General features: G+C 53.9%; 50 protein-coding genes and 3 pseudogenes. 24 read left to right on the top strand and 29 right to left on the bottom strand.

Translation table 11 applies throughout. From position 1 onward, the window contains the following. The first annotated feature begins 91 nt into the window (after positions 1–91). Both A0129_RS08260 and A0129_RS08255 read left to right on the top strand, forming a co-directional pair. The gene (locus tag A0129_RS08260) at positions 92–496 is read left to right on the top strand and encodes a thioesterase family protein (protein WP_291714095.1); all 405 of its coding nucleotides are present in this window, start codon (positions 92–94) and stop codon (positions 494–496) included. 145 nt (positions 497–641) lie between these two features. Further along, entirely contained in the window at positions 642–1,562 is a 921-nt protein-coding gene (locus A0129_RS08255) for a metal-dependent hydrolase (protein WP_291714093.1), read from the top strand. Positions 1,563–1,632: 70 nt separating this feature from the next. Here A0129_RS08255 and A0129_RS08250 read toward each other — a convergent pair whose 3' ends face one another. Together A0129_RS08250 and A0129_RS08245 are read right to left on the bottom strand one after the other, a co-directional pair. Then, complete coding sequence (locus tag A0129_RS08250; RefSeq protein ID WP_291714091.1) at positions 1,633–2,790, bottom strand: AI-2E family transporter; 1,158 nt, start codon at positions 2,788–2,790, stop codon at positions 1,633–1,635. Positions 2,791–2,826: 36 nt separating this feature from the next. Continuing rightward, positions 2,827–3,738, bottom strand: coding sequence for a DMT family transporter (locus A0129_RS08245; RefSeq protein ID WP_168426874.1), 912 nt, complete (start codon positions 3,736–3,738; stop codon positions 2,827–2,829). Positions 3,739–3,799: 61 nt separating this feature from the next. Here A0129_RS08245 and A0129_RS08240 point away from each other — a divergent pair, with 61 nt between their 5' ends. Both A0129_RS08240 and A0129_RS08235 read left to right on the top strand, forming a co-directional pair. Continuing rightward, positions 3,800–5,041, top strand: coding sequence for an NADH:flavin oxidoreductase/NADH oxidase family protein (locus tag A0129_RS08240; RefSeq protein WP_105028006.1), 1,242 nt, complete (start codon positions 3,800–3,802; stop codon positions 5,039–5,041). Between the two features lie 21 nt (positions 5,042–5,062). Further along, positions 5,063–5,392, top strand: coding sequence for a cytochrome c (locus A0129_RS08235; protein WP_291714089.1), 330 nt, complete (start codon positions 5,063–5,065; stop codon positions 5,390–5,392). A gap of 3 nt (positions 5,393–5,395) precedes the next feature. Here the strand turns inward: A0129_RS08235 and A0129_RS08230 are convergent, their stop codons facing one another. Next, a complete protein-coding gene (locus A0129_RS08230; protein WP_291714086.1) occupies positions 5,396–6,163 on the bottom strand; it encodes a class II aldolase/adducin family protein in 768 nt (255 codons plus the stop codon). Positions 6,164–6,313: 150 nt separating this feature from the next. On the opposite strand from A0129_RS08230, the gene A0129_RS08225 reads away from it, so the two are divergent. Further along, the gene (locus A0129_RS08225; RefSeq protein ID WP_291714084.1) at positions 6,314–7,006 is read left to right on the top strand and encodes a sterol desaturase family protein; all 693 of its coding nucleotides are present in this window, start codon (positions 6,314–6,316) and stop codon (positions 7,004–7,006) included. A 21-nt stretch (positions 7,007–7,027) separates the two neighbouring features. On the opposite strand, the gene A0129_RS08220 is transcribed toward A0129_RS08225, so the two are convergent. Beyond that, positions 7,028–7,468 carry an RDD family protein gene (locus A0129_RS08220; RefSeq protein WP_291714082.1) on the bottom strand — a complete coding sequence of 147 codons (441 nt, stop codon included), beginning with the start codon at positions 7,466–7,468 and terminating at the stop codon, positions 7,028–7,030. Positions 7,469–7,672: 204 nt separating this feature from the next. Between A0129_RS08220 and A0129_RS08215 the strand changes: the two genes are divergently transcribed. Beyond that, positions 7,673–7,987 (top strand): hypothetical protein, encoded by a 315-nt coding sequence (locus A0129_RS08215; RefSeq protein WP_291714080.1) that lies wholly within the window; start codon positions 7,673–7,675, stop codon positions 7,985–7,987. Further along, positions 7,929–8,741, top strand: coding sequence for an FkbM family methyltransferase (locus A0129_RS08210; protein WP_291714078.1), 813 nt, complete (start codon positions 7,929–7,931; stop codon positions 8,739–8,741). Before A0129_RS08215 ends, A0129_RS08210 begins: the two co-directional genes overlap by 59 nt. 3 nt (positions 8,742–8,744) lie before the next feature. Here A0129_RS08210 and A0129_RS08205 read toward each other — a convergent pair whose 3' ends face one another. Genes A0129_RS08205 through A0129_RS08190 form a run of 4 tightly spaced genes read right to left on the bottom strand, consistent with a single transcriptional unit; the run spans position 8,745 to position 11,428 of the window. Continuing rightward, complete coding sequence (locus A0129_RS08205) at positions 8,745–9,506, bottom strand: glutathione S-transferase N-terminal domain-containing protein (RefSeq protein WP_291714076.1); 762 nt, start codon at positions 9,504–9,506, stop codon at positions 8,745–8,747. A 14-nt stretch (positions 9,507–9,520) separates the two neighbouring features. Beyond that, on the bottom strand, positions 9,521–10,048 hold the full coding sequence (locus A0129_RS08200; protein ID WP_291714074.1) for a hypothetical protein: 528 nt from the start codon (positions 10,046–10,048) through the stop codon (positions 9,521–9,523). Beyond that, on the bottom strand, positions 10,012–10,425 hold the full coding sequence (locus A0129_RS08195) for a DMT family transporter (RefSeq protein ID WP_291714073.1): 414 nt from the start codon (positions 10,423–10,425) through the stop codon (positions 10,012–10,014). Before A0129_RS08195 ends, A0129_RS08200 begins: the two co-directional genes overlap by 37 nt. Then, positions 10,418–11,428, bottom strand: coding sequence for an MDR family oxidoreductase (locus A0129_RS08190; protein ID WP_291714071.1), 1,011 nt, complete (start codon positions 11,426–11,428; stop codon positions 10,418–10,420). Before A0129_RS08190 ends, A0129_RS08195 begins: the two co-directional genes overlap by 8 nt. Positions 11,429–11,539: 111 nt before the next feature. Here A0129_RS08190 and A0129_RS08185 point away from each other — a divergent pair, with 111 nt between their 5' ends. From A0129_RS08185 to A0129_RS08160, 6 genes and pseudogenes are all read left to right on the top strand, one after another. Further along, on the top strand, positions 11,540–12,331 hold the full coding sequence (locus tag A0129_RS08185) for a PaaX family transcriptional regulator C-terminal domain-containing protein (RefSeq protein WP_291714069.1): 792 nt from the start codon (positions 11,540–11,542) through the stop codon (positions 12,329–12,331). Between the two features lie 685 nt (positions 12,332–13,016). Next, the gene (locus A0129_RS08180; protein ID WP_291714067.1) at positions 13,017–14,240 is read left to right on the top strand and encodes an alpha/beta fold hydrolase; all 1,224 of its coding nucleotides are present in this window, start codon (positions 13,017–13,019) and stop codon (positions 14,238–14,240) included. A 105-nt stretch (positions 14,241–14,345) separates the two neighbouring features. Then, the gene (locus A0129_RS08175; RefSeq protein WP_291714066.1) at positions 14,346–14,681 is read left to right on the top strand and encodes a helix-turn-helix domain-containing protein; all 336 of its coding nucleotides are present in this window, start codon (positions 14,346–14,348) and stop codon (positions 14,679–14,681) included. Then, a pseudogene (locus A0129_RS08170) lies at positions 14,674–15,011 on the top strand (hypothetical protein). The gene A0129_RS08175 and the pseudogene A0129_RS08170 overlap by 8 nt, the downstream one beginning before the upstream one ends. Next, positions 15,008–15,496 carry an arsenate reductase ArsC gene (locus tag A0129_RS08165; RefSeq protein WP_291714064.1) on the top strand — a complete coding sequence of 163 codons (489 nt, stop codon included), beginning with the start codon at positions 15,008–15,010 and terminating at the stop codon, positions 15,494–15,496. Before A0129_RS08170 ends, A0129_RS08165 begins: the two are co-directional and overlap by 4 nt. 6 nt (positions 15,497–15,502) lie before the next feature. Next, positions 15,503–16,189, top strand: coding sequence for an MIP/aquaporin family protein (locus A0129_RS08160; protein WP_291714062.1), 687 nt, complete (start codon positions 15,503–15,505; stop codon positions 16,187–16,189). Here the strand turns inward: A0129_RS08160 and A0129_RS08155 are convergent. The 6 genes and pseudogenes from A0129_RS08155 to A0129_RS08130 all read right to left on the bottom strand — a co-directional run bounded on the left by A0129_RS08155 (position 16,158) and on the right by A0129_RS08130 (position 23,181). Then, a complete protein-coding gene (locus tag A0129_RS08155) occupies positions 16,158–17,018 on the bottom strand; it encodes a sterol desaturase family protein (protein ID WP_291714060.1) in 861 nt (286 codons plus the stop codon). The two genes, A0129_RS08160 and A0129_RS08155, sit on opposite strands and share 32 nt — an antisense overlap. Positions 17,019–17,171: 153 nt before the next feature. After that, a complete protein-coding gene (gene pstS / locus A0129_RS08150; protein WP_291714097.1) occupies positions 17,172–18,203 on the bottom strand; it encodes a phosphate ABC transporter substrate-binding protein PstS in 1,032 nt (343 codons plus the stop codon). Positions 18,204–18,393: 190 nt separating this feature from the next. Beyond that, positions 18,394–19,170 (bottom strand): phosphate ABC transporter ATP-binding protein PstB, encoded by a 777-nt coding sequence (pstB, locus tag A0129_RS08145; protein ID WP_105027989.1) that lies wholly within the window; start codon positions 19,168–19,170, stop codon positions 18,394–18,396. Positions 19,171–19,192: 22 nt separating this feature from the next. Continuing rightward, a complete protein-coding gene (pstA, locus tag A0129_RS08140; RefSeq protein WP_255411418.1) occupies positions 19,193–20,110 on the bottom strand; it encodes a phosphate ABC transporter permease PstA in 918 nt (305 codons plus the stop codon). A gap of 3 nt (positions 20,111–20,113) precedes the next feature. Next, a complete protein-coding gene (gene pstC / locus A0129_RS08135) occupies positions 20,114–21,064 on the bottom strand; it encodes a phosphate ABC transporter permease PstC (protein ID WP_105027988.1) in 951 nt (316 codons plus the stop codon). A gap of 133 nt (positions 21,065–21,197) precedes the next feature. Further along, a pseudogene (locus A0129_RS08130) lies at positions 21,198–23,181 on the bottom strand (U32 family peptidase). A 116-nt stretch (positions 23,182–23,297) separates the two neighbouring features. On the opposite strand from A0129_RS08130, the gene msrA reads away from it, so the two are divergent. Continuing rightward, on the top strand, positions 23,298–23,906 hold the full coding sequence (gene msrA / locus A0129_RS08125) for a peptide-methionine (S)-S-oxide reductase MsrA (RefSeq protein WP_291714059.1): 609 nt from the start codon (positions 23,298–23,300) through the stop codon (positions 23,904–23,906). Between the two features lie 79 nt (positions 23,907–23,985). Then, the gene (locus A0129_RS08120) at positions 23,986–25,941 is read left to right on the top strand and encodes a hypothetical protein (protein WP_291714057.1); all 1,956 of its coding nucleotides are present in this window, start codon (positions 23,986–23,988) and stop codon (positions 25,939–25,941) included. Here the strand turns inward: A0129_RS08120 and A0129_RS08115 are convergent. Continuing rightward, entirely contained in the window at positions 25,873–26,745 is an 873-nt protein-coding gene (locus tag A0129_RS08115) for an AEC family transporter (RefSeq protein ID WP_291714055.1), read from the bottom strand. The two genes, A0129_RS08120 and A0129_RS08115, sit on opposite strands and share 69 nt — an antisense overlap. 65 nt (positions 26,746–26,810) lie before the next feature. After that, the gene (locus tag A0129_RS08110; protein WP_291714053.1) at positions 26,811–27,722 is read right to left on the bottom strand and encodes a LysR family transcriptional regulator; all 912 of its coding nucleotides are present in this window, start codon (positions 27,720–27,722) and stop codon (positions 26,811–26,813) included. A gap of 107 nt (positions 27,723–27,829) precedes the next feature. Here A0129_RS08110 and A0129_RS08105 point away from each other — a divergent pair, with 107 nt between their 5' ends. Both A0129_RS08105 and htpX read left to right on the top strand, forming a co-directional pair. After that, positions 27,830–28,174 carry an HPF/RaiA family ribosome-associated protein gene (locus A0129_RS08105; protein ID WP_291714051.1) on the top strand — a complete coding sequence of 115 codons (345 nt, stop codon included), beginning with the start codon at positions 27,830–27,832 and terminating at the stop codon, positions 28,172–28,174. Beyond that, a complete protein-coding gene (gene htpX / locus A0129_RS08100) occupies positions 28,171–29,049 on the top strand; it encodes a protease HtpX (protein ID WP_291714049.1) in 879 nt (292 codons plus the stop codon). The genes A0129_RS08105 and htpX overlap by 4 nt, the downstream gene beginning before the upstream one ends. A 64-nt stretch (positions 29,050–29,113) precedes the next feature. Here htpX and A0129_RS08095 read toward each other — a convergent pair whose 3' ends face one another. From A0129_RS08095 to A0129_RS08080, 4 genes are all read right to left on the bottom strand, one after another. Beyond that, on the bottom strand, positions 29,114–29,632 hold the full coding sequence (locus A0129_RS08095; protein WP_291714047.1) for an NlpC/P60 family protein: 519 nt from the start codon (positions 29,630–29,632) through the stop codon (positions 29,114–29,116). Next, positions 29,625–29,972 (bottom strand): hypothetical protein, encoded by a 348-nt coding sequence (locus A0129_RS08090; RefSeq protein ID WP_105027980.1) that lies wholly within the window; start codon positions 29,970–29,972, stop codon positions 29,625–29,627. The genes A0129_RS08095 and A0129_RS08090 overlap by 8 nt, the downstream gene beginning before the upstream one ends. Before the next feature lie 108 nt (positions 29,973–30,080). Next, complete coding sequence (locus tag A0129_RS08085) at positions 30,081–30,488, bottom strand: heme-binding protein (RefSeq protein WP_105027979.1); 408 nt, start codon at positions 30,486–30,488, stop codon at positions 30,081–30,083. A 93-nt stretch (positions 30,489–30,581) separates the two neighbouring features. Next, entirely contained in the window at positions 30,582–31,391 is an 810-nt protein-coding gene (locus A0129_RS08080) for a hypothetical protein (protein ID WP_291714045.1), read from the bottom strand. A 128-nt stretch (positions 31,392–31,519) separates the two neighbouring features. Between A0129_RS08080 and tssK the strand changes: the two are divergent. The 6 genes and pseudogenes from tssK to A0129_RS08055 all read left to right on the top strand — a co-directional run. Then, a pseudogene (gene tssK, locus A0129_RS15810) lies at positions 31,520–31,708 on the top strand (type VI secretion system baseplate subunit TssK); the annotation flags it as partial. Next, the gene (locus A0129_RS08075) at positions 31,635–31,991 is read left to right on the top strand and encodes a type VI secretion IcmF C-terminal domain-containing protein (protein ID WP_367189855.1); all 357 of its coding nucleotides are present in this window, start codon (positions 31,635–31,637) and stop codon (positions 31,989–31,991) included. The pseudogene tssK and the gene A0129_RS08075, both read left to right, overlap by 74 nt. Next, the gene (gene tagF, locus A0129_RS08070) at positions 31,988–32,596 is read left to right on the top strand and encodes a type VI secretion system-associated protein TagF (protein ID WP_291714041.1); all 609 of its coding nucleotides are present in this window, start codon (positions 31,988–31,990) and stop codon (positions 32,594–32,596) included. Before A0129_RS08075 ends, tagF begins: the two co-directional genes overlap by 4 nt. Next, positions 32,593–34,266 carry a serine/threonine-protein kinase gene (locus A0129_RS08065; protein ID WP_291714039.1) on the top strand — a complete coding sequence of 558 codons (1,674 nt, stop codon included), beginning with the start codon at positions 32,593–32,595 and terminating at the stop codon, positions 34,264–34,266. Before tagF ends, A0129_RS08065 begins: the two co-directional genes overlap by 4 nt. Positions 34,267–34,336: 70 nt before the next feature. Beyond that, entirely contained in the window at positions 34,337–35,344 is a 1,008-nt protein-coding gene (locus A0129_RS08060; protein WP_291714037.1) for a putative solute-binding protein, read from the top strand. A 77-nt stretch (positions 35,345–35,421) separates the two neighbouring features. Then, complete coding sequence (locus A0129_RS08055; RefSeq protein WP_291714036.1) at positions 35,422–35,892, top strand: DM13 domain-containing protein; 471 nt, start codon at positions 35,422–35,424, stop codon at positions 35,890–35,892. Here A0129_RS08055 and lipA read toward each other — a convergent pair whose 3' ends face one another. Together lipA and lipB are read right to left on the bottom strand one after the other, a co-directional pair. Further along, on the bottom strand, positions 35,893–36,867 hold the full coding sequence (lipA, locus tag A0129_RS08050) for a lipoyl synthase (protein WP_232222707.1): 975 nt from the start codon (positions 36,865–36,867) through the stop codon (positions 35,893–35,895). A gap of 50 nt (positions 36,868–36,917) precedes the next feature. Further along, entirely contained in the window at positions 36,918–37,625 is a 708-nt protein-coding gene (gene lipB, locus A0129_RS08045) for a lipoyl(octanoyl) transferase LipB (RefSeq protein WP_291714034.1), read from the bottom strand. 47 nt (positions 37,626–37,672) lie between these two features. Between lipB and A0129_RS08040 the strand changes: the two genes are divergently transcribed. Further along, positions 37,673–38,332, top strand: coding sequence for a GNAT family N-acetyltransferase (locus A0129_RS08040; RefSeq protein WP_291714032.1), 660 nt, complete (start codon positions 37,673–37,675; stop codon positions 38,330–38,332). On the opposite strand, the gene A0129_RS08035 is transcribed toward A0129_RS08040, so the two are convergent. The 7 genes from A0129_RS08035 to ptsP form a co-directional block, all read right to left on the bottom strand. Beyond that, entirely contained in the window at positions 38,329–40,764 is a 2,436-nt protein-coding gene (locus A0129_RS08035) for a hypothetical protein (protein WP_291714030.1), read from the bottom strand. The two genes, A0129_RS08040 and A0129_RS08035, sit on opposite strands and share 4 nt — an antisense overlap. A 109-nt stretch (positions 40,765–40,873) precedes the next feature. Further along, entirely contained in the window at positions 40,874–41,533 is a 660-nt protein-coding gene (locus tag A0129_RS08030; RefSeq protein WP_291714028.1) for a cupin domain-containing protein, read from the bottom strand. 655 nt (positions 41,534–42,188) lie between these two features. Beyond that, complete coding sequence (icmF, locus tag A0129_RS08025) at positions 42,189–45,491, bottom strand: fused isobutyryl-CoA mutase/GTPase IcmF (RefSeq protein ID WP_291714026.1); 3,303 nt, start codon at positions 45,489–45,491, stop codon at positions 42,189–42,191. Further along, positions 45,451–45,780: a DUF4212 domain-containing protein gene (locus A0129_RS08020; RefSeq protein WP_291714024.1), complete on the bottom strand. Its 330-nt coding sequence runs from the start codon at positions 45,778–45,780 to the stop codon at positions 45,451–45,453. The genes icmF and A0129_RS08020 overlap by 41 nt, the downstream gene beginning before the upstream one ends. Positions 45,781–45,789: 9 nt before the next feature. Further along, entirely contained in the window at positions 45,790–46,431 is a 642-nt protein-coding gene (gene metW, locus A0129_RS08015) for a methionine biosynthesis protein MetW (RefSeq protein WP_291714022.1), read from the bottom strand. Continuing rightward, positions 46,428–47,564 (bottom strand): homoserine O-acetyltransferase, encoded by a 1,137-nt coding sequence (locus A0129_RS08010; protein WP_291714020.1) that lies wholly within the window; start codon positions 47,562–47,564, stop codon positions 46,428–46,430. The genes metW and A0129_RS08010 overlap by 4 nt, the downstream gene beginning before the upstream one ends. Positions 47,565–47,653: 89 nt before the next feature. Then, positions 47,654–49,405: a phosphoenolpyruvate--protein phosphotransferase gene (gene ptsP / locus A0129_RS08005; RefSeq protein ID WP_291714018.1), complete on the bottom strand. Its 1,752-nt coding sequence runs from the start codon at positions 49,403–49,405 to the stop codon at positions 47,654–47,656. Positions 49,406–49,451 lie beyond the last annotated feature (46 nt).

Genomic DNA, 49,451 nt, shown 5'->3' with positions numbered 1-49,451 from the left:
GGCCCGCAAGGCACGCAGAGGCTTGTGGCAACAAACAGCGCCACAAGCCCCTTGGCAATGGCGCACCGAACAACGCAACCAGCGATAAAACATGAAAGAAATCTACACCACCACTGTGCCATTGCGCTGGGGAGACATGGACCAAATCGGGCATGTCAACAACACCGTGTACTTCCGTTGTTTTGAGCAGGCCCGTGTGGAATGGATAGCGCTGTTTCCGGAAAACATGGACAACAACCCCGCGTACGTGGTGATCGTTCACACCGAATGCAGCTTTCTGAAAGAATTGAAAGCGCCCGGTGTTGTTGAAATCAAGGTGTTTGCAGGTGAAGTGGGCCGCAGCAGCCTGGTGCAAAAATACGAGATGCGCCGCACCGATACTCCCGAAGTTCTGGTGGCAACCGGCAGCGCAAAAATGGTGTGGGTCAGTCCGGAAACGGGTCGCTCTACGCCCATTCCAGACCGCTTCAAAAGCACACTTGGCGTGCAGGAATAGCACAGCAAACTCCGGGTAAACCCGCATTATTTTCTAGAAGGGGTACTCAGGTTTTGCTATTGTGGACATGAAATTTTATTGTTACATTGTGCAATGTCACGGTTAGTTGTGATAACAACAATAAAACAAGTGTAGGAGTCAAACCATGAAAAACATCATGCCTGTACGCCGCGATGTCAAATTGAATTTGCCTGAAGAAAAGGTATCCAATTGGCATGAGCAAGGTCCCCATGTGACCCATTTCATGAACGCCCTGTCGTTGTTCTTTCCGGCTGGCGAGCGCATGTTCATGGACGCCGTGCGCAACTACCGCGACGACATCACCGACCCTGAATTGAAAAAAGCAGCGGTGGCCTTTATCGGTCAGGAAGCCATGCACAGCCGCGAGCACGTTGAATACAACGAGATGCTGGACCGGGCTGGCCTGCCTGCATCCCAGCTGGACAACTTCCTGTGGGGCTTTTTGGCTTTCATCAAAAAGACACTGGGCAAACGCCTCACACTGGCAGGCACCATTGCGCTGGAACACTACACTGCGCTGATGGCTGACCAACTGCTGCGCAACCCAGAAGTGCTTGGCGAGAAATCCGACCCCGCCTACAAGCAGATGTGGACTTGGCACGCCTACGAAGAAACCGAACACAAAGCTGTGGCCTATGACGTGTGGAACCATGTCTTGCCCGACAACATGCACAATCGCTTCACACGGCGCTTGGCCATGGTGCTGGCCACGGCCATTTTCTGGCCACTGGTGGCTTACTTCCACATGCGCCTGGTGTTTGCCGACAAAACCATTCAAGGTGGGCACCTGAAGGGCTTCTGGACCGTGACCAAAATGCTGTGGGGTAAGAAGGTAGGCGTGTTGCGCAACCCGGTTGCCAATGGCGAGTTTTTGGACTATTTCAAAGCCGACTTCCACCCCTGGATGCACGACAACAGCCGCTTCCTGACAGAGATCGACAATTTTGTGGCGTCTGTTGAAGGTTCTGGCCGCAAGCCCAACACTGAGATTGCAAATGCCATCCGCGCACGCATGAACAGCCAGTTGAAAGCAAACGCAGCTTAAAAATTTCGTGACAGAAACTTTGGGCTGATCAGCCGGTGGGAGAAGTGAGCAGCCCACCGGTTTTTTTTATTCAAGTGCCCCGCGTGTAATAGTCGCTTTTCTCGTAGTGAGCAAACGCATGCATGTAGGCCACTTTGAAAATTGCTGCCAGCGGCAACGCAAGGAATACTCCCACCAGGCCAAATATGGCACCGAAAAACGCGAGGGCAAAAATTACCGCGAGTGCCGACAAGCCAATCTTGTCGCCCACCACCAAGGGGGTCAGCACAAAACCTTCCAGAAACTGCCCCACCACAAAAACAAGCAGCACCAGGAAAATCGGCAAGAAACCCTGCAACTCAAGCGCAGCTGTCAACAAGCCCACCAGCAAAGCTACAGCAAAACCAAGGTAAGGCACCACACACAGCACGCCCGCCAACATGCCCAACGCCCAGCCACTTTGAAGCCCCACCACACTCAAGCCGATTGAATAAAAAGTGCTGAGAAACAGCATGACGATCATCATGCCTTTGATGTATTCGGTCATGACGGAGTCGATTTCGCTGAACAAGGGTTGTGCACGCCTCCACAGATGCGGCGGAAAGACCTGCTGAAACTGCTTGGTAATTTGAGTCCAGCCGGGAAGAATGAACAATGTGGCAATGACAGTCAGCGAGACAAAGCCGGTAATGCCCAACACCGACTGCGAACCCGAGCGCAAAATTTTTGTACTGATCTCAGCCAGCGTGCCTCGGTTTTCGCTGATATAGGCCGCGATCCGGTCTCGCATCTCAGTGCTGTCCACCACCACAGCGAGGCCAAACACCTCATTGAGCCATGGCAGCACCGTGCGCTTCACATTCACAATCAGTTGCGGCAAATTGTTTTGAATCAGTTCAAGCTGGGTCAACACCACCGGAATAAACAGCAGGCCCACACTGGAGAAAATCAGCAACAGCGCAAAAAAAGTGAGTACAGCACACACCGGCAGGGGAATGCGCCCGCGCAACTTGCCATGCACCCAACGGCTGGGTGCTGCCAACAAATAAGCCAGAACAAATGCAGCCACGAAGGGCGCCAATACAGGCCACAAATTGATCACCACCGCCAACACCAAGGCAGCACTGAGCAGCAAGCCCCAATGTTGCAGGTAAAACTGCTTGGCCAGATTGGACAGGCTTGACGCGTTCTGCGGGCTCGGCCCGGCAGGCTTGTTATTCTCGTCTTCGGGTTTCGAAACTTCATTCATCGATTCAATGTCCAGCCAATTTGAATTTAGAAGACTTTAACGCTTGGCGCGCAAAACCAGATACACACCGCCCAGGGTCATGACCATGGCCACCAATAAGGTAACAGTCACAGCCTCGTTCAGGAAAACCACGCCCGCCAGCGCCGCAATCACCGGCACGCTCAGTTGCACACTGGCCGCCGAGGTGGTGGGTAACGCCGGCAATACCTTGTACCACACGGCATAACCAATGCCACTGGCCAGGCAGCCCGAAGCCAAGGCGAACAACACGCCTGCCACGGTGGGTGTTGGCAGATACACGGTGTACAGGGCCAAGCCGCGCTCCATCGTCACACCCGGAATGTGCACACCTGCCTTGGCGGAAAAGTACACGGCCATCCACACCAACACCATCAGGATGGCTGCCCTGGAAAAATTACCTGCGGTGTCAGCCAAAGGCGATTTGGAACCCTTGCCCACCACGGAATACACACCCCAACAGGCACCCGCCAAAGCCATACTGACCGCAGCCAGCACTGAGGCTGGTGTTTGCAAGTGCGGCCACAACAACAACACCAGGCCCGCAGCCGCTACCACTGCACCCAAAGCACGCAAACCTCTCAATCGATCACCTTGTGTGGCGGCATAGGCAATCATGCTGAGTTGAACACTGGCAAACAAAATCAGCGCACCGGTGCCTGTGCTCATGTACAAATAGGCCATGGAAAACAGCACGGCATAACCAAACAGTGCCCAAGCGCCCGCCCAGCTGCCCTGCTGTCCGCCCTTGTTTTGAATGCGTAAACACAGCCACAGCGTGACGGCCCCGCTAATCAGGCGAATGGCTGTAAAGCTGGCAGGGTCTATTTGCCCGGCGCCCAAGGCCGCACGGCAAAAAAAGGAATTGGCCGCAAACGCACACATGGCGAAAGCCGTAAAAATTAGTGTGTTGACTTCAATTTTTTTCATGCACCCAAGCTACCATGTGACAACAATAATTTTCAATTTAGAACCACCGGAGACCCCCACGATGCGCATTGAACTTCGCGACCCATTGACCTTGCCCTGTGGCGCCACTGTTCCCAACCGCTTGGTGAAAGCCGCCATGAGCGAAGCCTTGGGCACCCGCGACAACCGGGTTACACCACAAATTGTGCGGGTCTACCAGCGCTGGACAGCCGGTGGCATTGGTTTGAATATAACCGGGAATGTGATGATTGACCGCCGGGCACGTGCAGAGCCGGGCAACGTGGTGATTGAAGACGACCGCGACATGCCCTTGTTGCAGCAGTGGGCCAAGGCAGGCCAAGCAAATGGCAGCAAAATCTGGGTGCAAATCAACCACCCTGGCAAACAGTGCCCCAAGGGCATGAACAAGGAAACCGTATCGCCTTCGGCGGTGCCTTTCCACAAAAGTCTGCAAATGATGTTTGCCACGCCACGCGAACTGACCGAGACTGAAATCCTTGATCTGATTGCCCGCTGGGGCCGCACTGCAAAAGTGTGCAAAGACGCGGGGTTTGATGGAGTGCAAATTCACGGCGCGCATGGCTACTTGATCAGCCAGTTTTTGAGCCCACTGAGCAATCAGCGCACTGACCAGTGGGGTGGCAACGCCGAAAACCGCCGTCGCTTTGTTCTGGCGGTGTACGACGAAGTGCGCAAACAAGTGGGGCCCAAATTCCCGGTGGGCATCAAGCTGAATTCAGCCGACTTTCAAAAGGGTGGCTTTTCAGAGGAAGAATCACTGGCGGTGATCCAGGAATTGACTGCGCGAGGGATCGACATGATTGAAGTGTCGGGCGGCACCTACGAAGCCCCCGCCATGACGGGCGCAAGTGCAAAACCCAAGAAGGAAAGCACCGTGAAGCGCGAGGCCTACTTCATCGACTTCACGGAGAAAGTACGTGCCGTGTGCAAAGTGCCACTGATGCTGACTGGGGGTTTTCGCACCGTGGGCGGCATGAAAGAAGCGCTGAACAGCGGTGCTGTGGATTTGATTGGCCTTGCTCGCTCGATTGCCATTGAACCCGATTTGCCCAAGCGCCTGTTGGACAACAAAGAAGCCTTGCACCCTGTGAAGCCTTTGATTACCGGTGTCAAAGCCGTGGACCGCACTGGCTTGCTGGAAATTCAGTGGTACACCCGCCAAATTCACCGCATGGGCAAAGGCAAAAACCCTGTCCCGAACGAGAGCGCCCTGAAAGCCCTGTTTTTCTATATTCTGGATAGCAGTTGGGGCTTGTTCAAGGCCCGCAAATTAAGGGCGTGATCAAACACAGGGAGTTCAGCCATGGTGAAATTCAGCTGCATGTTGGTGTTAAGCCTGAGCACATTCAATGCTTTCGCCATGGACGACGCCGCCATTCTTGAACAGGGTCGCAAACTGTTTCAAACCGATGCGGACCCGGCCTGCGCCATTTGCCACACCCTGGCCGATGCTGGCACCAAGGGCAAAATTGGTCCGGTGCTCGATGTGCTCAAACCCAGCGAAGAACGCGTGTTGAATGCACTTAAAAACGGCAAAGGGGGCATGCCCCCTTTTGTTGATCATTTGACCGTGGATCAAATGAAAATTCTGGCGAAGTATGTTTCCACCGTGACTGGTGGAAACAATCCCTAATCGTCAGTTTTTGTAATCCGGCTGCTCGCGATCCAGTTTGCGCAATAGCGCGGGCCAGGCAATATTGCCACCCAAACCGCGGGTTACCTGCGCAGCCGCTGCCTTGATACCGTCCACAATCGGTTGGGCAATCGGAATCAATTGCGCGCCACCCGATTGCGCCGCAATTTGAACCTCACAGGCGCGCTGCAAAATGAACATGTTCAAAAACGCATCGGCCACCGTGGCACCACAGGTCAGCAAACCATGGTTGCGCAAAATCAGGTTGTTGGCTTCGCCGAGATCGGCCTGCAAGCGGGCCTTCTCATCTTCGCGCAAGGCCAAACCTTCGTAGTCGTGATACGCCAGCCCAGCCAAGGGAAACAGGGACTGCTGTGAAATTGGCAACAAACCCTGTTCCTGAATAGACACCGCAACGCCCGCCACGGTGTGGGTGTGCATCACGCAGTGCGCATCATGCCGAATGGCATGCACAGCGCTGTGAATAGTAAAACCGGCCGGGTTCACGTCGTAGGGGCTGTTGTCCACTTTCTCGCAATTCATGTTCACCTTCACCAGGCTGCTGGCGGTGATTTCTTCGAACATGAAACCATAGGGGTTGATCAAGAAGTGGCCGTCTTCGCCGGGCACCCGTGCCGAAATATGCGTGAACACCAAATCGTCCCATTTGTGCATTGCCACCAAACGGTAAGCTGCAGCCAAATCAACGCGGGCCTGCCATTCCTGTTGGCCAATATGGGCGGGTGGGGTACTTGAAAGCGGTGCGTTCATGGTGAGTCTCCTTTGCTGCTTTTGGAATTGTCTTTTCCCAAAGTGTACCAGCGCACGCGCATGCGCTTGCAAAAGCACTTGAAATTCAAGGCAATCAGGGGCAATCTAACATTACAAAATAAAATTCATAATGTGGGAGACAGTAATACCATGCATGCCAAAGTCAAACAGCTTGTGCCCAAGGAGTCCCAGGACGAGGCAGTCCGCTCAGTTCGGGCCAACTACAGGGCAGAATGCATTTCAGCGGGTTACCAAGGCTACCTGCATTTGGCCATGACAATGACCTTGGGCTTGGGCGTGATCGCGCTGTGTATTTACTGGCTAGAGTCCCCCAGCGCACTGGAATGGTTGACCATACCCGCCACCTTTTTGTATGCCAATTTTGCGGAATGGGCGGGCCACAAATACGCCATGCACCGCCCGGTCAAGGGCCTTGGCTTTGTGTACAAACGGCACTCGCTGCAACACCACAAGTTTTTCACCGACACCCACATGGAAATTGACAGCAACCAGGATTTCAAAGCCGTGCTGTTTCCAATCGCAATTGTCGGGTTTTTTGTGGTGGCGTTTTTCGTGCCCATGGGCTTTTTACTGGCCTGGCTGTTCAGCCCCAATGTGGCCCTGTTGCTGGTAGCCACCGGCATGGCCTATTACCTCAACTATGAACTGCTGCACCTGTCGTACCACTTGAAAGAAGATCACTGGGTGCATCGCATTCCCGGATTCACACGCTTTGCGCGCCTGCACACCACGCACCACGACCAGCGGATCATGGCGCACAAGAATTTCAATATCACCTACCCCATCATGGACTGGTTGATGGGCACTTGGGACAGAAGGTAATTGGATTAGCAAGGTAACAGGTTACAAACGATCGTCTCTGATCACCACAGTATTGGCAAGCTTGTCGTGCCAAGACCGCTTTTTCGAATCAAACACGATCCAAATGACACCCAAACCAAGTGGAAGGAAAGAAATATAGTAAGCAAAATATCGACCAATCGCCTGCCCCAGCTTCAAGGTAGCGCCAGTTTCAGCATCGATTACTTTGAGTGCAAACAACATTTTGCCAGGTGTGGCCTGGCGGTATATCCAAAAAAGTATGGTGGCGATCGCAGGGGCGATCCAAGATACGACTACCTCTCCCATTCCCCTGTAAATTTCCGGATTATTCGCATCGCCATAGACTGAGCCGTACATCAGATACAGCACCGGAGCCGTGATAACAGTGATTAGGATCATATCCACCACGGTTGCTCCTAGCCGAATCCAAAATCCGGCATATTCCACGTCATTTAAATGCATAAGCAGATCCTGCGAGCCAAAAAATTGTCAATGAGGCCATCAGGGTAATCGAATGTGGAAATACCAGTCTAGCCCCCACCCGGCATGACGACCCAGCTTGAGCTAAACAACCCATAAGCACCTGTTTTCCCTCGCTTTTCCGAAGCTACCGCCGTCAACGATGTCTTTAGACTGGTTTCATCGTCACCTTTTACGTGCCTCGCCATGAAACAACTCAGTCAAAAAGCCCACGCCGCCGCCTTTCATGCGGAATTTTTTGGCAACACCACCCAGAAACGCTATGTGCTGGGCATTAACGAGTTTGCTGATGCAGTGGCCAGCCGTACAAACCTCGACGGCTTTATTGACGAATACACCACCGCCACCGAGTATCGCGGCAAACCTGTCTTGAAATTAAGCCAGGTGCCCGCTGGCAGCATGGTGATTTCAACCGTGACACAGGCGCGCCCCAAAAACCGCCATGAACAAACTGCTGCGCCTCAATGGTGTGGTGTCGATGGATTACTTTGCAGTGGCTGACGCCAGTCATTTTCTGCTGCCGCAAGTGCAAGCCCTGGCAGACACCCAAAAAGAATACGCAGCCCACCCCGAAAAATTTGAATGGGTGCGCGACCTGTTCACCGATCAGGAATCGCGGGAAGTCTTTAACCGGGTTATGGAGTTTCGCCTGAACGCCAACCTGCGTGCCATGCGGTTTTTCGACTACACAGCCGACCAGCAATATTTCGAACCCTTTGTAAAATTTTCACCAGGCGAGGTTTTTGTGGATGGTGGCGGCTTTGACGGCTACACCACTGAAGAATTCATCAAGCGATGCCCGCAGTATGGTGGTGTGCACTTTTTCGAGCCCACTGAAACCACTCTTGGAAAGGCCAAAAGCAAACTGGCCCAGCACCGCGACATTCACTACCATCCAGTGGGTTTGTTTGATGCAAAGCAAACTCTGTCATTTGATGCAGATGCAGGCTCGGCCAGCAAAATTTCGGAAACAGGCCGTGTAAAAATCGAAGTGGATGCACTCGACAATCGGGTCACAGAATCGGTGAGCTTCATCAAGCTTGACCTGGAAGGTGCAGAACCCAAAGCACTAGAAGGCATGAAGTGGCATATTCAGGAAGACCACCCCAAACTAGCCGTGGCGGTGTACCACGACCCCGCCCATTTCTGGCAAGTGCCTGAAATCATTCTCGGTGTACGCAACGACTACAACGTGTATTTGCGCCACTACACCGAAGGCTGGACAGAGACCGTGATGTTCTTCATCCCGAAATAAACCTCACCCGCCATAGGTTTCCAGCAGGTACTCCACAATCGCTTTGGATTCGAACATGGCTTTGCCCGTGTTCGGATCTTCCAGGTACGGCACCATCATCTTGTTGGTTTTGGCCATGAACTGCTCGCGTTTACCACCCTTCACCGGGTTGTATTCGCCAACGGCAGCATGCACGCCATTCACCCCCATGTCCGCAAACTGCTCCTTGCCCAGATTCACCAAGTGGTAAGGAATCTCCAGCTCGCACAACACTTCGCGCACTGGCCTGCAAAATGGCGATGCTTCAAAACTGTACAACGTCAACATTTGCTCAGGCTTTTTCGATGCACGAACCTTGGTACCCGCACCCAAACCCAAAGCCGAATTGGCCAGGCTGGACACCGCCTGCGGCAACGCAGCCTTCACGCGCAACGGCACTGCCCGCTTGGCATAGGTGGTGTACAGGTACTCGATTATGTCGGCTGACTCATACAACTTCACGCCAGTGTTGTCGTCCACCAAAAAAGGAAACTGGGCCTTGCCACCCAACTCCAGCACGTCCGCACGAAACCGCGTTCCACCCTTGGGGCAGGGGTAAATGTCAGCGTCCAGCGCCAGCTCCGTGAGGGTTTCACGCACCAAGCGGCAGTAGGGGCAGCTTTCGAACTCGTATAGTTTCAACGGTTTTTCAGGCTGAACCGCTGCAGGCTCAGTCACCACCATGCCCTGCCAGCCACGCAATGTAGACGCCGCCGTGGCCAAGGCCACCTTGAACAAATGATTCATGTTTCTCCTCCCAATCAATGCGTGTCCTGGTTTTCAAGCGCGCTTAAAGCGGCCGCCAGCAAAATCATGGACCCGCCAATTCCAACCTGCAGCGTCAGCACTTCGTTGGTCAGCAATATAGCGGACAACGTAGCAAACACCACCTCTGACAACATCACCACCGAGGTCACATTGGCCGGCAATCGCGATGCACCATACTGCAAACCATAGTTAGCCACCAGCAAAGTGGCTGCGAACCCCAACAACACCACACCACCGTACAGCCCTGGCAACACAGGCCACTGAACAAAACCGTTCCCGTCGCCCAGCAACAGGGTCAAAAAAGCGGCCACCGCGCTTGGCGCAACAATGCCACCTACAAACATGGCGAACAAACGCGCCTGCGCGGTGCGCGCAGCCTGATGCCGCAACATGATGTTGTTCAGGGCAAATGCTGCGCCACCCATTAAACCCAGCCATTCCGCCAAGTTTGAAGGCACCGGGAAACCCAAGCTACCATTGGGGCTTAACACCAGCACTGCACCAGCGAAAGCCAAACCCACACGCAGCAAGGCCTCAGGGTTATCGGCTCATTCAGGGCAACACGCGCAATCAACACCGCCCAAATTGGCATCAGGTAGAACAACAACACCACCCGGATCACTTCACCAATCGACACGCCCCAATTAAAGCCCACCATGGTGGTGCCAGCCGCCAGGGCCAGCAGCCACAACGCTTTGTGACGTACAAACTCGCTCCACACCCGGGGCATGAAACACAACATGGCCACCGCACCCAGCAGGTAAGTGAATGCAGAGGACCACAACGGGTGTAAACCCTCACCCTGCAATTCGCGCAGCGGCCACCAAGACACACCCCACACCAATGCATTCAATACCAGGGCCAGGTACGGCAAAGCCCAAGCCCGGTTTTCAGGCACAGTTCACCACCACACGCCCCTGCAATTGATTGGCCAACACAAGGCGCGCACTGTCAAGGGCCTGGGCAAGACGCACTTCCTTGATCATGAAATCCAGATCATATTCATTCAAGGCCTGCGCCAACATGCGCCAGGCGCGGTCCCGCTCAGCATGGGTACGGTACACACAGTTAATGCCACGCAAGGTAATACCCCTCAAAATGAAAGGTGCCACGCTGCCCTGAAAATCCATGCCCTGCGCCAAGCCACATGCGGCAACCACACCACCGTATCGGGTTTGAGCACAGGCATTCACCAAGGTGTGGCTGCCCACACTGTCAACCACCGCCGCGAATTGTTCTTTTTGCAAAGGCTTGCCAGGACGCGACATGGACTCACGATGAATCAGGTGGGTTGAACCCAACCGCAATCGTTCAAAGTGTTTGGCCGCAGATTCGGACACAGGCTCACCCATGGCATCGATTGAACCTGTCAAACCCACCACCTCGTAACCCAAATGCTGCAATAGCAAACATGCCACCGTGCCCACGCCGCCGCTGACCCCGGTCACCAGCACGGGGCCGTCTTCCGGTTTCACCGGGTGATCTTGCAAAGCCATGACACACAAGGCGGCAGTGTAGCCAGCCGTACCCAGTGCAGCCGCCCACCTGGCGCTTCGCCCTTGCGGAATCGGTGAAATCCACTGTGCCGGCACACTGGCACGCTCGGCCAGCCCGCCCCAATGCGTTTCACCCAAGCCCCAATCATTCACCTGGCACACTGTGCCCACCGGCCACTGGTCTGAATTCGATTCAATCACCTCGCCCACCGCATCAATGCCATGCACCATGGGGTACTTGCGCGCAATCGGCGCGGTGTGGGTAAGCGCCAACGCATCTTTGTAGTTCAGGCAACTGTAATGCAGCTTCAGCACAACATCCTGCCCGGCAAACTCAGACTCATCGAGAGTTTCCATCTCGGCCTGCGCTTGCTCAGCCGTCCGGGAAATCCATGCCCTGATCATTTCGTCTCCTTATTCTGGGTGAGGCAATCATCGCACAAACAAGCCACCAAATTTGCGTGCCGGGCCTGCCTTGCATACACTTCAGGTTTGCCTTAGAAGAACAAGTACGCCGTGCGCAAACCCACCGCCAAAAGCCTCATTCTCGACCTGTTGCTTGCCTCCAAAGGTCGACCCCTTTCAGCCAAACAGGCCATCGCCGCCTGCGGCATTTTTGACATCAGCGTGAACAACACACGTGTGGCGCTAGTGCGGCTCTCGGCTGAAGGCCTGATCGAATCAGCAGGCCGCGCCCTGTACCAACTCACCGACGACGCACACACGCTGGCAGACGATGTAGCCGCCTGGCGCACCCGAAGCACACGGGTTCGCCCTTGGGATGGCAGCTACATTGTGGTACAAGCCGACAAGCTCTCGCGCAGTGAGGCCAAACAGCAGCGAGCACGCGCCCGTGCCTTGCTGATGCTGGGCTTTCAACCATTGAATGAACACCTGTTCATTCGCCCCAACAACATTGAAGACACACTGCAAAGTGTGCGTGATCGATTGTACAAACTGGGTTTGGAGAAAGACGCGCCGGTGTTCGAGGCTCGTGATTTTGACTCCGAGCTTCAGCGCCGAATTGCTACTTTGTGGAACCCACGTGAACTGGAATCCAACTACGCACAATTGGAAAAGAAAATGCGCACCTGGCTTGACCGCTCCGGTACGCTGGAACCTGAAGTCGCCGCCCGTGAATCATTCTTGTTGGGCGGCACCGCAATCAAGCATGTGGTGTACGACCCGTTCTTGCCCGCAGAATGGGTCAATGTTCAGGCCCGTGAGCGGTTTTTAGGCGCAGTGGACGAAGTGGACCAAGCCGGCATGCGGATCTGGAGCGGGCTTTGGGCGAGCATGGAAGGCTGATTGCTCTCTTACTGGTTTGCTTGGCCCAATCGGCTTGGGCTCAGCTGTCCCGCAGCTTCTTTCTTAATCGCCCGATCGGCTTGGGTTCCGATCTCTCGCCAGAAAACCTGTATTTCCCTTTTTGATATTCACCCTGACTCACCTCGCTCGGCAAAAGGGCGGGCCGAGTCTCGGTGCCGGCCCATGGCCGAGCGTGGCGGGTGAATTCAAACGGGCAGGTTTTCTTGAAGGCGAAGCGATCGAAACACCGCCGCCGATTGGGCGTTGAACACAGCTGCGAGTTGCCCGGTGATGGCGAAGCGCTGCACGGGAGTACGGGGAGCTGAACTTGCAATGGGTCGCACGATGACCAGTCAGAAAACTTGCCGGCTTGGCGCGCCGAGACCAACGATCGCGCCCTGGCGCGAAAGCCAAGACCCGACCGTGACTTTTGGAGGGCTTGGCTTAGTGCAGGCTCAAGACGACAAGCCGAAATGCCAAGTTTTCGGGCAGCGGTGACCCTTCAGGTTCAGCTCTTAAATCACCAGTTCAGTGCGGCACAAGTAACACATGCCGAGTAGGCTACAGACAGCAGCGGCATACCTTCAAGTTGGGGTCAGAAATCTGTATTTAGAGTAAACCCTCATCCGAAACGCCCCACTGTGCGTATAAACTTCGAACATCTCAACATTGCACCGCAGCAACCGTGAAAAAACTATTCAAAACCGCCCTGAAAATCAATGAGTTGGCCGTCAATACCGCGACCAATGCGGCGGATTGGTTTTTTCGCAAGGAAATCCTGATTCAGTCGGGCAAAACTGAATATGAGGTCATTGCTGAACACCTGCCCATGCGCGTGCGCTATTACGCACCGGCTGCAGCCACACCAGGCGCAAGCCTGGCTGAAGGCGAAATCGAGACTTCAACGAATCGTCAACATGCGGTGCCCTTGGTGCTGGTGCCCCCTTTGGGAGTTACCACCGAAACATTCGACCTGATGCCCGACCGCAGCCTGGTGAAAGCCATGGTTGAAGCCGGCTTCCGTGTTTATTTGGTGGACTGGGGCAAACCAGAGCGCAAAGACGGTCATCTGGGTTTGTTTGACTACAGCCACGACATGATGGGCCAAGCACTTCAGGCCGTGCGCGAACACAGTGGCTCCAGAGACATTTCCCTGTTCGGGTGGTGCATGGGCGGTTTGCTCTGTTTGCTGTATGCCGGTTATGGGCACGACAAACACATCCGCAACCTGGTCACTGTGGCCAGCCCGATCGACCTGCGCGACGGCAAAAACATCATGGCTGTGGCCTCCAACACCCTGAATGTCACTGCCCGTTTTATTCGCAAGTACAGCGAATTCAGGCTGGATCGCATTAACCCTGCCCTGTTCAGCCCACCCGGCTGGATGGTCAGCCTGGGGTTCAAACTCACTGCACCAGTGGCCAGCATCACCACCTACTGGGACCTGCTGACCCGCCTGAACGACCGCGATTTCGTTGAACAACACACCACCACAGCCGACTACCTGAACAACATGATGTTGTACCCAGGCGGCGTGTTGCGCGACTTCATGGTCCGTTTTGCGGTGGACAACAAACTGGCGCAGGGCAAGGTCAAGATTGGTGACAAATTCTCGGACCTGGGGAACATCACCGCCAATATGCTGGTGTTTGCAGGCGAAACCGACCATTTGGTGCCAGGCAGCATGGCCAAGAAAAGCCTGAAGCTCGTCTCATCAAAAGACAAATCATTCTTGCTTGCACCCGGCGGGCATATGGGCGTTATTTTAGGCAGTCAGGCTCGCGAACATGTGTGGGCCAAAGCAGCAGATTGGCTACGTGGTCACTCACAAGTGGAAGCGCCTCTTCCCAAAACCCGTCGACCGCGAAACACGACCCTCAAAGGCTCAACTGTCCGGAAAGCGGCCTGAACCAACCCAGCTGGCATGGACCAGGCGCTTTAAATCACCTTTTCTTTTGTGCATTTGTCACACAACTTTCATAAAACAATTCGATATTTCCATTATTATCGAACTATGGAAGAAAACGACATCATCAAAGCATTGGCCGCCCTCTCACACAGCTCGCGTTTGCGGGTATTCCGAGCCTTGGTGGTCACCGGCCCTTCGGGCCTTACACCGGGGCAACTTTGCGAGCGGCTGGACATACCGGCAGCCACCCTGTCATTTCACCTGAAAGAACTGAGCAACGCCGGTTTGGTTCAACCCATTCGTGACGGACGCAATCTGATCTACAGCGCTCAGTTTGCCCATATGAATGGCGTCATCGCCTACCTCACCGAGAACTGTTGCCAAGGTCAAAGCTGCACACCTGTTACTGCACCACACCACAACGAGGCTCACCATGAGTGACAAAACATTCAACGTGCTGTTCATTTGTACGGGCAATTCAGCCCGCTCCATTTTTGCAGAAGCCATTCTGAACCAGCTGGGCCGTGGTCAGTTCAAGGCCTATTCTGCTGGAAGTTTTCCGGCTGGCCGGGTCAGCCAATCTTGGCGCATTGGGGTGCGCCCGACCCAGCCAAAGCCGAAGGCAGCCATGAACACATCTTGCATGAATTCCGCAATGTGGGCCTGCTGCTTCGCAAGCGTATTGAACTGATGCTGGCCCTGCCCATTGCAAAACTTGAAAAACTGGCTATTCAACACGAAGTCGAACAAATAGGAAAAGTATCTTCATGAGCACCAACGTACTCATTCTTTGTACCCACAATTCTGCACGCAGTGTGCTGTCCGAGGGCATGCTGAATCACCTCGCCCGGCAGTACGGCAAAGACATCAAGGCCTTCAGCGCTGGCAGCGCGCCCAGTGGTCGCGTGAACCCATACGCCCTGCAAGCCTTGGCCAATGTCGGCATCGACACCAGCCAATACACCAGCAAAAGCTGGGATGTGTTTACCGAGCCCGGTGCACCAAAAATCGACATTGTGATCACCGTGTGCGACAGCGCGGCCGCCGAGCAATGCCCCTATTGGCCCGGTAGTCCAGTGAAAACCCACTGGGGCTACCCCGACCCATCCAATGAGCTTGAGGAAAACAAGCCTCGCGCGTTCGAGCTGACAAGGCAGGCCATCAGCTTCAAGATGATGCAACTCATCCAGCTGCCTTTGAGCACCATGAGCACCGCAGAACTGAACACCGCACTGGCCGCCATCGCACGGAGCTAAATCAATATGTACTCCTTATCCAAACGCTTGGGTGCTGAATTCTTGGGTACCCTACTGCTGCTAGCCATCGTGATTGGCTCGGGCGTCATGGCCGAAAACCTGTCCGAGGGCAACAACGGCGTGGCATTGATCGCCAACACCTTGGCCACCGTGTTCGGCCTTTACATTTTGATTGAAGTATTTGGCCCCATCAGCGGTGCGCACTTCAACCCCGTCGTCACACTCACCATGGTGTTGCTGAAACGCCAACCGGGTTCTGAACTGTTGCCCTACATCATCGTGCAACTGGCTGGCGCCTTTTTCGGTGCCATTCTGGTTCACCAAATGTTCGATATGCAGCTCCTTCAGTTCTCTGAAAAAGCTCGTACAGGTTGGGGAATCTGGACCGGTGAAATTGTGGCCACTGCGGGGCTGTTGCTGGTCATTCTCATGGCCAAGGCAGAACGGGTTTCTGGCATGGTGGCCTGTTACATCGGCGCGGCCTATTGGTTCACCTCCAGTACCTCTTTTGCCAACCCCGCCGCCGCTTTTGGCAGGCAGTTCTCCAACAGCTTTGCCGGCATTGCACCGGGCGACGTACCCGCTTACATGGTGTTTGAGGTAATTGGCGGCCTGTTGGCCTTGGTTTTGTACAAGGCCTTCGGCTCAAACAATTCGACTGTTACTTCTCAGGCACCCAACCCGGCGGCTTGATCAAGCAAAGCACCCGGTTCTTGAAATCGGGTGCTGCCTTCATTTTCCCAATCAAATGCCCCCAACCGGCCACCGCCTGCTTCAGCGGGTTGGTGGTTAACACCGGGGTCAGTGTGCCGTAAACTGGCTTCACTCCCGGCACGAATTCACGGTAAGTACCAAACCAGCGATCCCACACAATCAAAATTCCGCCGTAATTGCAGTCGTGGTACTCCTCATTCTTGGCATGGTGCAAGCGGTGATGCTGCGGGCAGTTGAACACTTTTTCAAACCAGCCATGCACCTCGAAGGTTTCAGTGTGTATCCAGTACTGGTAGAGCAAATTTACCGTGTGTGCAAAAGTCACCACCAAAGGGTCCATGCCCAGCAGGGGCAAAGGCAACCAGAATACAAAAGTATAAAAGGGGCCCAACACTGACTGGCGTAATGCGGTACTCAGGTTGTAGCGCTCGCTGGTGTGGTGATTGGAATGCTCTGCCCAAAATGCTGCGCAACGGTGGGCCACGCGATGGTACCAGTAATAACAAAAGTCATCAGCCAGCAACAACACGGGGATGAACCACCAGGTGGAGATGTTCCAATCCATCACCCGGTATTCAAACAGCCAAAGCATGATGGGGTAGGCCCAAAACACACTCAGCCCCATGGTCACCAGCTTCAAAGCGCCCATGGCAATCGAACACAAGGAGTCTTTCAGCTCATAGCCAGCATAAAAGCCCTGAGGCTTTTTGCGCATGGTCCAGCCTTCAATGGCCATGGCCGCAAAAAAGTAAGGAATGGCGACCACATACAGCAGCGTGGTCCATTGTTGATAGTCTGGCAAAGTCATTACAGCGGCCTCGGTGGCAAAACATTACAACAACATTTTTTATTGCAATGTATCGTAACCTTCAAACTACCCCCGCTCAATCCCAACTTTTCTGACATTCAAAAAGAAAAAGGGTCCCGAAGGACCCCTTTTCCAATCAAGCCAACTTGATATTTACTTCATCACGATTGTCTTGCCGTCAGTTGCTTTGACTGTCTTCCAGGCGGCTTCAATCTTCTTCACTGTTTCGTCTGGCAGTGGAACATAGTCCAGGTCAGAGCTCAGCTTGTCGCCTTTGGCGTAGGCCCATTTGAAGAACTTCAACACTTCAGAAGCCTTGGCAGCGTCAGCCTGTTCAGTGTGGAACAGGATGAAAGTTGCGCCAGTGATGGGCCATGCGGCTTTGCCAGGCTGCTGAGTCAGAATTTCGTAGAAGCTGTTAGACCATGAAGCACCTGCCGCAGCAGCTTTGAATGACTCTTCAGAAGGCTGTACAAACACGCCTTCAGCATTGTTCAACTGAGTGTGTGTCAATTTGTTCTGCTTGGCGTACGCATACTCAACATAACCGATAGAGCCTGGTACGCGCTGTACGAAAGCGGATACACCTTCGTTACCCTTACCACCCAAGCCAACAGGCCACTTTACCGCTGTACCTTCGCCAACAGTGCTCTTCCAGTCAGCGCTAACCTTGCTCAGGTAGTTGGTGAAAATGAAGGTTGTACCTGAACCATCGGCACGACGAATCACGCTGATGTCCATGTCTGGCAGCTTCACACCTGGGTTCAGGTCAACAATTGCCTTGTCGTTCCACTTGGTAATCTTGTTCAGGTAAATGTTGGCCAGCACTTCAGCGGACAATTTCATCTGGCCTGGGGCCACGCCCTGCAGGTTCACTACGGGTACAACACCACCGATCACGGTTGGGAACTGCATCAAACCCTTTTCTTTCAGGTCTTCAGGCTTCAACGGCATGTCGGAGGCACCGAAATCTACAGTTTTTGCGGAAATCTGCTTGATACCACCACCGGAACCGATGGACTGGTAATTCACTTTGTTGCCGGTTTCCTTGTTGTAGGCATCGGCCCACTTGGAGTAAATCGGAGCGGGGAATGAAGCGCCAGCACCAGTAATTTCAGCGGCGTTCACGGAAGTCATGCTCAGGGCCAAGGCACCTGCGGAAATCGCTGTAGCGATTGTTTTGATGTTGAACATTTTTCACCTCACTTATTAAAGTACGGTCATAGTGCCCTACAAATATTTCAGAATCATGACAAATATAAGGCATAAACATAAATGTCAAAAAACCACACTTGGCTAACCCATGTGTGGTTTTTCATAAATCAATTCAAATACTTACTGACAGCCGAACATCAACCAAAGGCTGGGAAGTTCATCAACCGAAGCGACCTGTAATGTAATTTTCGGTTTCTTGCTTCTTGGGTTTCAGGAAAATTTGATCAGTCACGCCAAACTCAATCAACTCACCCAGGTACATGTAGGCCGTGTAATCAGAAACGCGGGCAGCCTGTTGCATGTTGTGAGTCACAATCACCACGGTGTAGTCTTCCTTCAGCTCGGTGATCAACTCTTCAATGCTGGCAGTTGAAATGGGGTCCAGTGCTGAACAGGGTTCATCCAACAGCAAAATTTCAGGCTTGATCGCAATGCCACGGGCGATGCACAAACGCTGCTGCTGGCCACCCGACAAACCGTTGCCGCTTTGGTGCAATTTGTCTTTGACTTCCTTCCACAGGGCAGCCTTGGTCAGCGCCCATTCCACGCGCTCTTCCATCTCACCCTTGGACAATTTCTCAAACAGGCGCACACCAAATGCGATGTTTTCGTAAATCGACATCGGGAACGGCGTGGGCTTTTGGAAAACCATGCCAATCTTCGAGCGGATCAAGGCGATGTCTTTCTTGCTGGTTAGCAAATCTTCGCCGTCCATCAAGATCTGCCCTTCAGCACGCTGCTCCGGGTACAAGGCATACATCTTGTTGAACACACGCAGCAAAGTGGACTTGCCACAACCGGAAGGTCCGATAAACGCGGTCACCTTCTTTTCAGGAATACTCAAATTAACCGACTTCAACGCATGAAACGAACCGTAATAAAAATTCAGGTTCTTCACCTCAAGTTTGATCTTTTCTTCAACGTCAATCGTGGACATATTCTTGGCCTTCAAAGGTCAGTTATTTCGAGTTCTTTAGTAGCGAGCGCGCAATGATGTTCAACACCAACACACCCGCGGTAATCAGGAAAACGCCAGCCCATGCCAGTTCCTGCCAGTTTGTGAATGGACTGAGCGCGAAGTTGAAAATAATCACGGGCAGGTTCGCCATGGGCTTCATCATGTCGGTGTTCCAGAACTGGTTAGACAGTGCTGTAAACAACAACGGTGCAGTTTCACCGGCAATACGCGCCACACCCAACAAAACGCCCGTCAAAATGCCTGCATAGCTGGCCTTCACGGTAATGGCCATGACCATCTTCCATTTGGGCGTGCCCAAGGCGAAGGCGGCTTCACGCAGAGCATCCGGCACCAGGCGCAACATGTTCTCGGTGGTGCGAATCACAATCGGAATTTGAATCAAACCCAAGGCAACCACACCCGCCCAAGCTGAAAAATTCCCCATGGGTCGCACCATTACGGCATACACAAACAAACCAATCACAATGGACGGCGCAGACAACAAAATGTCATTAAAAAAGCGCACGGAGATCGCCAGTTTGTTGTCTTTTCTGGATTCAGCCAAATGAACACCCGCCAGAATACCCAACGGGGTAGCAAACAGTGTGGCAAAACCCACCATCAGCAAAGTTCCGGTAATGGCGTTGGCCAAGCCACCGCCTTCTGCATTGGGCGGAGGAGTCATTTCAGTAAACAATTGGGCCGACAATCCGCTCACACCCAAGGTCACCGTGGTGTACAAAATCCAGATCAACCAAAACAGTCCAAAGGCCATCGCAGCCAGCGACAAAGTCAAGGCAACGGTATTCACCAGCTTGCGCTTGGACTGCATCTTGAGGCGCATCTTCTCGTCAGTGGCCACTGTGGTCACTACGTTGTCCTTGGGCACTGATGTCGGATCGGTGTAAATGCTGCTCATGTTTTATCTCCCGTTGCTCGACAGCTTGGCCAACAGCAACTTCGAAGCGACCAACACAATAAACGTGATCAAGAACAACACCAAGCCCAACTCCATCAAGGCCGATGTGTGCAAGCCTGCGTCCGCTTCGGCAAACTCGTTCGCCAGCGCTGACGTAATGCTGTTGCCCGGCGAGAACAGCGAAATATCGTTCAGGTAGTTGGTGTTACCAATCACAAACGTGACGGCCATGGTTTCACCCAGAGCGCGTCCAAGGCCCAGCATGATGCCGCCAATCACACCCACTTTCGTGTGGGGCAATACAATTTTCCACACCACTTCCCAGGTGGTACAACCCATGCCGTAGCCGGCCTCTTTCAACATCACCGGGGTCACTTCAAACACATCGCGCATCACGGCCGCAATGTAAGGAATGATCATGATGGCAAGCACGACACCAGCGGTCAGCAAGCCGATACCAATGGGCGGGCCAGAGAACAATGCGCCAATCACCGGCACCTGGCCAATGGTGGCGTTCAAAGGCACCTGCACGTACTTCGCAAAAATTGGAGCAAATACCAGCAGACCCCACATGCCATACACGATAGAAGGAACAGCGGCCAACAATTCAATCGCCGTACCCAATGGGCGGCGCAACCAGGGTGGAGACAGTTCAGTCAGAAACAGTGCAATACCAAAACTGATAGGCACAGCGATGATCAGGGCGATGAACGAAGTCACCAAGGTGCCGTAAATCGGCACCAAAGCGCCGTACTCGTCAATGGGGGGATCCCAGTTGGCGGTGAACAGGAAATCGAAACCAAAAGCAGTGATGGTGGGCCATGAGGCCACAACCAGCGATGCAATGATGCCACCCAGCATCAGCAGCGTGAAAATGGACGCCCCACTGGTTAACACGGCGAATATGGCGTCGCCCCGCTTGGTCGGGGCCTTGATCGTCGAGGTATCAGACATGTTGGTAAGTGTTTAATCCAGCAGAAGGTTTCGCGCAGACTGACAAGGTTACCCGCGCATTATGACAAATAAATGACAAAAATTTGACGTACCCGTGAAATCGAATATCACGGGTCGGAAACGTTGTTTTAATTCAAACAGGCTTGCGTTTCATGAACGTAATTGGCACCACCGACGGGGGTGGGCTATTGAAAATATCCTTGCGCATTTTACCCATGATGTGCATTTCACAGGGTTTGCAATCGAATTTCAGGGTGTACTTTTGATCGCCATTGACCAACACCATGGGCTCCGCTTTCACCTGGCCCTGAACACCTTTTACACCTTTGGCCTGTTTTGGGCACAAATTAAACGAAAATCGCAGACAATGCTTGGTGATCATGACAGGAACTTCACCAGCCTCCTCATGCGCCTCATAAGCAGCAGCAATCATCTGCACACCATGTTTTTTGTAAAATTCGCGGGCTTTGTCGTTGTAAACATTGGCCAGGAAGCTCAGTGACTTTTCCGGGTATTCCACGTAAGGCTGCACCGGCTCCTTGCGCGGCGGGCGTTGCCAAGCCGCAATTCGCGCGGCATTCAAGGCGTCAATCGCCTCGCGGCGCATGCCATTCAAGGTACTGGCGGGCACAAACCAGGGCTGGCTTAAATGCACGTTCAGGCCCAAAGCGGAGTAATCGGTGCTGCCTAACTTGCCCAGGTGGGTTTTAATGCTGTCCACAGCAGTCTCAGGCTGCTTGGCCAACTCCAAATTCATGTCAACTCGCGCGGTGGTGGTAATTCCATCTTCGTCGGTGAGGCTCAACTGCAAGCCCTTCAACAAATCGCCTTCCATCCACTCTGTCAGGGTCAACCACACACCAATTCGCCGCTCGGCGCTCTCCTTGGTCAGCGCCATGTCCCAAGCGTGGTCGCGGTTGCGGTGCATGGGCAAACCGGCCTTCAGTCCGCCATAACTATTCACCGGGTCTTTGGGAAACACCCTGTACACCACTTGGCCATCACCTTTGTTGTTCAACTTCTCGGCCCGGTTCACATGCAAACCCACCACCTCACGCTTTCGCATGAAGTTCAAGCCATCGCCGTTGTTCAGTTCGTCGCTGGTTTGTATATCGATGCTTTTGTCATTCACAGCCACCACATGGCCAATCGGCTGACCGATAAATTTGGGCGAGTCGAATGCGCCAATGTCAATTTTCCGGCCACTGGCAAAGTAATCGGTAGAGCCCCGATGAAAGTTGCGGTCAGGGTCGGGCCTGAAATAATGACGCGTAGTGCCGCTGGAGGCGCGGGTAAACTCGCCGCGCTGCTCCATGATTTCATCCAGCAAAATACGGTAGTGGGCCGTGATGTTTTTCACATAGGCCATGTCTTTGTAGCGCCCTTCAATTTTGAAAGAACGCACACCCGCATCAATCAGGTGCTCCAGGTTGCCGCTCTGGTTGTTGTCTTTCATCGAGAGCAAATGTTTGTCAAAGGCCACTACAGCACCGCTTTGATCGGTCAGCGTGTAAGGCAGGCGACAGGCCTGCGAACAATCGCCCCGATTGGCACTACGGCCTGTTTCAGCGTGGCTGATATAACACTGCCCTGAAAATGCCACACACAATGCACCGTGAATGAAATACTCGATGGTAGCCGTATTACCCACCGAAGCATGCACCGCCCGGATTTCGTCAACCGTCAACTCGCGCGCCAATACCAACTGGGAAAACCCACTGTCCGCCAAAAAATTTTGCTTTTTCAACGGTGCGAATATCGCACTGTGTGCTGGCGTGCAGTTGAATGGGCGGCAAGTCCATCTCGAGCAAACCCATGTCCTGAATAATCAATGCATCCACACCTGCGTCGTACAACTGCCACACCAGTTTGCGGGCTTCTTCAAGCTCTGCATCGTGAAGAATGGTGTTGATGGTGGTGAAAATACGTGCGTGGTAGCGGTGGGCAAACTCCACCAGCTTTGCAATGTCTGCCACCGAATTGGCTGCATTGGCCCGTGCACCAAACACGGGTCCACCCAGGTAAACCGCGTCTGCGCCGTGCAGAATCGCCTGACGACCAATCTCAACGTCGCGTGCGGGGGCTAGCAATTCCAACTCGTGTGGCAACAAACTCATGATTTCACTGATATTTCTGGCAAGGGGTGAACATTATTTCAAAAAGCCGGTCTGATTGAAAGCAAAACCGTGGTTGGTTCCACAATCCGTTTGAATGTTGCACAAGGAGTACTTGCATGGCTTGGGTAGTTTGGTCGCGTAACACTGCAACTTTGTTGTTGGGGCTATCCGGCTTTCTGCCCCTTGCACAGGCCCAACAACTGGAACAGGCCATTTTCGGAGGCGGCTGCTTTTGGTGCATGGAAGAGGCATTCGAGAAAATCGGGGGAGTGAAATCGGTTGAATCAGGCTACACCGGCGGGCGAACCTCAGCCCCCACCTATGAGCAGGTGAGCCAAGGCAACACCGGCCATGTGGAAGTGGTGCGGGTGCACTACGACCCCAGGCAAATCAGCTACAGCAACCTGTTGAAAGCCTTTTGGACCAACATTGACCCTACCGTTGAAAACCGGCAATTCTGCGATGTGGGTGAACAATACCGATCAGCCATCTTCTATCTAAACGAACAACAACACCGCGAGGCCAAACAAAGCAAGGAACAACTGTTGGGCACCGGCAAATTCAAAAACATCTACACCACAGTTGAGGCCGCACAAACCTTCTATGTGGCCGAAGAATATCACCAAGATTTTTACCGTAAAAACCCCTTGCGCTACCGGTATTACAAAACCACCTGCGGCCGGGAAAATCGTCTGAACGAGGTGTGGGGCTATACACCCAAATAACAACACCTAGAACTGCAATTCCAGTAAAAACAGTCACATCCGGCTACACTTCACCCCAAATTCACTCTTACCGACTGTGATGAAGCGTCAAGCACGCCTGTTGGCAACCCTCGCATTTGCGGCAATCACCGTATACGCAGCCCCCAGTGCGTGGGCCGATACACTGGAGAAGGTTCAGGATTGGCGCTCTGCCCTCCCCAACACCTGGCCGACCGGCGAAAAGGCCTTGGTGCAAGTGCGCAACAGCCGGCTGGCCTTGGCCAACAACATTCAATTCAATATTCAAAGCCTGCACGGCACGCTTGCCGCCATGCAGCCCGACCTGCCTGTTTCCCTCGAGAACCCGGCGGCCTACGCCGTGAATGTGGAACATGCGCAACTTCGGATTGCCGACAACGTTTTGCAGGCACTCGTGCAGGCAGAACTGCAAGCCAGCGACGCCCCCTTGCGAATCAAGCAAGTGACCACGCAAACCGATGGAATACTGATTACCGGGGACATCAAAAGGCTGGGCTTGTGGATTCCATTCACCATGGAAGGCATCCCCTCCGTGGCCAATCCACGGGAAATTACCCTGACCCCGCGCACCTTGAAGGTGGCAGGCGTACCCCTTTACAAAACATTGCTGGCCACCAACATTCAGTTGCAGTCGCTGATCGACATGAAGTCCAAAGCCGTAGCCTTGCAAGGCCAGGCCATGGTGCTTCGCCTGGATCAAGTGCTGCCCGCCCCCAAACTTTCATTTGAACTGAATGCCGTGCAACTGGGACAAGGCGAAGTCACCGTGTTGTTGGGCAAAGCCAGCCAGGCGCCCGGTTTCTTTTGTGAAGCCAATTGCCCCGCCAATTTTGTGTACACCCACGGCGGCGAATTGCGGGCCGCGGGTATGGTGCTGGCTGGCCAGCCCACCTTGGTCACAGGCATCAGCAATGGCAGCCTGCCCATCGCGCTACATGATTTGAACAGCGTAATCAGCACCAGCACCGTGCAGCTTCGCACCGACGGTGCCCTGTGGATCAGCGCCCAGGAAGGGCTACTCAACCCTGCTGAAACGGCCTTGCTCAACACTGGCGAGGCTGCCATTTCCCAACTTGAAGGTTTGAATCCTGCTCAAGAGGCAGTGACCTTGGCGGTGCACCATGCCACGCTGTTGTCGCGCGAGGGGATTGAACTGCGTGTTGAAAAACTGTTGGCCAGTACTCAATCCACCGACCTTGGCCAACTACCAACTGCCAAACAAACCGTGCATGTGGGCGAGATTTCGCTGAGCGAAGCCGCCATGAATACCCTGATGAACAAGGCATTGTTCAACTTCGAGGGCAGCCCGATCCGACAAGTAAACACCACCATTGGCGAGCCTCATTTGCAGCTTTCGCTGCAAGTGAAACCCGAGATTTTTGGCATACCGCTGTTCTGGTTGCCTGCCAAACTCAGCGGCCCGTTGCTTATTTCAAGCGACAGGCAGCACTTGGAATTTACACCCGCCGAAGTGCGCATGTTTGGCCTGTCCATGCTGCCGCTGATTGATTACGCCGGGTTGAAACTCAGCAGCTTTATCAAAATTGAAGAGGCTGCAGTCAAGCTGCACGACAACACCATTCGCATTGCCTTGGGCAGCGCACTGCCCCCACTGCAATTAAGCACCGAGCTGCGAGCCATCAAAACCGTGCTGCGCTCGCCAATGGGGCCCTACCTGCAAGTGCAGGTGGGCACATTGCCCACTGAAAAAATTGGCGAAATTTACAACACCATGGAATTGTTGCCCTTGGGCCTATGGATGAAAACACCGGAATTCACCGCCTTGGGCATGCGCACCGGGCCCACGCTGGGCCATGTTTACAACGACCCGCGAAAGGAAAGACTGGTCATTGACCTGGCCCAATACCCGGACCTGCTGGCCAATGCCACCTTGCGCCTGCCGAGAAATGAACGGGTATGGGTGAGCATGCCCAGCCCGGGCAATGGCTCACAGTACCCAATACAGGGCCATCGGCACGAAGATAAGGCTCATCAGGTTCCCCATCATCACCAGTGAAGCTACACGCTGGGGTTGAAGGCCGTACTTTTCAGCAAACACAAAACTGAGCACCGCCGGTGGCAGGGCACCGAACACAATCAGCATCGCCGTGTGCTCGGGGCTTAAAGGCAGCAACCACACGCACAGGGCTGCAAAAATCAGCCCGGTGAGTGGGCACAGCACACCGCCAATGACACCCAGCTTTACATCCGAAAAGTCGGCTTGCGTTAGGCGAACCCCCAATGAAAACAGCAGCAGTGGAATGGACACATCGCCCACCATGTCGATTGCAAAATACAAAGGGGGCCACACTTCAATTTTCAGCACACTGACCAGCAAACCCGCAATGGACGCTGCAATCACGGGCTCTTTCCACAACATCAAAATGCGGGCATTGGGGCTCATCATCCAGGTGCCCAGCGAGTAATGCAGCGTATTGCCCACCAAAAACAGCATCACGGCAGCGGGCAAGGCCTCCTCACCAAAGGCCAGAATGGCCAACGGCAAGCCCATGTTGCCGGAGTTGTTGAACATCATGGGAGGCACAAAAATTCGGCTATCGATTCCCAACAAACGGCCCACAGGCCAAGCCAACAAACCTGAACCCAACACCACAATGGCACCACCCACTGCCAGCAACCAATACGATTCAATTTCAAACGACTTGCTGGCCAAAGCCGAGAACACCAGCGCCGGTACAAAAATTTCCATGTTCAGCTGGTTGGCGAATTTCATGTCGGGTTTTTTCACCCGTCCATACCAATACCCAAGGGCCACCACCGCAAACACCGGAACAATAACCGCAACAATGCGCAAGAACATAGAAGGCCGCCGTACAGGGAAATAACTGGGAAGTGACAGGGAAGGTCGCAGTGTACTGCAAGCGTTTAATCGGAGCGATTCGGGTTTGTATTGGGGTTGATGTCAAACAACAGCTTCAAGGCAGGGTGGTTCAAGTTGCGCGGGTGGGTGAATGCAAAAAAATCTTCAACCACACCCTGTGCATCGCCCATGTGCACCACGGTGTGGTCGCGCACCACGTCTTCAATCAGCATGGCGGGTACGGCAAACAATCCCAAGCCTGCCCGGCCAAACGTTTCCAGCAAGGCGAGGTCGTCGAACTCACCCACCACCGTCACCTCCACCCCCACACTTTCCAGCCAGTGTTCCAGTTTCAGTCGCAACACGTTGTTGCGCGATGGCATCAGGAAAGGCGCGTGTTGCAAGCTTTGTGGAAAGTTCGCGGCGTACTTCTGTTTCAAATCCGGGCTCGCAAAAATTCGCACCGGGTAAGTCAGCAACTTGGCCACCTGCAAGTGTGCAGTGCCCTGCCCACCGGGGCGCTCGGCCAACACCACGTCCACACTGTGTTGCACAAGCTCTGAACACAGGGCCTCGAACCGGCCTTCGTGGCACACCAGCCGCACAGGGCGCTGCATGCCCAATATGGGTTCAATCATGTGAAACGACACTGTTTTGGGCAAGGCATCGGCAATGCCCACCGACAAACGCAGTGTGTAATCCAGTTGCTCGTCGCCCAGGCTTTCGGCCATTTGCTCGCCCAGCTGAAAAATTTGATCGGCATAGCGCAAAGCAATTCGCCCGGCCTCGGTCAGCCCCAAACCCCGCCCCACCGGCTGAAACAATGCCCGCCCCAAAGTTTGTTCCAACTGGGTAATTTGGCTTGAAAGCGTTTGCGCGCGCAGCCCAAGCCGCTCGGCCGCCGCTGTCAGGCTGCCGGTGTTGGCCACCATCCAGAAATAGCGCAGGTGGTGGAAGTTCAGGTCGGTAAGTTTCATTAACCCTTCGATTTATTCGAATATTTATTAAGCAATTGTTCCATTTATTCTTACATTGAACCGGCGTACACTTCAACTGTCTATTTCCCCGAAAGGAGGACGCAACCATGAAAACTGAAATTGTGGCTCGGCATCCCGAGATCGATGAAACCCTGCGCAGGTACGTACTTCGCCGCGTGCGCTCGGCCATCAATCGACTTTCGACCCAGATTAAAAACATCACCGTGAAACTGGACCGGCACTCCGCAAAACAGGCTGACCAGCGCAACTGTGTGATTGAAATTCGTATCGACGGGCAAGCGCCCGTGATCGTAGACAGCGCCGGGCCGCATTGGCTTAGCGCAATTGACCAGGCGGTTGAATCAGCAGCACGTGCTGTTCGCCGCCAACTGAAACACACCCTTCACCAGGTGACCCCCTTGCAATTGTTGAAAGGACAACACGCATCATGAAACGCATTGTTTTATTTTTAGCCACCAACGTCGCCATTATGGTGGTACTGGGCATTACCGTACATGTGCTGGGCTTGAACCAGTTCATGGCCGGGGGTCAGCTTAACCTGACCATGCTGCTGGCATTCAGTGCTGTACTGGGCTTTGGTGGTTCATTCATCAGCCTGTTGATCAGCAAAAAAGTAGCCAAGTGGAGCACCGGCGCACAAGTCATTGAAACACCACGCAACGCCACCGAGCAATGGCTGGTTAGCACGGTTCAACGCTTTGCAGACAAAGCCGGCATTCCCATGCCAGAAGTGGCCATTTACGAAGGCGCGCCCAACGCATTTGCCACTGGCCCCAGCAAAAGCAACTCACTGGTCGCGGTTAGCACTGGTTTGCTGCAAAGCATGAGCCGCGAGGAAGCCGAAGCCGTGTTGGCACACGAAGTGGCCCACATTGCCAATGGCGACATGGTGACACTCACGCTGATTCAAGGCGTGGTCAACACCTTTGTGTTCTTCCTGGCCCGCGTGGTGGGCTTTATGGTGGATCAGTTTTTGCGAAAAGACGATTCCGAATCAAGCGGCCAAGGCATGGGTTACTTCATCACCGTGATCGTGATGGAAATTACGCTGGGTATTTTGGCGTCCATCATCGTGATGTACTTCTCGCGTCAGCGTGAATTCCGCGCCGACTCGGGTGCCGCATGGTTGATGGGCAACAAGCAACCCATGATTTCCGCCCTGAAGCGTTTGGGCGGCATGCAGGCCGGTGAACTGCCCTCGAACATGGCTGCATCCGGTATTTCAGGCAAAGGTGGTGTAATGGCTTTGTTCAGCAGCCACCCACCCATTGAGCAGCGCATTGAAGCATTGGCCCAGCAGCGATAAAAACCAGCTGTGCGCTCATCAAAAAACCCGCCGAAGTTTGGCGGGTTTTTTGTTGGGGGGTGTTTCACATCACCCGGCGTACCTTCCAGAAGGTTTTTCGCCAGTACAAATCATCAAGCCGGCTGATAGTGACACCCACCTTGGTGGAGGCATGCAAAAATTTTCCATCGCCCAAGTAAAAGCCCACGTGCTTGGTGGTGTACCCTGTTCGGAAAAATACAAGGTCGCCCACCTGCATGGCGTCGCGCTTCACCTCTGCACCCATAGTGACTTGTTGATCGGTACTTCGCGGCGCAGCGATGTTGAAATGGGTATCCAAAGTTTGTTGCACAAAGGCCGAACAATCAATGCCCGCCTTTGAATTGCCGCCCAATTTGTAAGGTGTGCCGCGCCACTCCCGAAACTGGGCCAGCAACGCTTTTTGAACCTCAGGTTTTTCGGTTTCGAAACCGGTAAATACGGTGCCGTCTTCAAGCACCAAAGTATCTGAACCACTTTCTTGCAAACCCGCACAGGCCTGCAACAACAGCAGCAGGCACACGCCAGCAAATCGGCCAAACACAGCTACAGCTTGATTAAACAACCGCCTTCCTTTCACTAAACCGGAGCAAACCCTTCACGAAGCGGTAAAGCAACCACAGACTTAAAATGCCGTAAACAATAAAGCCCACGCCAAACACCATGGTGATCATGGCCACCACAAACCAGAACATGCCAATCCAGAAGGTTGAAATAAGCCAGTCGTAATGGCTGTAATAAATAGTGCCCGCTGATTCGCCACGCTTCACATAACAAATAATGAGAGCAATCAGGATTGGAATAAACGCCGTGAATATACCCACAGCACCCAACACATAGGCCACCAAAACGATGGTGCGGTTGGACTCTTCCTGATTGGGAACCGGATTAGGTTGATAGCTCATAGCGCTCCAGTGTCGGTAAGTACCTGCCCATTTTAGACGAGCGCACCGGCATAAAAAAAGCCCCGAGGCCAATGCCCGGGGTTTTCTGTACTGCAGGAATGGCAACTATTACAGCTTCAGTGCTGCAATACCGGCACGCGCCACTTGTGCATCTTGATCCGATTTCACGCCGGAAACACCGACAGCGCCAACCACCTGGCCATCAACCACAATGGTTACGCCGCCTTCCAGCAAGCCGTCTACGTAAGGGGCGGTTACAAAGGCAGTGCGGCCGTTGTTGATCACGTCTTCCAGAATTTTGGTGTCTTTGCGGGCCATGGCAGCAGACTTGGCCTTGGATGGGCCAATGTGTGCGCTCATGGGGGGTGCGCCATCCAAACGCAGCATGCCCAACAAATGACCACCATCGTCGGCCACAGCAATGGTTACGCCCCAGTTGTTGGCTTCGGCTTCCGCACGAGCGGCAGTCAAAATGGCTTGTACGTCATCTACAGACAAGACGGCTTTGGTTTTCATGAACTAACTCCGGTTTTGAATTAAAAATGTCAAAGCGAAGTATGCGGCAGACTCCCTGTGGTGGCTACACAGGAAGTCCCTAATGCGAAATTATCAGGGTGCGCAGCTTAGGCCTGAGGCTTCTGCATCACAAGTGCCCGGCTTTGTTGCACCACCCTCGCCCTCGGTTGCAGGCCTGCCCGGGCCCACTTCCGCCACCACACCATTGATAATTTTGCCAGCCACGTTTTCAGTGCGAACCACGGAACGGGTTTGCTCCTGGCGAGCCAAGACCACAGCGCCTTGGGCAGTCGTCAAGGCGGCAGCTTCTTGGGGTGAAAGCAGCAAGCTGCCGTTGTAAACCACGGGAATGCGATCCAGACTGCGTGCCCCATCGTAGAAAAACGCTTGAGTGCCCTTGCGCTCCGGGCCCGCCAGGTAAACCACTTGCCCAGGCAACAGATTACTTCCCTCAAAAGGTAGTACTGTGAGGAAACCACCCAAGCCCGGACGATTGATGTCACCAACTTCAACCCGAATGGCACCGGCACCTGCCGACTGACCTGAACCAGACGATTCGCCAAATGTCGCCAAACCACCCGGTTGCCCATTCACTCCCCCCAAGGGTACACGCACCCAGCAAGAACTGTCCTGATTGTGTTTGCCGTAGCGATCCCAGTAAAACTGAATCTTGATTCGACCAAATTCATCGGTGTGTATTTCTCGCCCCTCCGGGCCAACAACCAAGGCAGGCAGGGGTCCTTTGATCTGGGGTTTTCTGGATTTCCGTTCGGGTCTGAAAGGCTGGCTGGACTCAATGGCTTCAAACTGACAATCAAAATCAGATTGCGCACCGCCACTGGCTTCTGGCTCTGACTCGTGAACGGTGATCAGGGTACCAATCACGAGCAAAGTTTTGGACAACGCGGGGTTGTCCTTGCAAACCGTGTTCAACAAATGGCCTGTTGCAACTCCCCTTGCCGACGTGCTTGCATTGAACGTTTGCTGGCGCGCCTGAGATTCTTCGTGACGCAGTTTGCTGTAGTGAGTAAATGACTAAAAACAGCCGTGTAATCTGGAGTGAAGGTCTCTTTCTCCAACCCCAACATTTTCAGCAGCAAGAACGCTATTTCGACCATGAAATTCATATTCGAACAGCGCACTTTCATGGGCATTACCACGGCTTTCATCAGCTACAGCTGGACCCTGATCTGTTGCTGGCCGGCAAGGTGGGTATTCTCAAGGCATCAGGGTATTTTCCGGACGGGACACACTTCTCGATTCCTGACAACCACATTGCGTGTTCGGGCCTCAGAGGGAAACTACAAAACATACAACGGACCTTGGGCGCTGTTCCGTCTTTTCGATGCAGCTCAAATTCAGAACACAGAGCGACCAGAGAAATTCAGGGCGACTTTCAATCTGGATGGAAAACAATTTGAGTTTGAAGTACTGGCCAATTCTGCCTTCAACCCGCTGCGGCTCACCGAGCTAAAACAATTCCGCTGCCCAGGCAATTTATGAACACCCATGCTGAAAAACTTTGCTGGTTTGGCAAACTGCCCTGTGTGGGCGATTTTTGCAGCCACAACATGCCTGCCGGACTACTTGAAACACTTGACCTTTGGCTGAGCAGCACCATTCAAGAGGGCCAGGCGGTACACGGAGACGCGTGGACAAACGCGTATTTCCAAATGCCTGTACACGGATTTGTGTGGGGCCCACGAGTGACACCCGAGTTTCACAACAATGCGGCGATCGGCGTCTTGATGCCCTCGGTCGACAAAGCCGGGCGGGCATTTCCATTTGTTTTGCTTCAAGAACTGCCTTCATGCAGCCTGGATAAACTTGTTTTTGAATCACTCGCACTGTGGTTTCAACAAGCCCACACTTTGTGCGCGGACGCCTTGAACGAGGACTGGTGCCTGAACAAGTTTGAATTGAAGTCAGCATCTCTTGCGCTATGTATGGATGAGTCGGCAAGCAAAGATTCCATGCAGGTCGGAGACGCACAAAGCCATTGGTTCGAAATTGACTACGGCGGTGCAATCAAGGCAGTACTTCAATGCGCGGGCTTGCCTGCAAGCCAAGATTTCAATACCTTGCTTGGACTTGGCACCGCACCATGATGAACGAGAACACCGTTATTCAGGCTGCGCCTGTGATACCCAATGATTCAGGCCAGCAACCGCTGCCTGTTGGCACACGGATTGAAGGATTTGAGATTCAGGATGTGATTGGCGTGGGTGGATTCGGGATTGTGTACAAAGCACTTGATCCAATGCTTGAACGACAAGTGGCCTTGAAAGAGTATTTGCCGGCTTCATTGGCCCAACGCATTCCGGGTGGCGCTGTGAAAGTGCGTGAGGCACGCCATAAAAGCACCTTTGATGCTGGCATGCGAAGTTTTATCAATGAAGCTCGCCTGCTGGCACAATTTGACCATGCTGCGCTGGTGAAGGTGTACCGGTTTTGGGAAATGGCCGGAACGGCTTACATGGTGATGCCACTGTACCAAGGCATGAACCTGAAACAGTATGCCGAGAACCACGCTGCCCCGCTGGCGCAGGAACAACTGGTGAATTGGCTGCTTGTATTGACCGAGGCACTGGAGGTAATGCATTCGCAGCAATGCTATCACCGGGATATTTCGCCAGAGAACATCATTATTCAAGACAACACTGACCTGCCCATCTTGCTGGACTTTGGTGCAGCGCGCCGAGCCATTGGCAGTGTGTCGCAACCATTCACCGTGATTCTCAAAGCGAGTTACGCACCGATTGAGCAGTATGCCGAAGTGCCTTCCATGACCCAAGGTGCCTGGACAGATGTGTACGCACTGGCAGCAGTTGCTCACTTCTTGATGACCGGAAAAACACCGCCTTCTTCAGTCGGGCGACTGGTGAATGACAGCTACCTACCCTTGCGTGAACGACCGGAATTGCCCTACAGCCCGCATGTAAAAAAGGCCATTGACCATGCACTGGCAGTGCAGCCACAAGACCGCACCGCCAGCATGTCTCTGTTTCGGCAGGCTTTGCAAACCGAAACACAAGACATTCTGAGCCTGTATGATCAGGTAGCCCACCCCCAACCGGAAGCACCACCCAAACGACTTCATTCAACGAAGTCAATGAAGCGTGGAGGCAGCGTGGTTGCAGCTGCGGTTGCTGTTACTGCACTGATTGCGGCATTCATTTTTGACTCGAATGTTCCGCCCTTGGCGGAAAATGCTGAAACCGAAAAGACTGCTGTTGTTCCAGCAACGGTACTTTCATCAGACACCATACAAATCAGCCCGGCGCTGACCAACAATTTGGACCCATCGTTTCAAGCCGTGATTGACAAGGCTGACACTTCACTCACGATTCAAATGGAGCAAACAACACTGAAAATTGGTCAAGATCTATTGCGCTTTCAGATTGAGTCCCCTGTTTCGGGTTTTGTGGCGGTGTATGTTCGTGCCAGTGACAACTCGCTGATTCAGTTGTTGCCAAATGTTCGCGTACCAGCCTTGGCCATTGAAGCCAACAAGCCTATGCCGTTGCCTCCGGCCAATGAACCCATTCAAGCCGCAGGCCCTGCCGGAGAAAACCAGTTCCTGGTGGTGGTGACAGAACAGCCAAGAGACTACGGGCACCTGAACTTTCAGGACCACTACGGATTCGGCTTGATTCCTGCAGGCCCAGCGCACAGCGGCGCACCGATTCAAGCCCTTGAGGGAATCAGCCCCTGCGCCAACACCAGTTGCAATGACAGACTGGCAGCAGCCTGGTTCTCAGTGAATGAAGTGGATTAATTCTTCTGTAGAATGAAATTTCCTCAAGGGCTAAACATTACAAAAAAAGCCCAAAATTACCGGAGACGACATGAACACCACCAAAGCTGCAGCACTCGTATTGCTGGGCGCCAGCCTCGCTTTCCCGGCACAAGCCCAAGCCTCCAACATCAAGATGTGTATTTTCGACATTGCAGGGCGCAGTGGTCCCGCCTTTGCGCAAGCGCGCGATTATGCAGTGGCAGCCAAGGGCTGGGGTGCGAACATTGAACTGGAAGCATATGTCGACGAACGCCTTGCCGCCGAAGATTTTAAAACCGGCAAATGCGATGCGGCGGCCATTTCTACTTTGCGTGGCAGGCAGTTCAACAAGTTTGTGGGCAGCATCGACTCTATTGGCGCTGTGCCCACCTACAAGCACTTGCGCACGGTAATTGACCTGATGAGCAGCCCAAAGCTGAATGACAAAATGACCTCGGGCCTGTTTGAGGTGGCGGGTATTTTGCCGATTGGCGCTGCGTATGTGATGGTGAACGACAGGGCCATTAATTCAGTTGAAAAAGCGGCGGGCAAAAAAATTGCGGTGCTGGACTACGACAAATCGCAAGCCAAAATGGTGCAACAGTTGGGCGCGCAACCCGTGGCCAGCGAGGTGATCAACTTTGGCACCAAATTCAACAACGGGCAGGTAGATATTATTGCTGCACCAGCCATTGCTTACCAGCCGCTTGAGTTGTACAAAGGCATTGGCAGCAAGGGGGGTATTTACCGCTTTCCCTTGGTGCAGCTAACCGCAAATATTTTGATCCGCAAAGACAAATTTCCCGAGGGCTTTGGGCAAAAGTCGCGGGTTTGGATTCAGCAACAATTTGACCGCGCCATTGCCTTGGTCGATACGTCTGAGAAAGCCGTGCCTGCTGCTGCGTGGCTGGATATTCCCGCTGGTGATCGCGAAAAGTACGATGTGCTGATGCGTGAATCCCGAATTCAAATGACTGCAGACGGTTTCTACGATCCCGAGATGATGAAAATTTTGAAGCGTATTCGTTGCCGGCTAGACGCAAGCCTGGGCGAGTGCGCCGACAAGCGTGAACTGTAAATTATTCATCTGCATGTGAAACGTTTTGAGCCCAGGGAGCGAATTGACAAGTTCACTCCCTGAGGGCTTGAAACACCATGAAAAAAATTCTCCTGTTGATTACCCATGCCGGCGCGCTAATTGTTGGTGTTGCCTTGGGCATTTATTTGCTGCCCATTCTTGTAGAACCTGAAGGCCCTGCTGCTGAAGCGATTACCGCATCGCAAAGCGGGGCGCTGTTCTCGACAGAATTCAAACGCGACCTGAAAGGCAGCGACTTTTTGCATTGGGGAGAAGGCCGTTTGACCTTGTCGGCCAGCCAAGCTGTGTTCGAGGGCGAGCTTTCACCAGGGCCCGATTATTACTTGTACCTGGTGCCAAAATTTGTAGAGGACGAGGCGGGCTTTTTGGAGATTAAAAGCCAGTCCCTGCAAGTGGGGTCGGTAAAAACCTTTGGCGGATTCATTCTCGACCTTCCACCCAACACTGATTTGCAACAATACAGCGCTGCTGTGGTGTGGTGTGAACGCTTTGGCGAGTTTATTAGCGCCGGGCAGTTTCGCAATTAGTTACACCAAACCGTGTGCCTGCTCATCCGCATGGTATGAACTGCGAACCATTGCCCCAACAGCTGCGTGCGTAAAGCCCATTTCATAGGCTTTCTCTTCAAACATTTTGAATACATCGGGGTGCACATAGCGGCGCACTGGCAAGTGGTGGCCCGAAGGTGCCAGGTATTGCCCAATCGTGATCATGTCCACTTGGTGCTCGCGCATGTCGCGCATCACTTGCAAAATTTCCTCGTCGGTTTCGCCAAGCCCCACCATGATGCCGCTTTTGGTGGGCGTGTTGGGATGCGCTTTTTTGAATTCTTGCAGCAGCTTCAGCGAGTGTTTGTAGTCTGACCCCGGGCGGGCTTCCTTGTACAGGCGCTCGGTGGTTTCCAGATTGTGGTTCATGACATCGGGCGGGGCGGCATTCAAAATTCCCAGCGCACGGTCCAAGCGCCCCCGGAAGTCGGGCACCAGAATTTCGATTTTGGTGTTGGGCGACAATTCACGGGTTTTTTCAATACAGGCCACAAAGTGACCAGCGCCACCATCACGCAAGTCATCACGGTCTACGCTGGTAATTACCACGTAGTTCAAGCGCAAGGCTGCGATTGTTTTTGCCAAATTCAGGGGTTCGTTTTCATCGAGCGGATCGGGGCGACCGTGGCCCACATCGCAGAAGGGGCAACGGCGGGTGCACTTGTCGCCCATAATCATGAAGGTGGCGGTACCTTTGCCAAAGCATTCACCAATGTTGGGGCAAGAAGCCTCTTCGCACACGGTGTGCAACTTGTGCTCGCGCAGAATTTCCTTGATTTCGTAGAAACGGGTCGACGGCGAGCCGGCCTTCACGCGGATCCAGCTGGGTTTTTTCAACTGCTCAACAGGCACAATCTTGATGGGAATTCGGGCGGTTTTCGCGGCCGCTTTTTGCTTGACGGTCGGATCGCTGACTGCGCTCAGTTCTTTGGCCACAGCGGACTTTTCATTGATCTCGGACACGTTTTTTGCTCCCTGGCCTTTGGGTGATTAGGGCCATGCGTTTACTTTGCCACCGCGGATCGCGCGGCTTCAAGGTGTTGAATCAGGTATTTCATCAGATGCATTTGCATCTCAGCTTGTGAAATTTTAACACCAATCGTGGCCAAGTCCACTGTTTCCAAACCAGCATAACCGCAGGGGTTTATTTGCAGGAATGGGTTTAAATCCATGGCCACATTCAGTGACAGGCCGTGATAACTGCACCCCTTGCGGATCTTGATGCCCAAGGCGGCAATTTTGGCAAGGCTGCCATGGCGCATGGTGTACACGCCGGGGGCGTTGGGCTTGCGTTGGGCATCTGCCACACCCACCTGCACCAAGGCGTCGATAATGCTTTGCTCAAGCAACTGAACGTACTCTCGCACCTTCAAACCAAAGCGGCGAAGGTCCAGAAGTGGATAAACCACAATCTGGCCCGGGCCATGGTAGGTGATTTGACCCCCACGGTCGGTTTTCACCAACGGTATGTTGCTGCGCTGCAACATATGTGCCGAGTCACCAGCAAGGCCCAAAGTGAACACGGGAGGGTGTTCACAAATCCAGATCTCGTCGCTCACTGGCCCGTTGAGCTGTTCGGAGCGGGCATCTGTGAAATTTCGCATGGCTTCCCAGGTGGGCAAATAGTCCACCAAACCCAATTCGCGAATTTGAAGTGGTACTCCAACTTGCGGGGTGTTGGGTTGCGGCTTGCTTTCTTGTTGGTGGATCATGTAAGCATATTTCCGATTTTTCACAATTTTTTGCAGTCGAGTTCATCATGTCGTCAGAGCCCATTGAATGGTTTGATATTCCCAGCGTCTTGGGGCGCAGGGCCGCGTCCATTTTGGGTCTGTCCAAAGTTCCGATTGTGGAACTGGATGACTCACACCGCCCTTTAATTCTTGCACACTTGCTGGCCCTGGATGAGGCTGACCGCCGTTTGCGCTTTAGTTATGCGCTGGGGGATGCCGCTATTGCGAAATACACCGCCAGCATTGATTTTGAGCGCGACTCGGTGTTCGGTATTTTCGGGCGTGACGATGTATTGCTGGGTGTGGTGCATTTGGCTGAACTAAACCAGCCTAAAGACAGCACAGCCCCCAAGGGTGCGGAATTGGGACTGTCACTGGACGCCAATATGCGGGGGCATGGCCTGGGTACGCTGCTGTTTCAAAGGGCGTTGCGCAGGGCGCGCAATGAAGGCATTGAAATGCTGTTCATTTACACCCTGATGGACAATGAAGCCATGCTGCGTATCGCCCACAAACTGAACATGCGGGTGAGCAATGCCGACGGCCAGTGTGAGGCCCACCTGCGGGTGGAGCCAGCCAGCACCGGTTCAATGGTGCGTGAGTTTGTCGATGAACATTTGGCAGACATCGACCATTTGTTCAAAGGCTCGCTGAATCAATTCAGGAAATGGGCTGAGGAGTTTTAAAGCGCCGCGCATTCCGGCAGTGGCTCACTGCCTTTGAATATCCAGATCGGTGCACTCACCGCCACAATTCGATCGCCCCGTTTTACGCGCACGAAATACCAATTCTTTCCCTCCGCGGGGCTTACAGTGAAGCGGCCGTTTTTCCCGGTCTGGTTTTGCAAGGGCAAGTAGCGCTGCGCCTCGTTGGTGCTCGGACCTGACTGCGAGCTAAACAGTTCAAACGACATGTCCTGCAAGGGATCCATGGCTTGTGTACTTCGAATACTGACTTCGAATTGAACTGTGTCGGCTTGAGTGCCTATGCGCGAGCCCATGGGCAGGCGTTGCTGACCTCGCGTGGAGGCATGCACAGCTTCAAAGTTCATACGCAAGGCATTTTCATTTTGTGCCACGGTGTAAAAACGGCGCGCAAGAAATGCTTCCCGAATGTCGGCCTGGTTGTTGGCACGAGCAATCACGACTGTTTTTGGCAAATTGCCACCGCCCCAGTTGGTTTCATGGTGGTCTTCCGAACCGGCTGGCCCCAGATACCATCCCTTGTCCAGTGCGTGGCCATACCAGGAACCAAACTTGCCATCGGTGTCGTATTCATCGCCCTTGCCAAACACCTCAATGCCCACCACGCGGTAGTCGGCCGGTGCCACATACCTGAAGTCATTGAAAGCGTATGCAGGGTCGCCCTGTTGAAATACATTCAGGGCATTTAAGGCGCCCGCCATGCGTGTGGCCTGGCCAACACCCTCACCGATTTGCAGCAAGGCACTGTGCAAGGCATCTTCGCGGCCAGGGTGGTTAAACACCAGGAGGCCATCACCGCCGCCGCCCAGTTGAGGCGACAGCACAAACCACTGCCAGAACAAGTCCATGGATACCAGATAACCTGGCCCCAGTTTGGCGTTGATGTTGTGTTTGCTCAGGTACACATTGGCGTGCCCGAAGCGGTCGGAGGTCCACTCAAAACCCCTCATGGCGGTGAACAGGCCAGGCGATTCACCCGTCACCTGATTGGCCTGGTTCAGCGTACTCCGCCACTTGGTCAGGCTGTTGGGCAGGTTGTCCGGGTCGGAGATCAGGCATGACAGCGGGTTGTCTGTGCAATTGTCGGTGTCGGGCAAGGCCAGAGGAATGGCCAGGTTGTCGGAGTGATCAGACGACATCACAAAATCCATGCCCCGCTCACGGGTTTGCTGGTACACCTGAAGCGGATCGGTGTTGGCTTGCCCGTCCGAGTAAGCGGTGTGCTCGTGCATGGCACCCAACAAGTGTGTATAGCCTTGCCCATTCACACGACCGCCATAGAAGGGGGTGCACTGCCCAGCTGAAAACTGCGCACTGTTGGGTTGTTGAGCACCAATTGGTGGTGCCGACAACAAACCTGCCAAGGGGCAACCCACACGCGTGGGGTCTTGCAGGCATTCCAGAAGGCCTGCATTGGTGTTGGTGTTGGTGTTGCTGCGCACGCTGGCATCCACACTGCGCTGGTTCACCGAGGTTTGGAAATTGGCTCGGTCCGACACTTCAATGCGAAAGGTCAAGGTTTGATTGGCTAGGTCGGCAGGAATTTGCACCTGGGCCATGGGTTTGTCAGCATTGCTGATTGGCAGTGCGCTACCCGCGGTTTGTGTCCAGCGGTAGAACAGTGCGTCGCCATCGGCATCCGTGGCGTTGACTTGCAAGTTCAAGGTTTCACCAGGCCTTACGGGTTCTGGCAATGCGTTGGCGTTTTGAATAAGCGGGGCCGTGTTCGCGGGGCGGTTGGGCGTGGTGACATTGAACAACTTGAAGCCCAGGCCCGCCTCGTTGTCAAATGCAATGGCGCGCAGGGTGTAGGTTTGCGATTCAGGTGAAGTAGGAAGCTGCACATTCAAGTTGCAGCCTGTTTCTTCGTATTGAATATTCAGGGTTTCATTGCGCCATTGGTAGGACTGGATAGTACCGTCAGAATCTGAGGACTCGCAGGCACTTGCGGTCAACCTGTTATCAAGTCCAATCGGCGACGCGGTGGTGGTGACCACTGGCAATGCGTTGTCGAATGTGTTCTGGATGGTGATTTGAACACGGTCCTCAAGCACATTGCCGTTGGAGAGCTGCGCTTGCACGATGAACTCGACGGGGGTGTCGTTGTTGACTTGGGGTAACTGCAAGTTCAGGACCGATTCGTCTGACCTGCCTGCTTCGCCAAAGAACACGGTTTCTTGACTCGCCGGAAACCAGGCATAGGCCACCACAGAATTCTGGTCCGTGTTTTGCACCGTGGCTCGCAACTCGATGGTGCTTCGCTCTGCGGCTTGCTGATCGCTTCCGGCGCTTAGCGTGGGGGGATTTTCCTGACCCTCTACCCGAGTCGGAGGCGTGGCGCTGTCATTGCCGCCACATGCTGCCAACATTGAAACAACAAATACAGGAAAAAGGATTCGGGTGGTGTACAACATGGCGACAGTCCAATTGGGTTTGGTACTGTTACCAAGCTGCTGGTGCTTAAGATGAGGTGAAACCTACTAAGAGACAAGTCACCAAACTGACACAATCAGTGCCAGTTTGTTATGCGTCGATCAAATGACCCGTACGGACAAGAATGGTGCAACCTGGTTTGCTGAAAGGTGTATGTACGCTGGCATGTGGGCTGCGTATCCAGGTCCCTGCGGGGTAGTCGCCATGCTCATCTGAGAACACGCCTTCAAGCACAAAAATTTCTTCGCCGCCCATGTGGCGATGCATGTTGAAATAGGTTTCGGGAGCCCACTTCACCAGCGCGGTGTGACGGGTCTCGAAGCTGTCCAGCGGCATGACCTTCAAGCCCGGTACCAAGCCCTGCCGCCATTCGGCCTGGTGGGTATCGATGACAACCGGTGTTTGATCCTCTGGCCGCATGTGGCGAAGCTTCACGAGAATTGTGCAGCCTTCTGTGGACTTGGGAGAATGCTTGGTGCCCACGGGATTCTTCACAAATGTGCCCGCTGGGTACGCGCCAAATTCATCTTCGAAGGTGCCTTCAAGTACGAAGAATTCTTCGCCGCCGCCATGCTCGTGTTCAGGAAATGCGCAGCCTGGGTCGTAACGCACAATCGAGGTTAAACGCGCCACTTCATCGCCATCGCGTTCCAATGGTTTGCGCCATACTCCGGGGGCTGGAGAGGCGACCCAGTCGACATTGTTGCTGTTGACGACCGCGCGTTGGGAAAGATCGGCGTTGAGTTTCATGGTGCTGCTTGGTGAGTACTTACGGCGAGGTTTTTATTTTATCGCAAAGTACGAGCGCTGTTTTTTTTAGCCCACTCGGCTTGGGTTCCGATAACGCGTCGATCTTGATTAGCCCGATCGGCTTGGGTTCCGATAACGCGTCGATCTTGATTAGCCCGATCGGCTTGGGTTCCGATAACGCGTCGATCTTGATTAGCCCGATCGGCTTGGGTTCCGATCTCTCGCCAGAAAACCTGTACTCCCCTTGCTGAGCCTCGCGATGCCTGAGAACGGCCCTCCAAAAAAGCGGGTCGGGTCCGTTCTCTGTTGCCCATGCCGGGCAACACCGGCACTGCTCGGCACGCAAGGGCAGGTTTTCTTGAAGGCGAGGCGATCGAAACACCGACGCCGATTGGGCGGCTGAACTTGCAATGGGTCGCACGATGACCAGTCAGAAAACTTGCCGGCTTGGCGCGCCGAGACCAACGATCGCGCCCTGGCGCGAAAGCCAAGACCCGACCGTGACTTTTGGAGGGCTTGGCTTAGTGCAGGCTCAAGACGACAAGCCGAAATGCCAAGTTTTCGGGCAACGGCGATCCTTCAAGTTCAGCTTCCAATCAACCAGCCCTGTGCGACACAAGGTACCCACGCCGAGTTGAGCCAAAACCGCAGCACTTTACATCGACCTGCGGTACTTTCCACCCACTTCGAACAGCGCTTGAGTAATCTGGCCAAGTGAACACACTCGAACAGCATCCACCAGCACCTCAAACACGTTGCCGCCGTCCATGGCAGTCTGCTTCAGACGCTCCAGCATTGGCCCGCTTTCGGCGGCATGCTTTTGCTGGAATTCGGCCAAGCGTTTCAACTGGCTTTGTTTTTCTTCTTCAGTAGCACGCGCAAGCTCGAGCGAGTTCAAGGAATCGGCGTTGTCATTGGGGTTGGTGAAAGTATTCACACCCACAATTGGCAAGGTGCCGTCATGCTTCTGGATTTCATAATGCATCGACTCTTCCTGGATTTTGCTGCGCTGGTAGCCTGTTTCCATGGCACCCAACACACCGCCGCGTTCGCTGATGCGGTCCAGTTCAGCCAACACAGCTTCTTCCACCAATTCAGTGAGCTCTTCAATAATGAAAGCTCCTTGGCTTGAGTTTTCATTTTTCGCCAAGCCCCATTCCTTGTTGATGATCAACTGAATGGCCATGGCCCGGCGTACGCTTTCCTCGGTTGGCGTGGTCACGGCCTCGTCATAGGCGTTGGTGTGAAGGCTATTGCAGTTGTCATATACGGCAATCAAGGCTTGCAAGGTGGTGCGTATGTCGTTGAATGCGATTTCCTGTGCGTGCAGGCTTCGACCACTGGTTTGGATGTGATATTTCAACTTCTGGCTGCGGTCGCTTGCACCGTAACGGTCGCGCATGGCAATGGCCCAAATGCGACGGGCCACGCGACCCAGCACGGTGTATTCGGGGTCCATGCCATTGCTGAAGAAGAAGCTCAAGTTCGGCGCAAAGTCGTCGATCTTCATGCCACGCGCCAAATAGGCTTCCACGAATGTGAAGCCGTTCGAAAGCGTAAAGGCAAGTTGCGAAATCGGGTTGGCCCCGGCCTCGGCAATGTGATAACCGCTGATCGACACGCTGTAGAAGTTACGCACTTCGTGGTCGATGAAGTATTGCTGAATGTCGCCCATCACGCGCAGGCTGAATTCAGTCGAGAAAATACAAGTGTTCTGGCCTTGATCTTCTTTCAAAATGTCCGCTTGCACGGTGCCGCGCACTGCCTTCAAGGTGCTGGCCTTGATGTTTGCATATTCATCCGCATTCGGTGCGCGCTTGTTTTTGGCTGTGAACAGGTCCACCTGCTGATCAATGGCGGTGTTCAGGAACATGGCCAAAATACTGGGTGCAGGGCCGTTGATGGTCATGGACACGCTGGTGCTGGGGGCGCACAAATCAAAGCCGCTGTACAACACTTTCATGTCGTCTAGCGTGGCCACACTTACACCGCTGGTGCCCACCTTGCCGTAAATGTCGGGGCGCAGGTCAGGGTCGAAACCATACAAGGTGACTGAATCAAATGCAGTCGACAATCGCTTGGCATCGCTTGCACCGCTGAGCATTTTGAAACGGCGGTTGGTGCGTGCGGGGTCGCCCTCACCGGCAAACATGCGGGTAGGGTCCTCGCCTTCCCGCTTCACGGGGAACACGCCTGCGGTGAAGGGGAAATAACCCGGCAGGTTTTCCAGCATCACGAATTTCAGCAGGTCGGCCCGACTGGTGAACTTGGGCAGACTGACGCGATTGATTTTCAGGCCACTGAGCGAAGTCACGGTCAACGGTGCTTGCAGGGCCTTGCCGCGCACTTCATAGGTCAGCGTGTCGCCTTGGTAACCCTCAGTCAGCTTTGAATAGTCTTTCATGGCCTTTTGCGCAGCCATGCTGATTCGAGTGTTCGTCAGTTCGACAATGTCATCCAGCGCTTCCACCGCCTTGGTTTTGTCAGGCTTGTGTTCAAGCAATAGGGCTTGGGCACGTTGCATGCATTCCAGGTCGTACACTGCAGCCACGTCTTTTTGTACTTGCGCCTTGTAACTGCGTACAGCCTGTGCGATTTCAGCCAGATAACGCACGCGCTCGGAAGGCACTACGGCTTTCAGGGTGGTGGAATGTTTGGTGTCGATTGAATTGAACAAGCCTTTGGAAGGCTTGGCAATGGGCAGGGCTGCGCGCAATGCTTTATACAGGGCGCTGACACCATCGTCGTTAAACCGGCTGGCCAGCGTGCCGTACACAGGCATGGTGTCGGGCATGCTGGTAAAAGCCATGCGGTTACGCTGCACCTGTTTGCACACATCCCGCAGGGCATCGAGTGCGCCCTTGCGGTCAAATTTGTTCACCGCCACAAAATCGGCAAAATCCAGCATGTCGATTTTTTCAAGCTGGCTGGCTGCACCGTATTCCGGTGTCATCACATACAGGCTGAAATCCACATGCGGCACGATGGCCGCATCGCCCTGGCCAATGCCCGGAGTTTCAATCAGCACCACATCAAAACCCGTAGCGCGACACAAGGCAATAATATCTGGCAGAGTAGCGGGTACTTCCTGAGCGGAATCGCGGGTGGCCAGTGAGCGCATGAATACTTTGGGGCCATTGCCAGCCCAAGGGCCAATGGCATTCATCCGGATGCGATCGCCCAGCAATGCACCGCCGGTTTTACGGCGGGAAGGGTCTACACACACCACGCCAATGGTCAGGTCATCACCATGGTCCATGCGCAGGCGGCGAATCAGCTCATCAGTCAGGCTCGACTTGCCTGCGCCACCCGTACCGGTAATGCCCAACACTGGGGTTTTACTGGCTTTGGCTTGCTCGCGAATCACTTCCAAATCGGCAGCAGGCACTTCGTCACGCTCAAGGCGGGTAATCAGTTGGGTCAGCAGCGGCCAGTCGTTGGCCAAGGCCTTGATGCTTTGAGGTGTGCAAGCCGTGTCAATCTTTTTGCGGGCATCGCGCACTTGTGCCGCGCGGGCGATCATGTCGCCGATCATGCCCTCCAGGCCCATTTTCTGGCCATCTTGGGGGCTGTAAATCCGATTCACACCATAGGCTTGAAGGGCTTCGATTTCGGCGGGCAAAATTACACCACCGCCGCCGCCAAACACCTGAATATGGCCGGCGTTTTGAGCTTTTAGCTCGTCCACCATGTATTTGAAAAATTCATTGTGCCCGCCTTGATAGGAGCTCACGGCCAGGCCGTCGGCATCTTCCTGTATAGCGGCGTCCACCAATTCCTGAACGGAACGGTTGTGCCCCAAGTGAATGACTTCAGCACCTTGGCTTTGCAACAAACGGCGAATCATATTGATTGCTGCATCGTGTCCGTCAAACAGGGACGAACCGGTTACAAAACGCAGTGGCGTGCCTTTGGTGTCAGTGAGGGGCTTTCCCACCTCGCCGGTGCTGCTCTTCATTCGTGTCTCCAAGATAGTTGCGGTTGTTTTCCACCGCTCGTTTGAATTTCAATTCTAACCTATCCATGCGCCACGCGTAGCAGGCCACCAATCCTAAAAAACTCAAAAGCAGCACACTGGAGATGACCCAGTAAGTCAAGGGAACCCCATACACCGTGATACCGAGTTGGGGAATAAACAGAACCACACCAAGAATCAGCCCAATCCACACCACCAGTAATCGATGGGTGATTCGTTTAACCTGCCGCCAATACTCGTTTTCAAGCGGGGTGGGTTGCGGGCTTTTCATGAAGTTGGCCTAGTTGGCAAACTGGGGCTTGAAACGATAAACCGCCAAAGTGCTGCGCAAATTGCCCAACAATTCAACAGGCTCACCGTTCAAAAAAAGTTGTTTGCCCAGTACTTTATGTCCGATTTGAGCAACCAGCGCTTCAAAATCCTTGGGGGTGCACAGGTGGATATTCGGGGTGTTGTACCACTGATAAGGCATCTGTTTGGACACCGGCATACGACCCAAGGCAATCGACCACACATGGTACCAATGACCAAAATTGGGGAAGCTGACGATGCCTTCTTTCCCAACCCGGGCGATCTCTTTGAGGATTCGCTCGGTGTTGTGCATGGCTTGCAGGGTTTGCGACAAAATCACCACATCAAAGGCATGGTCCTCGAACATGGCCAGACCCTTTTCCAGATCTTGCTGAATGACATTGATGCCGTTGGCGACGCTGCGCTGCACATTGGTGTCGTCGATTTCGACGCCATAGCCGGTCGCCTTGCGGGTTTTCATCAAACGGGCCAGAAATGAGCCATCACCACAACCCAAATCGAGTACACGTGCGCCCATGGGTACCCAGCTTTCGATCAAATCGAGATCGGCCCGGGGCACTGCGATGGGCAACGGTTGTATGTCTTGGCGAACAGCGTGCAGTGTTTTCATGCAAGCTCCTTGGCAATGCGCTCAAAGTAGCCACGCACCACATTGTGGTAGCGCTCGTCAGTCAACAAGAATGCATCGTGACCGTGTGGGGCGTCAATTTCCGCGTAAGTGACATCGCGCTGGTTGGCCATGAGGGCCTCCACGATTTCGCGGGTTCGCTCGGGGGCAAAACGCCAGTCGGTGGTAAAGCTAACCAGTAAAAATTTGGCTTTGGCCGCTTCAAGCGCTTTGGCCAAGTCGCCACCCGTGTGGCGCGCGGGGTCAAAATAATCGAGCGCTTTGGTAATCAGCAAGTAGGTGTTGGCATCAAAGTAATCTGCAAACTTGTCGCCTTGGTAGCGCAGGTAGCTTTCCACCTGGAAGTCCACCTCAAGCCCGTAATTGTAATCGCCGTTGCGCAGGGTGCGGCCAAACTTTTCGGCCATGTCGTCGCCGCTCAAGTAGGTGATGTGGCCAATCATTCGAGCCAGTCGCAAACCGCGCTTGGGTACCACGCCGTGCTCATAATAATTGCCGCCATGAAAATCGGGATCGGTCACGATGGCCTGGCGCGCCACTTCGTTAAAGGCAATGTTCTGTGCGCTCAGCTTTGGAGTTGAGGCAATCACCATGCAGTGACCCACGCGGTCGGGGTAGCTGAGGCTCCATTGCAGGGCCTGCATGCCGCCCAGGCTGCCCCCCATGACTGCAGCAAACTTTTCGATGCCAAAGTAATCTGCCAGCCGCACCTGCGCATTCACCCAGTCTTGAACAGTGACAAACGGAAAGTCGGCGCCATAGGGTTTACCGGTTTCCGGGTTGATGCTGCTGGGGCCGGTAGAACCAAAGCATGAACCCAGGTTGTTCACGCCAATCACGAAGAACCGGTTGGTATCCAGCGGCTTTCCCGGGCCCACCATGTTGTCCCACCAGCCCTCACTCTTGTCTTGCCCTTCGTACAGACCTGCCACATGGTGAGAGGCATTCAATGCGTGGCACACCAGCACAGCATTGCTTTTCTCGGCATTCAGTGTGCCATACGTTTCAACCATCAGCGAATAACTGGGCAGGGATTTTCCGCACTCCAGCAACAGCGGTGCAGTAAATTCAATAAGCTCGGGCTTTACGAAGCCCACGGACTGGTTGGCAGACACAATACGGCGTTTCTTTGGTTGGTGGTTGGTTTTCGCAAGCCCTTGAGTATAAATCGCAAACGGGCTTTAAGGGCGGGCCGGTTGCTGGATCAGTCTTCGTGCAATTGATGCATCAGGGCATCAATTTTATCGATGTCAAATGACCGAGTCACTTTTTTGACCAATTTTTGCGTGGCCTCAAAATCGGTTTTCAGCAGCAACTCTTTCACATCCAACAACTGCGACGGGTGCATGGAATACTGGGTAAGGCCCATGCCCAGCAACAAGCGGGTCAGACGAATATCGCCCGCCATTTCACCACATACGCTCACAGGCACGCCCGCTTTTTCAGCGCTGGAGATGACCTCAAAGACAAGCCTTAACACCGCGGGGTGGAGGGGGTCGTACAAGTGCGCCACCTGGTGATCGACCCGGTCAACTGCCAGCGTGTATTGAATCAAATCGTTGGTGCCGATCGACACGTAATCCAGATAATTCAAGAAATGCGGCAGGCTGAGCGCAGCCGCGGGCACTTCGATCATGCCGCCGATTGGCACGGCCTGATTGGCCTGAAAACGGCGCTCGAGCAATTGTTCACGCGCCATATCAATGTAGGCCAAAGCTTGTTTGGTTTCCCGAATGTTGGTGAGCATCGGCAAAAGGATTTTGACCGGACCATGCTTGGCAGCCCGCAACAAGGCGCGAATTTGGGTGAGAAATATGGCGGGCTCAGCCAAACTGAAGCGAATGGAACGCAACCCCAGCGCTGAAGTGCTGGACACAGGTGGCGCACTGCTGTTGGCCCCATCAAACTGCAGGGTTTTGTCAGCGCCCAAATCCAGTGTCCGAACTGTGACCGGCTTGCCTTTCATGGCCTTGATTACCTTTCGGTACGCCTCATACTGCTCATCCTCAGAAGGCCATTCCTTGCGGTTCATGAACAGGAATTCGGACCGGAACAGGCCTACACCATCGGCCCCCGCATCCACCACGCCTTTCACGTCCTCGGGCAATTCAATGTTGGCCAGCAACTCAATTCGACGGCCGCATTGGGTTCGCGCTTCGGTGGTAATCAGCCGCTTCAGGCGCTGGCGCGACAAAGCCAAAATGGCCTGTTTGCGCTGGTACTCGTCCACCACCATCGCAGCGGGGTCCAGAAACACGGCACCTACCTTGCCGTCGACCACCACCAAATCGCCGTTGTGCACATACTCGAGCGCGCGCGGCACACCCACGACCGCAGGTATGCCAAGGCTGCGCGCCACAATCGCGGTGTGAGAGGTTGCACCACCCATCTCGGTCACGAAAGCGCCCACGCGGCGGCCTTTGAGTTGCACCATATCGGCTGGCGAAATATCGTGCGCAACAATCAGCCAGGGGTCTTCATTCTCACCCTCGGGAGGCAAGGGCAGAGCTGTGGCATGACCTCGCAGTGATTTCAGAATGCGCTCAACCACTTGACGCACATCGCTGTTGCGCTCGCGGAAGTAATCATCCTCAATGGCGGAAAACTGCTCCAAGAGCACTTCCATTTGCTCGATCAGCGCCCACTCGGCATTGATCAACTTGCTTTGAATCAGGTTTTTGGGCTCTTCGGACAGAATCGGGTCGGCCAGAATCAGACTGTGCAAGTTCAGGAACGCATCGAACTCTGCAGGGGAGTCAGCTGCAATTTGACTGCGAATTTCAACCAACTCATCAGCGACGCGTTTGACCGCGTTGTCGAATCTCTTTTTCTCGAAACGAACGGATTTTTTTTCAATGCGATTGCGGGGAATGTCCCGCATCGCCGTGTCCCAAACCAGGGCTCGGCTGACTGCAATGCCTCTTGATACTGCAATGCCATGCAAGGCCAGGGTCATGGTTTACTCGCCTTCGCCAAATTTGTCATCAATCAAGGCCACCAGT

It is taken from the genome of Limnobacter sp. CACIAM 66H1 (genome assembly GCF_001601825.1).
Taxonomy (GTDB): domain Bacteria; phylum Pseudomonadota; class Gammaproteobacteria; order Burkholderiales; family Burkholderiaceae_B; genus Limnobacter.
Note: the sequence above shows the minus strand (reverse complement) of the source record. Positions and strands in the feature narration are given on the sequence as shown.

Coding starts and splice junctions, on each gene's coding strand:
- A0129_RS08250 (WP_291714091.1), bottom strand. CDS start 2,790: ATGAATGAAGTTTCGAAACCCGAAGACGAGAATAACAAGCCTGCCGGG.
- A0129_RS08035 (WP_291714030.1), bottom strand. CDS start 40,764: ATGTTGTACACCACCCGAATCCTTTTTCCTGTATTTGTTGTTTCAATG.
- A0129_RS08040 (WP_291714032.1), top strand. CDS start 37,673: ATGTCGTCAGAGCCCATTGAATGGTTTGATATTCCCAGCGTCTTGGGG.
- lipB (WP_291714034.1), bottom strand. CDS start 37,625: ATGATCCACCAACAAGAAAGCAAGCCGCAACCCAACACCCCGCAAGTT.
- A0129_RS08115 (WP_291714055.1), bottom strand. CDS start 26,745: ATGTTCTTGCGCATTGTTGCGGTTATTGTTCCGGTGTTTGCGGTGGTG.
- A0129_RS08075 (WP_367189855.1), top strand. CDS start 31,635: ATGGGCATTACCACGGCTTTCATCAGCTACAGCTGGACCCTGATCTGT.
- A0129_RS08105 (WP_291714051.1), top strand. CDS start 27,830: ATGAAAACTGAAATTGTGGCTCGGCATCCCGAGATCGATGAAACCCTG.
- A0129_RS08220 (WP_291714082.1), bottom strand. CDS start 7,468: ATGCATTTAAATGACGTGGAATATGCCGGATTTTGGATTCGGCTAGGA.
- A0129_RS08190 (WP_291714071.1), bottom strand. CDS start 11,428: ATGATCAGGGCATGGATTTCCCGGACGGCTGAGCAAGCGCAGGCCGAG.
- A0129_RS08175 (WP_291714066.1), top strand. CDS start 14,346: ATGGAAGAAAACGACATCATCAAAGCATTGGCCGCCCTCTCACACAGC.
- A0129_RS08055 (WP_291714036.1), top strand. CDS start 35,422: ATGAAAAAAATTCTCCTGTTGATTACCCATGCCGGCGCGCTAATTGTT.
- A0129_RS08160 (WP_291714062.1), top strand. CDS start 15,503: ATGTACTCCTTATCCAAACGCTTGGGTGCTGAATTCTTGGGTACCCTA.
- A0129_RS08060 (WP_291714037.1), top strand. CDS start 34,337: ATGAACACCACCAAAGCTGCAGCACTCGTATTGCTGGGCGCCAGCCTC.
- A0129_RS08230 (WP_291714086.1), bottom strand. CDS start 6,163: ATGAACGCACCGCTTTCAAGTACCCCACCCGCCCATATTGGCCAACAG.
- pstC (WP_105027988.1), bottom strand. CDS start 21,064: ATGTCTGATACCTCGACGATCAAGGCCCCGACCAAGCGGGGCGACGCC.
- A0129_RS08120 (WP_291714057.1), top strand. CDS start 23,986: ATGAAGCGTCAAGCACGCCTGTTGGCAACCCTCGCATTTGCGGCAATC.
- A0129_RS08020 (WP_291714024.1), bottom strand. CDS start 45,780: ATGAAAAGCCCGCAACCCACCCCGCTTGAAAACGAGTATTGGCGGCAG.
- A0129_RS08245 (WP_168426874.1), bottom strand. CDS start 3,738: ATGAAAAAAATTGAAGTCAACACACTAATTTTTACGGCTTTCGCCATG.
- ptsP (WP_291714018.1), bottom strand. CDS start 49,405: ATGACCCTGGCCTTGCATGGCATTGCAGTATCAAGAGGCATTGCAGTC.
- pstA (WP_255411418.1), bottom strand. CDS start 20,110: ATGAGCAGCATTTACACCGATCCGACATCAGTGCCCAAGGACAACGTA.
- A0129_RS08085 (WP_105027979.1), bottom strand. CDS start 30,488: ATGAAAACCAAAGCCGTCTTGTCTGTAGATGACGTACAAGCCATTTTG.
- pstB (WP_105027989.1), bottom strand. CDS start 19,170: ATGTCCACGATTGACGTTGAAGAAAAGATCAAACTTGAGGTGAAGAAC.
- A0129_RS08260 (WP_291714095.1), top strand. CDS start 92: ATGAAAGAAATCTACACCACCACTGTGCCATTGCGCTGGGGAGACATG.
- A0129_RS08255 (WP_291714093.1), top strand. CDS start 642: ATGAAAAACATCATGCCTGTACGCCGCGATGTCAAATTGAATTTGCCT.
- metW (WP_291714022.1), bottom strand. CDS start 46,431: ATGAAAACACTGCACGCTGTTCGCCAAGACATACAACCGTTGCCCATC.
- A0129_RS08030 (WP_291714028.1), bottom strand. CDS start 41,533: ATGAAACTCAACGCCGATCTTTCCCAACGCGCGGTCGTCAACAGCAAC.
- A0129_RS08210 (WP_291714078.1), top strand. CDS start 7,929: ATGAACAAACTGCTGCGCCTCAATGGTGTGGTGTCGATGGATTACTTT.
- A0129_RS08110 (WP_291714053.1), bottom strand. CDS start 27,722: ATGAAACTTACCGACCTGAACTTCCACCACCTGCGCTATTTCTGGATG.
- A0129_RS08225 (WP_291714084.1), top strand. CDS start 6,314: ATGCATGCCAAAGTCAAACAGCTTGTGCCCAAGGAGTCCCAGGACGAG.
- msrA (WP_291714059.1), top strand. CDS start 23,298: ATGGCTTGGGTAGTTTGGTCGCGTAACACTGCAACTTTGTTGTTGGGG.
- A0129_RS08090 (WP_105027980.1), bottom strand. CDS start 29,972: ATGAGCTATCAACCTAATCCGGTTCCCAATCAGGAAGAGTCCAACCGC.
- A0129_RS08165 (WP_291714064.1), top strand. CDS start 15,008: ATGAGCACCAACGTACTCATTCTTTGTACCCACAATTCTGCACGCAGT.
- A0129_RS08215 (WP_291714080.1), top strand. CDS start 7,673: ATGAAACAACTCAGTCAAAAAGCCCACGCCGCCGCCTTTCATGCGGAA.
- htpX (WP_291714049.1), top strand. CDS start 28,171: ATGAAACGCATTGTTTTATTTTTAGCCACCAACGTCGCCATTATGGTG.
- tagF (WP_291714041.1), top strand. CDS start 31,988: ATGAACACCCATGCTGAAAAACTTTGCTGGTTTGGCAAACTGCCCTGT.
- A0129_RS08205 (WP_291714076.1), bottom strand. CDS start 9,506: ATGAATCATTTGTTCAAGGTGGCCTTGGCCACGGCGGCGTCTACATTG.
- A0129_RS08155 (WP_291714060.1), bottom strand. CDS start 17,018: ATGACTTTGCCAGACTATCAACAATGGACCACGCTGCTGTATGTGGTC.
- A0129_RS08065 (WP_291714039.1), top strand. CDS start 32,593: ATGATGAACGAGAACACCGTTATTCAGGCTGCGCCTGTGATACCCAAT.
- icmF (WP_291714026.1), bottom strand. CDS start 45,491: ATGAAGAGCAGCACCGGCGAGGTGGGAAAGCCCCTCACTGACACCAAA.
- A0129_RS08240 (WP_105028006.1), top strand. CDS start 3,800: ATGCGCATTGAACTTCGCGACCCATTGACCTTGCCCTGTGGCGCCACT.
- A0129_RS08235 (WP_291714089.1), top strand. CDS start 5,063: ATGGTGAAATTCAGCTGCATGTTGGTGTTAAGCCTGAGCACATTCAAT.